Annotated in this window: 51 protein-coding genes (1 of these 51 only partly in view); 22 read left to right on the forward strand and 29 right to left on the reverse strand. The window is 67.1% G+C overall.

The window, feature by feature from the left end; translation table 11 throughout:
- The 7 genes from CFB41_RS28100 to CFB41_RS28130 form a co-directional block, all read right to left on the reverse strand.
- On the reverse strand, positions 1-391 hold the 5' portion of the coding sequence (locus tag CFB41_RS28100) for a DcrB-related protein (protein ID WP_089458709.1). Its footprint begins 32 nt before the window's first position; the window shows 391 of its 423 coding nt (coding positions 1-391); its start codon is at positions 389-391; its stop codon lies beyond the left edge, outside the window.
- Between the two features lie 21 nt (positions 392-412).
- A complete protein-coding gene (locus tag CFB41_RS28105) occupies positions 413-2,533 on the reverse strand; it encodes a type VI secretion system Vgr family protein (protein ID WP_089458710.1) in 2,121 nt (706 codons plus the stop codon).
- Between the two features lie 405 nt (positions 2,534-2,938).
- Positions 2,939-3,451 carry an OmpA family protein gene (locus tag CFB41_RS28110; RefSeq protein ID WP_089459017.1) on the reverse strand — a complete coding sequence of 171 codons (513 nt, stop codon included), beginning with the start codon at positions 3,449-3,451 and terminating at the stop codon, positions 2,939-2,941.
- Between the two features lie 86 nt (positions 3,452-3,537).
- Complete coding sequence (locus tag CFB41_RS28115) at positions 3,538-4,806, reverse strand: diguanylate cyclase domain-containing protein (RefSeq protein WP_089441840.1); 1,269 nt, start codon at positions 4,804-4,806, stop codon at positions 3,538-3,540.
- Positions 4,803-5,519, reverse strand: coding sequence for a YfiR family protein (locus CFB41_RS28120; protein WP_089458711.1), 717 nt, complete (start codon positions 5,517-5,519; stop codon positions 4,803-4,805). Before CFB41_RS28120 ends, CFB41_RS28115 begins: the two co-directional genes overlap by 4 nt.
- A gap of 281 nt (positions 5,520-5,800) precedes the next feature.
- On the reverse strand, positions 5,801-8,047 hold the full coding sequence (locus CFB41_RS28125) for a xanthine dehydrogenase family protein molybdopterin-binding subunit (protein ID WP_089458712.1): 2,247 nt from the start codon (positions 8,045-8,047) through the stop codon (positions 5,801-5,803).
- Position 8,048: 1 nt separating this feature from the next.
- A complete protein-coding gene (locus CFB41_RS28130; RefSeq protein ID WP_089458713.1) occupies positions 8,049-8,543 on the reverse strand; it encodes a (2Fe-2S)-binding protein in 495 nt (164 codons plus the stop codon).
- A 128-nt stretch (positions 8,544-8,671) separates the two neighbouring features.
- Here CFB41_RS28130 and CFB41_RS28135 point away from each other — a divergent pair, with 128 nt between their 5' ends.
- A complete protein-coding gene (locus tag CFB41_RS28135) occupies positions 8,672-9,565 on the forward strand; it encodes a LysR substrate-binding domain-containing protein (protein WP_089458714.1) in 894 nt (297 codons plus the stop codon).
- 9 nt (positions 9,566-9,574) lie between these two features.
- Here CFB41_RS28135 and CFB41_RS28140 read toward each other — a convergent pair whose 3' ends face one another.
- A complete protein-coding gene (locus CFB41_RS28140) occupies positions 9,575-10,465 on the reverse strand; it encodes a LysR substrate-binding domain-containing protein (protein WP_089458715.1) in 891 nt (296 codons plus the stop codon).
- Positions 10,466-10,708: 243 nt separating this feature from the next.
- On the opposite strand from CFB41_RS28140, the gene CFB41_RS28145 reads away from it, so the two are divergent.
- The 8 genes from CFB41_RS28145 (at position 10,709) to CFB41_RS28180 (ending at position 19,367) form a co-directional block, all read left to right on the forward strand.
- Positions 10,709-11,611 carry an amidohydrolase family protein gene (locus CFB41_RS28145; RefSeq protein WP_089458716.1) on the forward strand — a complete coding sequence of 301 codons (903 nt, stop codon included), beginning with the start codon at positions 10,709-10,711 and terminating at the stop codon, positions 11,609-11,611.
- A 36-nt stretch (positions 11,612-11,647) separates the two neighbouring features.
- Positions 11,648-12,553, forward strand: coding sequence for an amidohydrolase family protein (locus CFB41_RS28150; RefSeq protein WP_089458717.1), 906 nt, complete (start codon positions 11,648-11,650; stop codon positions 12,551-12,553).
- Positions 12,554-12,634: 81 nt separating this feature from the next.
- The gene (locus CFB41_RS28155) at positions 12,635-14,029 is read left to right on the forward strand and encodes a UbiD family decarboxylase (RefSeq protein ID WP_089458718.1); all 1,395 of its coding nucleotides are present in this window, start codon (positions 12,635-12,637) and stop codon (positions 14,027-14,029) included.
- Complete coding sequence (locus CFB41_RS28160) at positions 14,026-14,640, forward strand: UbiX family flavin prenyltransferase (RefSeq protein WP_089458719.1); 615 nt, start codon at positions 14,026-14,028, stop codon at positions 14,638-14,640. Before CFB41_RS28155 ends, CFB41_RS28160 begins: the two co-directional genes overlap by 4 nt.
- Complete coding sequence (locus CFB41_RS28165; protein WP_089458720.1) at positions 14,637-15,725, forward strand: GTP-binding protein; 1,089 nt, start codon at positions 14,637-14,639, stop codon at positions 15,723-15,725. Before CFB41_RS28160 ends, CFB41_RS28165 begins: the two co-directional genes overlap by 4 nt.
- A 61-nt stretch (positions 15,726-15,786) precedes the next feature.
- Positions 15,787-17,160, forward strand: a complete 1,374-nt coding sequence (locus CFB41_RS28170; RefSeq protein WP_089426885.1) for a nucleobase:cation symporter-2 family protein — start codon at positions 15,787-15,789, stop codon at positions 17,158-17,160.
- Between the two features lie 87 nt (positions 17,161-17,247).
- Positions 17,248-18,627, forward strand: coding sequence for an amidohydrolase family protein (locus CFB41_RS28175; RefSeq protein WP_089458721.1), 1,380 nt, complete (start codon positions 17,248-17,250; stop codon positions 18,625-18,627).
- Between the two features lie 14 nt (positions 18,628-18,641).
- Positions 18,642-19,367: an aspartate/glutamate racemase family protein gene (locus tag CFB41_RS28180; RefSeq protein WP_089458722.1), complete on the forward strand. Its 726-nt coding sequence runs from the start codon at positions 18,642-18,644 to the stop codon at positions 19,365-19,367.
- A 39-nt stretch (positions 19,368-19,406) separates the two neighbouring features.
- Here CFB41_RS28180 and CFB41_RS28185 read toward each other — a convergent pair whose 3' ends face one another.
- Positions 19,407-20,132, reverse strand: coding sequence for an SMI1/KNR4 family protein (locus tag CFB41_RS28185; protein WP_089458723.1), 726 nt, complete (start codon positions 20,130-20,132; stop codon positions 19,407-19,409).
- Positions 20,133-20,348: 216 nt separating this feature from the next.
- Between CFB41_RS28185 and CFB41_RS28190 the strand changes: the two genes are divergently transcribed.
- Complete coding sequence (locus CFB41_RS28190; RefSeq protein WP_089458724.1) at positions 20,349-21,590, forward strand: FAD-binding oxidoreductase; 1,242 nt, start codon at positions 20,349-20,351, stop codon at positions 21,588-21,590.
- A 30-nt stretch (positions 21,591-21,620) separates the two neighbouring features.
- Here the strand turns inward: CFB41_RS28190 and CFB41_RS28195 are convergent, their stop codons facing one another.
- The 9 genes from CFB41_RS28195 to CFB41_RS28235 form a co-directional block, all read right to left on the reverse strand.
- Positions 21,621-22,388 carry a FadR/GntR family transcriptional regulator gene (locus CFB41_RS28195; RefSeq protein WP_089458725.1) on the reverse strand — a complete coding sequence of 256 codons (768 nt, stop codon included), beginning with the start codon at positions 22,386-22,388 and terminating at the stop codon, positions 21,621-21,623.
- 189 nt (positions 22,389-22,577) lie between these two features.
- Positions 22,578-23,450 (reverse strand): amidohydrolase, encoded by an 873-nt coding sequence (locus CFB41_RS28200; RefSeq protein ID WP_089459018.1) that lies wholly within the window; start codon positions 23,448-23,450, stop codon positions 22,578-22,580.
- A gap of 60 nt (positions 23,451-23,510) precedes the next feature.
- On the reverse strand, positions 23,511-24,452 hold the full coding sequence (locus CFB41_RS28205; RefSeq protein WP_089441826.1) for an ABC transporter substrate-binding protein: 942 nt from the start codon (positions 24,450-24,452) through the stop codon (positions 23,511-23,513).
- A 97-nt stretch (positions 24,453-24,549) separates the two neighbouring features.
- Positions 24,550-25,587: an ABC transporter permease gene (locus CFB41_RS28210; RefSeq protein ID WP_089458726.1), complete on the reverse strand. Its 1,038-nt coding sequence runs from the start codon at positions 25,585-25,587 to the stop codon at positions 24,550-24,552.
- Positions 25,588-25,614: 27 nt separating this feature from the next.
- Positions 25,615-27,153: a sugar ABC transporter ATP-binding protein gene (locus tag CFB41_RS28215; protein WP_089458727.1), complete on the reverse strand. Its 1,539-nt coding sequence runs from the start codon at positions 27,151-27,153 to the stop codon at positions 25,615-25,617.
- Positions 27,154-27,165: 12 nt separating this feature from the next.
- Positions 27,166-27,942, reverse strand: coding sequence for an SDR family oxidoreductase (locus CFB41_RS28220; RefSeq protein WP_089458728.1), 777 nt, complete (start codon positions 27,940-27,942; stop codon positions 27,166-27,168).
- A 43-nt stretch (positions 27,943-27,985) separates the two neighbouring features.
- Positions 27,986-29,263 carry an L-fuconate dehydratase gene (locus CFB41_RS28225; protein WP_089458729.1) on the reverse strand — a complete coding sequence of 426 codons (1,278 nt, stop codon included), beginning with the start codon at positions 29,261-29,263 and terminating at the stop codon, positions 27,986-27,988.
- 23 nt (positions 29,264-29,286) lie between these two features.
- Entirely contained in the window at positions 29,287-30,129 is an 843-nt protein-coding gene (locus CFB41_RS28230) for an ureidoglycolate lyase (protein ID WP_089441821.1), read from the reverse strand.
- A 40-nt stretch (positions 30,130-30,169) separates the two neighbouring features.
- Complete coding sequence (locus CFB41_RS28235; protein ID WP_089458730.1) at positions 30,170-30,934, reverse strand: SDR family oxidoreductase; 765 nt, start codon at positions 30,932-30,934, stop codon at positions 30,170-30,172.
- 665 nt (positions 30,935-31,599) lie between these two features.
- On the opposite strand from CFB41_RS28235, the gene CFB41_RS28240 reads away from it, so the two are divergent.
- The 3 genes from CFB41_RS28240 (at position 31,600) to CFB41_RS28250 (ending at position 33,555) form a co-directional block, all read left to right on the forward strand.
- Positions 31,600-31,890: a DUF3331 domain-containing protein gene (locus tag CFB41_RS28240; RefSeq protein WP_039366241.1), complete on the forward strand. Its 291-nt coding sequence runs from the start codon at positions 31,600-31,602 to the stop codon at positions 31,888-31,890.
- 167 nt (positions 31,891-32,057) lie between these two features.
- Entirely contained in the window at positions 32,058-33,044 is a 987-nt protein-coding gene (locus CFB41_RS28245; RefSeq protein WP_089459019.1) for an oxidoreductase, read from the forward strand.
- Between the two features lie 214 nt (positions 33,045-33,258).
- A complete protein-coding gene (locus CFB41_RS28250) occupies positions 33,259-33,555 on the forward strand; it encodes a DUF4148 domain-containing protein (RefSeq protein ID WP_089426868.1) in 297 nt (98 codons plus the stop codon).
- Between the two features lie 197 nt (positions 33,556-33,752).
- Here CFB41_RS28250 and CFB41_RS28255 read toward each other — a convergent pair whose 3' ends face one another.
- The 6 genes from CFB41_RS28255 to CFB41_RS28280 all read right to left on the reverse strand — a co-directional run bounded on the left by CFB41_RS28255 (position 33,753) and on the right by CFB41_RS28280 (position 39,482).
- Complete coding sequence (locus CFB41_RS28255; RefSeq protein ID WP_089458731.1) at positions 33,753-34,949, reverse strand: TauD/TfdA family dioxygenase; 1,197 nt, start codon at positions 34,947-34,949, stop codon at positions 33,753-33,755.
- 22 nt (positions 34,950-34,971) lie between these two features.
- On the reverse strand, positions 34,972-35,928 hold the full coding sequence (locus CFB41_RS28260; protein ID WP_089458732.1) for an alpha/beta hydrolase: 957 nt from the start codon (positions 35,926-35,928) through the stop codon (positions 34,972-34,974).
- Positions 35,929-35,961: 33 nt separating this feature from the next.
- Positions 35,962-36,450 carry a thioesterase family protein gene (locus tag CFB41_RS28265; protein ID WP_089458733.1) on the reverse strand — a complete coding sequence of 163 codons (489 nt, stop codon included), beginning with the start codon at positions 36,448-36,450 and terminating at the stop codon, positions 35,962-35,964.
- 12 nt (positions 36,451-36,462) lie between these two features.
- Positions 36,463-37,428, reverse strand: coding sequence for an L-carnitine dehydrogenase (locus CFB41_RS28270; RefSeq protein WP_039366226.1), 966 nt, complete (start codon positions 37,426-37,428; stop codon positions 36,463-36,465).
- A gap of 87 nt (positions 37,429-37,515) precedes the next feature.
- The gene (locus tag CFB41_RS28275) at positions 37,516-38,445 is read right to left on the reverse strand and encodes a 3-keto-5-aminohexanoate cleavage protein (RefSeq protein ID WP_039366557.1); all 930 of its coding nucleotides are present in this window, start codon (positions 38,443-38,445) and stop codon (positions 37,516-37,518) included.
- 83 nt (positions 38,446-38,528) lie between these two features.
- Complete coding sequence (locus CFB41_RS28280) at positions 38,529-39,482, reverse strand: choline ABC transporter substrate-binding protein (protein WP_089441815.1); 954 nt, start codon at positions 39,480-39,482, stop codon at positions 38,529-38,531.
- A gap of 609 nt (positions 39,483-40,091) precedes the next feature.
- Between CFB41_RS28280 and CFB41_RS28285 the strand changes: the two genes are divergently transcribed.
- The gene (locus tag CFB41_RS28285) at positions 40,092-41,675 is read left to right on the forward strand and encodes an isocitrate lyase (RefSeq protein WP_089441814.1); all 1,584 of its coding nucleotides are present in this window, start codon (positions 40,092-40,094) and stop codon (positions 41,673-41,675) included.
- A 54-nt stretch (positions 41,676-41,729) separates the two neighbouring features.
- Here CFB41_RS28285 and CFB41_RS28290 read toward each other — a convergent pair whose 3' ends face one another.
- Positions 41,730-42,608, reverse strand: coding sequence for a LysR family transcriptional regulator (locus CFB41_RS28290; RefSeq protein ID WP_089458734.1), 879 nt, complete (start codon positions 42,606-42,608; stop codon positions 41,730-41,732).
- A gap of 121 nt (positions 42,609-42,729) precedes the next feature.
- Here CFB41_RS28290 and CFB41_RS28295 point away from each other — a divergent pair, with 121 nt between their 5' ends.
- From CFB41_RS28295 to CFB41_RS28330, 8 genes are all read left to right on the forward strand, one after another.
- Positions 42,730-43,179, forward strand: a complete 450-nt coding sequence (locus CFB41_RS28295) for a DMT family transporter (protein WP_089458735.1) — start codon at positions 42,730-42,732, stop codon at positions 43,177-43,179.
- A 240-nt stretch (positions 43,180-43,419) separates the two neighbouring features.
- Positions 43,420-44,364, forward strand: coding sequence for a GlxA family transcriptional regulator (locus tag CFB41_RS28300; protein ID WP_089441811.1), 945 nt, complete (start codon positions 43,420-43,422; stop codon positions 44,362-44,364).
- A gap of 489 nt (positions 44,365-44,853) precedes the next feature.
- Positions 44,854-46,566 (forward strand): M36 family metallopeptidase, encoded by a 1,713-nt coding sequence (locus tag CFB41_RS28305; RefSeq protein WP_089458736.1) that lies wholly within the window; start codon positions 44,854-44,856, stop codon positions 46,564-46,566.
- A gap of 79 nt (positions 46,567-46,645) precedes the next feature.
- Complete coding sequence (locus CFB41_RS28310; protein WP_089459020.1) at positions 46,646-47,896, forward strand: M20/M25/M40 family metallo-hydrolase; 1,251 nt, start codon at positions 46,646-46,648, stop codon at positions 47,894-47,896.
- Positions 47,897-48,161: 265 nt separating this feature from the next.
- Positions 48,162-48,521 (forward strand): YbjQ family protein, encoded by a 360-nt coding sequence (locus CFB41_RS28315; protein ID WP_089458737.1) that lies wholly within the window; start codon positions 48,162-48,164, stop codon positions 48,519-48,521.
- Positions 48,522-49,468: 947 nt separating this feature from the next.
- On the forward strand, positions 49,469-50,284 hold the full coding sequence (locus CFB41_RS28320) for a 2OG-Fe(II) oxygenase family protein (protein ID WP_179250186.1): 816 nt from the start codon (positions 49,469-49,471) through the stop codon (positions 50,282-50,284).
- A 37-nt stretch (positions 50,285-50,321) separates the two neighbouring features.
- Positions 50,322-50,948: a DUF47 domain-containing protein gene (locus CFB41_RS28325; RefSeq protein ID WP_089441806.1), complete on the forward strand. Its 627-nt coding sequence runs from the start codon at positions 50,322-50,324 to the stop codon at positions 50,946-50,948.
- 13 nt (positions 50,949-50,961) lie between these two features.
- Positions 50,962-51,972, forward strand: coding sequence for an inorganic phosphate transporter (locus tag CFB41_RS28330; protein ID WP_069586163.1), 1,011 nt, complete (start codon positions 50,962-50,964; stop codon positions 51,970-51,972).
- Between the two features lie 51 nt (positions 51,973-52,023).
- Here the strand turns inward: CFB41_RS28330 and CFB41_RS28335 are convergent, their stop codons facing one another.
- From CFB41_RS28335 to choX, 4 genes are all read right to left on the reverse strand, one after another.
- On the reverse strand, positions 52,024-53,274 hold the full coding sequence (locus CFB41_RS28335) for an MFS transporter (protein ID WP_089458739.1): 1,251 nt from the start codon (positions 53,272-53,274) through the stop codon (positions 52,024-52,026).
- Positions 53,275-53,501: 227 nt separating this feature from the next.
- Complete coding sequence (gene cysS, locus CFB41_RS28340; RefSeq protein WP_089458740.1) at positions 53,502-54,914, reverse strand: cysteine--tRNA ligase; 1,413 nt, start codon at positions 54,912-54,914, stop codon at positions 53,502-53,504.
- Positions 54,915-55,287: 373 nt separating this feature from the next.
- On the reverse strand, positions 55,288-56,427 hold the full coding sequence (locus CFB41_RS28345; protein ID WP_089458741.1) for a porin: 1,140 nt from the start codon (positions 56,425-56,427) through the stop codon (positions 55,288-55,290).
- Positions 56,428-56,687: 260 nt separating this feature from the next.
- A complete protein-coding gene (gene choX / locus CFB41_RS28350; RefSeq protein WP_089458742.1) occupies positions 56,688-57,656 on the reverse strand; it encodes a choline ABC transporter substrate-binding protein in 969 nt (322 codons plus the stop codon).
- Between the last annotated feature and the right edge of the window lie 15 nt (positions 57,657-57,671).

The following is a 57,671-nucleotide window of genomic DNA, read 5'->3' on the forward strand; positions in this document are numbered from 1 at the left end:
TCACTGCCCGGATTTGTTCGCGCTGGGTGTCGCTCAACGTACCGGGAGCAGTGAAGGTCAGCATCAGGACGACCGGTCCGTACTCCACCATCGTCAGCCGCTGGTGAATCAGCGCCTGATTGTTCGTCCACGTAAACTCGTGCACGTGCGCGGCGCGCCCGGACACCGTAGCGTCTTCATTTGCGACCTCGGAATAATCCGGCACCTGCTTCGCCACCTTCCGGATTTCGCTTGTCACATACTCGGCAAACTTCATTCCCCATGGCAGCCGCTCGCGCGTGATCACGAAACTCACGCCCTCCGTGCCGGCCGCCGCCGACACGAATACGTTCATCGTCTTGTCCTGCCACTCCACGGGCAGCGCCAACGTGCCTTCCTGCATCTGGTACATGCTTTGTGATCCTGATTATTGTTAGCCGTTCTTCGGATTGATGTCGGTTCGGGACGCCTGGATATTGATGTTGCTGTCATCGAGGTGAATCACCGAATCGCCCTTGTAGATGTCGATCGAGCCAGCCGTCATGTGGATCCGCGTGCCGCCCTCGCCACCGATCTTGATCCAGAGTTCCTTGGCTTCGATTGTATGCACACCCTGCGGAGTCTTATGCAGCGTATTGCCCTGCACGACAACGTCTGACAGGTTGCCAACCGCGACGGCCGTCGTATGGTTGCCCTTCCCCACCTCGACAGTCCGGTCGCCTTTGAGAACCTGTGTCCACTGCGCGTCCTCGACGACGGTATGCATGTCCTTCTGCGCGTGCATGTAGAGCATCTGCGCACCGTTCACGTCGCTCATCAAGAGTTCGTTCGACCCCTGCCCCTTGTGCGTCTGGCTCTTGATCCCCATCGTCTGGCCGGCCGCGCCGTGGTACGGGTTGCCCTGCTCGCCGTTGAACACGCGACCGACGATCACCGGGTTATCCGGATCGCCCTGGTTGAACGCAACCAGCACTTCCTGCTTGATCCGCGGAATCGCGGCCGCGCCCCAGCCGTCGCCTGCCCACGGCTGCGATACGCGTATCCACATCGAATCGGAGCCATCCTTCTTGCCGCGCCGGTCCCACGGAAAGTGCACCTTCACGGCGCTCCCGTTGGTGTAGATTTCCTCGCCCTTCGGCCCGACGACGATCGCCGACTGCGTACCGTGAATCACCGGCTTCGGCGTGCCGCGCGGCGCACGGTACGGAATCTTCTTCGGCAGCAGCGCGAAGCTGTTGCGATACGGCAGCTTCGCGCTGTGCTGCGTGTAGTCGTTCACTGCCTCGTGACGCACGTGCAGGATCACGTATTCCTGGTTGTTCTCGAGGACGGGGTGATTCGCGACAGTCACGGCGCCGGCCGTCGTCATGCGCCACGCGTAGCCGCCGCCGGTATAGCGATGGGCCTGCGCCTCCTCGGCCTCCATCGCGAAACGCGCGTAACGGTTGCCGTCGTCGCCGTGGTCGTACAGCGACTGGTGCTCGAACCGCTCGGTCGCGTCGAGCCGCGCATGCTTGAGGTTCTGCGGCCCGGCCTCCACCAGCATCAGCGGCGACGACGGGTTCTGATGGTTGAAGTCGCGGAACGTGACCTTGCCCACGCCGAAGCGCCGGCCTTCATGCAACTGATCGATGCCGCTGTCCTCGCTCGCCTCGGTGGCCGCGAACGGCACCGTCGCGAGCCCGTCGATCGGGCGGAACAGCAGGTTCGAATCGCCGATCACCAGGATGTGCTTGTCCTTCTCGTAGCGGTGTGTCCAGACCAGCCCCTCCTGCTCCATCAGCCGCGCGCAGAAGTTGTAGTAGCTCTCCTGGTACATCACGACGTACTCGAGCGGCTTCTGGGCCGTGCGGATATCGAATACGAAGTCGGAGAAGCCGTGCTCCTGGAAGATCTCGGTGAGGATGTCCTGCGCGGTCTTGTTCTGGAAGATCCGGCAGTCGGTCGAGCGCGTCAGGAACCAGAACCACGGCACCGCCGTCAGGTGATATTGCGTGACGTTGCCGGGGTTGCCGGCGCGGTCGAACGACGCGACGTAGCCGTCGAAGTAACGATCGTTGTCGGCGGCGCCCGATGCGACGACGCGTTCGAGCGTCGACAGGCGCGCCTGCTGGTCGAACCGGATCTTGACCTGCTGGCCGATCAGATCCTCGGGGCGCAGGTCGTGGCGATGCGACAGCAGGTCGAGGTGGATCTCCGGCAACCGGTTCACGTGCTCGTCGACGACGGCAGCGCTGACCAGCAGCACGTCCGGGCCGAGCGGCGTATCGAGCGTCACGTAGCGGTTGAGCTGAGTCAGGCGCGCGGGGTTGGCGGCGCCGTTGATCGCCTCGGCAATCGCTGCGGGCGTCTTGTCCATCAGCGAGAAGCCGGTCTGCGCGAGCTGCATCGCGCGCTGGACGGTGTCGACGTGCCCGGCCAAACCCGCAAGCGGCCCGAGGCTGCCGGCGACGCTCGACGCAACCGGGCCGGCGAGACCGCCGAGCGCGCTCAACGAGCCGAGCGGACTACCGCCCATTCCAGTGGGAATACCCCCGTTCGGAGCGAAACTCATGCTTGTTCCTTCTTGTGTTCTCAGGTTCCTGGTGCCGGCTGACCGGCCCGAAGCCCCGATAATGTAGGACAAAATCCCCACGCGTGAAAGACACCTGCAAACGTTTCCGTTCGGGCCCTCGATAGCCCGGAAACAGGCCGGCGGCATGGCCGCCCGGACGCGGCGCCCATGCCGAATCACCGCGCCAGCACGCGCGGAACAGGACACAATCTGCATGAAACGTGTGACAGATCCGTACGGGGCGAGGCATCGCCCCCAGTCACGATGAAATAGTGCGAACGCTCGGAACGGAACGCGCGCTGGCAAACGCTGCCGTGCCGCTACGCACTGCCGGTCGTCGCGTTCGATCGCGAGTTTTCTTAAACTTTCAACTTACTTTCATCCGGCCCACGGAAACCGCGGCGATCACCGCGGCGACACCACGATCGCCGCCCGCCGGTTCTGCGCCCTTCCTCCCGGCGTCCTGTTGTCCCCGACCGGATCGCTCTTCCCTTTCCCGACGACCGCGATACGCTTCGCATCGAGCCCCACGTCGACCAGTTCAAGCGCGACGACCTCCGCCCGCCGCCTGGACAACTCGAGGTCATACTCGTCCACGCCTTCCTGGTCCGAATATCCGTAGACCCGTACCCCGTTGATCCCCGCCGAGCGGAGCGTGCGACCGATCCGTTCGACGATCCGCCGTACATCGGGCTTGAGGTTGTAGCGATCGAAATCGAACAGGATCGGCCCGGTCGAGCCGAACTCGAAACCCTGCTGGGTTTCCTGGAAACCGGCCGACTTGAGCGCGGTGACCTGCGTCTGCGTCAATCCACGATGAAGCGGCGGCGGCGTCTTGCACCCTCCCAGCAGCATGCATAAAAGCAGCGCGCTGCCGACGCACAAGCGCCCAAGCCCAACCGGAAACGTGTTGCTCATCATTGACCCCTTCGATTGCACGCGCATCGCGAGCGCTTTTTTCCACCCACTGCCGCAGCCTCGCCCGCAGCGTGAAACGATGAACCTCAAGCCGCCCCCGCGACCCCTTCCGCGAGTTGCCACGAGCCTGGCCGGGCGCGCTTGGCGCGGTACATCGCGGCATCCGCCGCCCGCAGCAAGCCGCTCGCATCCGACGCGTGATCGGGATACAGCGCAACGCCGGCACTCATCATGGTGGCCACCACGCGGCCGTCGGACAGCTCGATCGACGGCGCCATGCCGGACAGGATCTCGTCAGCAATACGACATACGCTACCCGCTTCGCGCACGGCCGGCAGCATGACCGCGAATTCGTCGCCGCCCAGGCGCGCGACCAGGTCGGCCTCGCGCACCTGCGTGCGCAGGCGCGACGCGATACCGATCAGCACCGCGTCGCCGGCGTCGTGGCCGAGGCCGTCGTTGATTTCCTTGAAGCGGTCGCAATCGAGATACAGGACCGCGACCCGCTGCCCCGTCACCCCGGCTTCGCCGAGGGCGAGTGCGAGACGCGACTCGAACTGCACGCGGTTGGGCAGCCCCGTGAGCGCATCGTGCGTCGCCTTGTGTTCGAGCGACGCGTTCTCGTCGCGCAGCGTGTTCTGCCAGTCTTCGAATTCGTCGAGCAGCGCATTGAAGTCGTCGCCGAGCTGGTTGAGTTCGGCAATCGATGCGGGCTCGACGCGCTGCGCGAACGCACGTTCGCGCCGCACCGCGTGGGCGACGCCCGCCAGCGCGCGCAACGGCGAAACGATGCTGCGCAGCAGGCGCTGCGAGCTGATGTACGCACCGATCACGCTGACGGCCAGGCAACCGAGAATGCCGCCCACGCCACCCAGCAGGAATCCGAAGAACTGATGGCCGCGGCCGCGCACGACGACGTGGCCGACGATGATGCCGTCGTGCACCACCGGCGCGGTCACGGGCCCCGGCAGCGCGAAGTCGGCGACGACGCGCTCGAGCCGCGCGATCCCGCTGCCGGCAGGCAACTGCCACGTCGCGAACGGCTGGCCCTGGCTATCCGTGACCGTCACCTGCGCGACGTCCTCATCGCCGGCGATCATCCCGATCGCCTCAGCCGCCGCGACGCGATCGCCGAACACGAGCGCGGCCTCCACCGTATAACCGAGCGAGCGCGCCAGCAGGTTCAGGTTGTTGCCGGCGTACGCACGCAATGCAATCACGGCCACCACGATCAACGACACGGCCGCCATCGTGACGGCGACGAACGCGAGGCGCAGGTGCGCGCGACGCAGCACGCTTTGCAGCGTCGGGCGCGGCACGCGCGACAGCGAGACCGGAGGCGTGGGCCGTGTCATGGTGCCCCCGGCCGCCGGGCGAGATTGAGCACGTTCGGATGCACGCGCACGCCGCTGCGTGCAACCGCGTCGAGATTGATGTCGAACGACACGCGTTCGCCGTCGACGTTGAGACAGAACATGCCGCCCGCCGTGCAGGACGGATCGTGTTCCGCAATCGTCAGCACCGGATGGCCGGCTACCGCCGCCCTCACGCGCGCGCGTTCCTCTTCGCTCAGGTTGCCCAGATAGACGATGTCGCAGGCCATGCCGAGCGCGGGATCGTCGAAGCGCACACGCTGCACGTCGAGCAGCGTCGAGCCGGCCTGCAGCGTGTCGGTCAGGCCGCTTGCATAGTCGGGCCGGCCCGTGACGCACAGATGCAGGCGCACGGGTGTCGTCGGCCAGCGGGTGAAACTGATGATGCCCAGCACGACCTGGCGCACGGCCGTGTCGTGTGTCGCAACGGCCGGAGTGGCGGGATCGGCGGGGTCGGCGGGGCTTGCGGCCGCAACGATGCGCACCGTGTCGGACGGATCGACAGCCTCGGCGGAAGCCCCGGCAAGCACGGCCTGTGCGGCCCCCAGAACGCAAACGATTGCGACCAGCGCGTGGCGCAGCGGAGCGATTCGACCGGGACGGCCGGGCGCCGTTCGCGCGGCGATTGCCGCCGCGTCCGCTGGCGTCGCTGCAGTCGCGAGACTGGCAGCCGACGCGCACACTTTCGCATCCATGATGGCAACATCCGCTGGCGTCGCTCCGGCGCTGCCTCCCGCCTCCTTCCATGCGCGTGCAGGCACCGAATTACGCGCATGATGGCTTCATCTTAGGTAAAAATTCGCACCACCAACCAGTGGGAAACACCCGCGAGAAGCGGGGGAACGTATGCGGAATCGGCGCTTGCGCGCGACGATGCGGGCGAACGCATGCGCCGACGTCGATGGGGTTGCGACGTCGGCGAATTGATCAGCGGAATGGCGGTCGATGCAGGACAAACTTCATACGTTCGGTCACGCTACGCCACCGCCGACAAATCGAAAGGCGTCTCCCGCAACCGCTTCCCCGTCAGCCGGAACACCGCGTTCGCGATCGCCGGCGTCACCGCCGGGCTCGACAGCTCGCCGACCCCGCCCGGCTTCGCCGGATCGCCCTGCACGATGTGAATGTCGGTATCGGGCATGTCGCTCATCCGCATCACGCGATACGAATCGAAGTTCGACTGCTGCACGCGGCCGTGCCGGAAATCGATGCGATCGGACGTCGCATGGCCGAGCCCCCACATCAGGCCGCCGTACAGTTGCTCGTCGACGCCGGCCGGCGACACCGCGATCCCGCAATCGGCGACGCATGTCAGCTTCTCCACGCGCACCGCGCCGTCCTTGCGCACGACCCGCGCGACCACCGCGACATAGCTGTCGTACGCTTGGTTCGTCGCAATGCCGAGTGCGACTCCGTCCGGCAGCGGCTGGCCCCACCCCGCACGTTGCGCCGCTTCACGCAGCACGGCCGCATGGCGCGGCCGGTCGCGCATGTGCGCGAGCCGGAACTCGACCGGGTCGCGCTGCGCCGCGTGCGCGGCCTCGTCCATCACCGATTCGACCGCGAACACGTTCGGGATGTAGCTCACCGCGCGGAACCAGCCGGTCGGCACGCCCGTCTCCATCCGGATCCAGCCGATGTCGCGATGCGGCGCCGCATACGCGAACTCCCATTTCGTGATTGCCTCGGTCGTGCTGAAATCCATCCGGTCGGTGCGCTCGAGATAGCCGGGCTCCCACTGCTGCGGCGACGCGGGCATCACGGCGCGCAGCCACAGCGACGCGAGATTGCCCTGCGCATCGAGCACCGCGCGCGCCCGGTGGTAGCTTGCCGCGTGATAGAACAGCGCGCGCATCTCGTCCTCGCGGCTGTTCATCAGCTTCACGGGCTTGCCGGTCTTCACCGCGAGCCACGTCGCCTCGAACAGCCAGTACTTCGATTCGCGTGCGCCGAAGCTGCCGCCCGACACCAGCTCGTGCAGCGTCACCCGATGCGCAGGAATGCCGCCGATCAGCTCCGCCGCTTCCGTTGCGGTCGACGGCACCTGCAGCCCGCCCCAGTATTCGATACCGCCATTGCGTGCCCAAACGGTGAGGTTGATCGGCTCCAGCGGATTCGCGGCCTTGTGCGGCATCGCATACGACGCCTCGATCGTGCGCGCGCCGGCCGCCTGGGCCTTCGCCGGATCGCCGTCGGCGATCGTCGGCACGACGCGCGCGGCCGGATCGTCGAGCCACGCGGCCTGCCGCGCGGCGAGCGTGCTGCTGTCGAAGGTTTCGAACAGGCTGTCCTCCCATTCGATCGTCAGCGCGGCCTGCCCTTGATGCGCGGACCAGTAGTCGTCCGCGAGCACCGCGACGCCAGCCTGGTTGCCGCCGAGCACATCGGGGCGCGGCGGAATCTGCAGCACGTCGCGCACGCCGGGAATCGCGAGCGCCGCCTTCGCATCGACGCTGCGCACGCGGCCGTCGATCACCGGCGCGCGCGTGACGACCGCGACCAGCATCCCCGGCAGCGACACGTCGATGCTGTACGGAAACGAGCCGTCGGCCTTCTGCGCGGCGCCGCGCTTCCTGCGCAGCTTGCCGATATAGCGGAACTGCGCGGGCTCTTTCAGCGCGACCTGCTTCGGCGCCGGCAATTGCGCGGCCGCCTGCGCGAGCGAACCGTACGTCGCGCGGCGGCCGCTCGACGCATGCAGCACGGCGCCATCTGCCGTCGTACACGCAGAAGCGGGCACGCCCCATTGGTGCGCCGCCGCTTCGACGAGCATCGCACGCGCGGTCGCACCCGCTCGACGCAGCCGGTCGTACTCCATCGCGACACTCGTGCTGCCGCCGGTCGAGAACACTTTCCACAGCGGATGCAGGTAGTCGGCGAAGAACGGATCTTCCGGCGTGATCACGTCGACCCGGAACGGATCGACGTCGAGCTCCTCGGCCACCACCGCCGCGAGCGCGGTGCGCGTGCCGGTGCCCGAATCGTGCTTGTGTACGACGAGCTTGATCGTGTCGTCGGGCAGCACGCGCACCCACGCGTTCGGTTCGAATTCGCCGGCGGACGGATGCGGATCGCCGCTTGCGTGCTTGCCTGCGGCCGCCGCGTCGGGCATCCGGAAGCCGATCGCGATGCCGGCGGCCAGCAGCGCCGAACCCTGCTTGAGAAAACGCCGGCGCGGCGTGCCGTCGCCATGCGGTGCATCCGGTGCGTGATCGTCGCGCATGTCACGCCTCCTTCGCGGGTTCGGCCGCGGCCTCCAGCGCCGGATCGCCGGACGCCGCACGCTTGATCGCGCGGTGAATGCGCGCATACGTGCCGCAGCGGCAGAGGTTGCCCGACATCGCCTGCACGATCGTGTCGTCGTCCACCGGCTGCCCGCCCTTCAGCAGCGCGGCCGCCTGCATCAGTTGCCCCGGCTGGCAATAGCCGCATTGCGGCACGTCCTCGGCGACCCACGCGAGCTGCAGCGGATGCCGCCCGTCCGGCGACAACCCCTCGATCGTCGTCACGCGCCGCCCGTGCGTGGCGACGGCCGGAATCAGGCACGCGCGTACGGCCTGCCCGTCGAGATGCACGGTGCATGCACCGCACAGGCCCTTGCCGCAGCCGAACTTCGTGCCGGTAAGTTTGAGCCGGTCGCGCAGCACCCACAGCAGCGGCATATCCTCCGGTACATTCTCGAGCGAATGGCGTGTATCGTTCACGACGATGTCGATCATGCGCGGTCTCCTGATTCGCATTCATAGGTCGGCCCGCGCCCATCGCGCGGTTCCGGAGCATTATCGAAACGCGATGCACGGGTACGCCAGCGATCATTTCGTCGAATCCCTGTCAGTCGGACTAACAGATGCTCAAGCGATACCCTTCGATCCAGTCGATGCAGGCGTTTCTGCATGCCGCGCGGGTCGGCAGCTTTTCCAGCGCGGCCCGCCAGCTGGCGCTCACGCACAGCGCGATCAGCCAGCAGATCCGCTCGCTCGAGGAATTCATCGGCCAGCCGCTGTTCGCCCGCGCCGGCGGCCGCGTGATGCTGACCGATGCCGGCACGCTGTTTGCGAACCAGTTGTCGGACGGGCTCGAGCAGATCGATCGCGCGCTGTCGTCGGTGAAGGGGCGCACGACCGGCCCGTCACTCCGGCTCGACGTCGATCCCGAGTTGATGCAGGGCTGGCTGCCCGCGCGGCTGCCGGCATTGATGCGCACGCTCGACGGCACGACGCTGACGGTGCTGTCGGCGCCGCGCCATGATCGCGATGCATTCGACCGCGTCGATGTCGCGCTGCGCTATGGCTACGGGGAATGGGAAGGCGTGGACAGCGCGCTGGTCTGCCCCGACCGGCTGACCGCGATGGCCGCGCCCGCGCTGCTCGAACGTTATGGGTTGACCGCGCCGCTCACACCCGAACAGGTGCTCGAACTGCCGCTGCTCGGCTATACGAAGCGGTCGTGGATTCCGTGGCTCGAAGCGGCGGGGCTCGAACCCGTCGAACCGGACACGATCGCCGTGTTCGACAACGCGGCGGGGCTCGTCGCGACGCTCGCGTCCGGGCTCGGCGCCGGGCTGGTGCGCGGGCTGCTCGCCGCCGATGCGCGCCGCGATGGCCGGCTCGTCGAACTCTGCACGATCGCGATTCCGACGCACTACAACCTGCATGCGATCTGGCCGCGCGAACGCCATGCGCGCGTGAAGCCGCTGATCGACGCGATCGGCGCGCTCGTCGCGCAATCGCTCGCGCGCTGATACGCGCCGCTACGCGCTGAACTCCGCCGCGACCTCGCGCACGGTGTCGAGGAACGCGCCGAGCACCGCGGACGTATCGTCCACGCGGTAGCGCGCCTGCAGCGACACCTCGAGCGCCGGCGGCAGCAGCGGCACGAACGCGACGCCGCCCGTCGAGATCTGCCGCGACGACGCGGGCAGCAGCGCGACGCCCAGCCCTTCACGCACCAGCGACAGCAGCGTGTGCACCTCGACGACCTCGTGCGCGATCCGCGGCGTGAAGCGCGCATCGACACAGCTCTGTTGCAGGAAGCGCGCCAGTTGGGAATGCCGCAAGCCGAATGACACGAACTGCTCGCCGGCCAGCTCGCCAAGCGCGATCGCGTCGCGCGACGCGAGCGGATGGCCGGACGGCAGCACGGCCACGGCCGTTTCGCGCACCACGATCTCGCTGCGGATCGACGGGTCGTCCTGGAACAGCCGGAAGAAGCACACGTCGAGCCGCTTTTCCTTCAGGGCATCGATCTGCGCGGCCGGTGTCATCTCGTGCAGCGACCAGTGCACGTGCGGATGGCGCTCGGCGAACACGCGCAACGCACGCGGAATCGGCACGACCATCGCCGAGCTGATGATGCCGACCGCGAGCCGCCCCACTTCACCGCGCCCCGCGCAACGCGTGAGATCGATCGCGCGATCGAACTGCGCGACGATCAGCGGCACCTGCTCCTTCAGTGTTTTCCCTGCCTCGGTCAATTCGACGCGATGCTGCGAGCGCACGAACAGCGCGGTGCCGAGCTGCTCCTCGAGCAGCCGGATCTGCTGGCTCAACGGCGGCTGCGAGATATGGAGCCGCGCGGCCGCGCGCCCGAAATGCAGTTCGTCGGCCAGCACCGCGAAGTAACGCAACACACGCATGTCCATATCGCAAACGTATCAAGAGCGTCAGTAAAAAATATTGTACAGAGCACATTCGGCTGGTGACACTCGGTCCCAAGCAGCAGTGCACGTCGCAGTGTGTCACTCGATGCCGGCGAGGGGAAGGCGCAAAAAAATAATGCGCCTTGCAAAGGGCCGCATGAATCCGACCGACAGGTCGCTTCATCGACGTGCCTGCCCGCGATACGGCAACCGGCCTTTCCGGTTCCTCTCAAGGAGATCGAGTAGATGATCATCGACACCAGCTGTTACCCGACGAATCTCGTCGACCTCGCATGGCGTCACGACGGCCCGCCGTTCACCGGCGAGCGCCTGATCGAGACGATGAACGGCCCGTTCCTCATCAACGGCAAGCCGCGCCGCGTCGACAAGGCGTTCATCCAGCCGCCGCAAGGCAACACCATCTATACGTATACCGACGGCGAGAAGTCGGGCACCGAATCGATCGACGCGTACATGGCGTATACGGTCGAGATGGTGCGCAAGCACCCCGACCGCTTCATCGGCTGCTTCGTCTACAACCCGCGCTGCGGCGTGGAGAACGGCGTGAACGCGATCGATCATTACGTGCGCAAGCTCGGCTTCAAGATGGTGCAGTTCCAGGCCAACATGCATGCGTACCGGCCCGATCGCGCACTCGACTGGCTGCGCCCCGCGCTGAAGAAATGCGCGGAGCTCGGCGTGCTCGTGAAGCTGCACACCGGCGACGGCCCGTACAGCATCCCCACCGAGTGGGTGCCGATGATCAAGGAATTCCCGACGGTCAATTTCATCATGGCGCACTTCGGGGTGCAGACGGGCGGCGTCTACTGCTTCGAGCCGTTCCAGCTCGCGATGGACCTGCCGAACGTGTATTGCGAATCCGGCTGGTGCCTGCAGTCGCGGATCGTCGAATTCGCGAAGGTGCTGCCGAAGCACAAGATCCTGTTCGGCTCCGACACGCCGCCGAACGAACCGGGCATGTGGCTGCGGCTGCTCGAAGTGCTGTGCTTCGATCCGCCGCAAGGGATGAATCTCGACGAGGACACGCTCGAGGATTACCTCGGCAACAACACCGCGCGAATGATCGGCCTCGAACCGACGCCCGCGCCGCGCACCGTCGACGAAGCGAGAGCGCTGCTCGCCGCCTGACGCCCGCACCCCTCTCTCCCGATTCCGGAGCATTGCATGATCATCGATACGCACCTGCACCCGACCAACCTCGTCGACGAGGCGTGGCGCCACACCGGCGAACCGTTCACCGGCGAACGCCTGCTGAAGATGATGGACGGCCCGTACATCATCAACGGCAAGCCGCGCCGCATCGACATGGGCTTCATCCAGCCGCCGCCGGGCAACACCGGCTATCGCGACGGCAACCGCCGCGGCCGTGAAGGCATCCGCGACTACATGGCGTATATCGCCGAACTCACGCAGAAATACCCCGACCGCTTCATCGGCAACTTCACGTACAACCCGCGCTGGGGCCCGGAGAACGGCGCGGCGGAGCTCGAATTCCACATCAGGGAGTACGGCTTCAAGATGGTGAAGCTGCACGCGAACATGCACGGCTACCGGCCCGATCGCGCGCTCGACTGGCTGCGCCCCGCGATGAAGGTCTGCGCGAAGTACAACATCGTCGTGCTGATCCACACCGGCGACGGCCCGTACACGATCCCGACGCAGTTCTATCCGATCATCCGCGAGTTTCCGATGGTGAACTTCATCATCGGTCACTTCGGCATCCAGACGGGTGGCAACTACTCGTTCGAAGCGTTCTGGATGGCGATGGATACGCCGAACGTGTACTGCGAATCGGGCTGGTGCTACCAGTCTCGGATCGTCGAGTTCGCCCGCGAGCTGCCGCGCAAAAAGATCGTGTTCGGCACCGATTCGCCGCCGAACGAGCCCGGCATGTGGCTGCGCGAGCTGGAAATGCTGTGCGGACCCGCGCCGCAGGGGATGGATCTCGACGAAGACGGCCTCGAGGACTACATGGGCAACAACATCGCCCGCCTCGTCGGCATCGAGCCGACCAGGCCGCCGAAAGATCTCGACGAAGCGCAGAAGCGCCTCACGTCGACCTACCTGTAACGCGCCGGCAGCCGGATCGCGTGCCGCATCGAACACGCGCGCGATCCGGCCTTTCCCCTTCCGCATCCGACGGAGTGCATCATGGCGTCCAGCCTTTTCGCCGAGCAGCAGGATTTTCATCACTTCGCGAACGCCTATCGCGAACGCTTTCCGGACGACGTGCTGACGCTCGCGCAGCCGCTGTCCGCCGACCAGGACGTCACGGCCGTCGTCGCGTCGCTCGCCGCGCGCGGGCGGCACGAGATGCTCGTCTGCGAGCGCGTCGACGGCCTGTCGACACCGCTCGTCACCAACGTATTCGCGTCCCGCACGCGCATCGGCCGGCTGTTCGGCGTCGATGCGAACGGCCTGTTCGACGCGTGGCAGCAGCGCGCGAACGCGCCCGTCGCGCCGGTCGTCGTGCCGCACGGCCCCGTGCTCGATCAGGTGACCGAAGGCGACGCGGTCGATCTCGCGCAGCTGCCGATGATCCGCCACTTCGAAACCGATCGCGGGCCCTACGTGACCAACGCGGTGATCGTTGCCGAAGATCCGGTGACGGGCGTCGCGAACCTCAGCTACCACCGCTCGATGCCGCATGCGCGCAACGCGCTGGCGACGAGCCTGCATTCGCGCGGCCATCTGTGGCGGATGCTGCAGACCGCGAAGGCGCGCGGCGACACGCTCAAGGTGGCGATGGTGATCGGCGCGCATCCGCTGTTCATGCTCGCGGCCGCCGCGCGCGTGCCGTTCGGCGCGGATGAGCGCGCGATTGCCGGTGGGCTGCTCGGCGCGCCGCTGCAGCTCGTGCGCACGCCGCGCCACGGCATCGGCGTGCCGGCCGCCGCCGAGTTCGTGCTCGAAGGCACGATCGATCCCGACGCGCAGGCGGAAGAAGGCCCGTTCGGCGAATTCACCGGCTACTCGTCGGACCGCTCGACCAACAACGTGTTGCGCATCGACGCGATGATGCGGCGCAAGGATGCATGGCTCGTCGACGTGGTCGGCGGCCCGTACGCGGAACATCTGACGCTCGCGCGGCTGCCGCGTGAAGCCGAGATGAGCGAGAAGCTGAAGGCGCGCTTTCCTTCGGTCACCGCGATTCACTATCCGAATTCCGGTACGCACTTCCACTGCTACGTCGCGCTGAAGCAGTCGCGCGACGGCGAGGCGCGCCAGATCATGCTCGCGCTGCTCGGCTGGGACCCGTACCTGAAGAACGTCGTCGCGGTCGACAGCGACGTCGACATCACCGACGACGCGCAGGTGCTGTGGGCGATCGCGACGCACTTCCAGCCGCACCGCGACCTGTTCGTCGTCGACGGGCTGCCCGGCAGCCCGCTCGATCCGTCGTCGTCCGCCGACGGCACGACGTCGCGAATGGGGATCGACGCGACGCGCGGCTCGCGCTTCGACGGCGTGCGCGCACGCGTCGGCGACGCCGCGATGCAGCGCGCCGCGCACGTGATCGCGCAACTCGGCGGAGCGTCGCGATGAGCGCGCGGCGGCTCGTGGTCGGCATCAGCGGCGCATCCGGCTTCGTGTACGGGATGCGGCTGCTCGCGCTGCTGCGCGAGCTCGACATCGAGACGCACGTGGTCGTGTCGCGCGCTGCCGCGCTGACGATGGCGCATGAGACCGACTACCGGCTGTCCGACATCACCGCGCTCGCGAGCGTGCTGTACCGCAGCGACGACATCGCGGCGCCGATCTCGAGCGGCTCGTTCCGCACGCTCGGGATGATCGTCGCGCCGTGCTCGATGAAGACGCTCGCCGAGATCGCGAGCGGCCTCTCCTCCGGCCTGATCTCGCGCGCGGCCGACGTCGTGCTGAAGGAGCGCCGCCGGCTCGTGCTGCTCGCACGCGAGACGCCGTACACGCTCACGCATTTGCGCAACATGGCCACCGTCACCGAGATGGGCGCGATCGTCGCGCCGCCGGTGCCGGCGTTCTATGCGCGCCCCGCTTCGCTCGACCAGATGATCGACCACACGCTCGGCCGCGTGCTCGACCTGTTCGACCTCGATTCCCGCACCGTCCATCGCTGGAAAGACAACGCATCACAGCCGAACCCGCAGCCCAACCGACTCAACGGAGATGCATCATGACCCACATCCACACCACCCACAGCGACGTCGAGAAGATTCCGGTCACCGTGCTCACGGGCTTTCTCGGCGCAGGCAAGACCACGCTGCTGAACTACATCCTGCGCGAGAAGCACGGCCGCAAGATCGCGGTGATCGAGAACGAGTTCGGCGAGATCGGCATCGACGGCGGCCTCGTGCTCGAATCGACCGAGGAAATCTACGAGATGACGAACGGCTGCGTGTGCTGCGTCGGCGCGGTGCGCGAGGATCTCGTGCGGATCGTGCGGATGCTCGTGGCGCGCCCCGACCGGCTCGATCACATCATCGTCGAGACGAGCGGCCTCGCCGATCCGTATCCGGTCGCGCAGACCTTCTTCCTCGACGATCCGATCGCGAAGGAAGTCGCGCTCGACGCGGTCGTCACGATGGTCGACGCGAAGCATATCCGCGCGCACCTCGACGATCTGGTGCTCGACGGCCGCGACAACCAGGCGGTCGACCAGATCGTCTGCGCGGACCGCATCGTGATCAACAAGGTCGACCTCGTCGACGCACCGGACGTCGATGCGCTGACCGCGCGGCTGCGCGAGCTGAACACGACGGCCGAGATCGTCACGTCGAGCTACGCGCAGGTCGATCTCGACCGCATCCTCGGCATCGGCGCGAACGAATTCGCGCAGATCCTCGTCGAGAGCGACGGGCTGCAGGCCGATACACCGCATGGGGACGAACACGCGCACGAGCATGAGCATGGCGACCACGCGCACGACGACGATCACGACCACCACGAACACGACGCCAGCGTGTCGTCGGTCGGCATCGAAGTCGATGCGGACGTCGATCTCGACGCGCTCGAAGCGTGGCTCGGCGAGCTGCGTCGCGCCGATACCGCGAACCTGTTCCGGATGAAAGGCATCCTCGCCGTGCAGGGCCGCGCGCAACGCTACGTGCTGCAGGGCGTGCACGGCGTGATCGAGCTGCGCGCCGCGCAGGCGTGGGGGTGCGAGCCGCGCTCGTCACGCATCGTTTTCATCGGCCGCGATCTCGATCGCGCCGCGCTGACCGACCGTTTCCATGCCTGTCTCGCCGCGGCGGTCGCGGCCTGACGGGCACGCCAGGCGGGCGCATCGCGCGCCCGCCCGCAAACGAACCTCAGGAGACTCGCCCATGAACGCTGCTTCACATCCCGTCGATCGGGTCCTGCCGCGCCGCCAGATGCTGACGCTCGGCCTGCAACACATGCTCGTCGCCTATATCGGCGCGATCGCGGTGCCGCTGATCGTCGCATCGGCGTTGAAGATGTCGCCCGCCGATACGACCGTGCTGATCAGCACCGCGCTGTTCTGTTCCGGCATCTCGACGATCCTGCAAACGGTCGGCGTCTGGAAACTCGGCGTGCGCCTGCCGATCCTGCAGGGCGTCGCATTCAGCAGCGTCGGCCCCGTGATCGCGATCGGCCTGACGCCGGGCGTGGGGTTCGCCGGCGTGTGCGGCGCGGTGATCGGCGCGGGCATCATCACGACCTTCGCCGCGCCGCTGGTCGGCCGGCTGCGCCGCCTGTTCCCGCCGGTCGTGACCGGCTGCATCGTCACCGTGATCGGGCTGCAGCTGTTTCCGGTCGCGTACCAGTGGGCCGGCGGCGGCGACGCGGCGAAGCTGCAGTTCGGCGAACTGTCGTTTCTCGCGGTCGCGCTCGTCGTCGCGGTCGTGATCCTCGCGGTCAACCGCTTCGCGAACGCGTTCCTGCGCAACCTGTCGGTGCTGATCGGGCTCGTCGCCGGCAGCCTGCTCGCGATCGCGCTCGGGATGGGCAACTTCACGAACGTCGCGGCCGCGCCGTGGTTCACCGTGCCCTACCCGTTCCACTTCGGCACGCCGGTGTTCGCGATCGTGCCGGTGCTGACGATGGTCGTCGTGATGATCGTGCAGATGGTCGAGTCGATGGGGCTGTTCGTCGCGATCGGCGATATCGTCGAGAAACAGGTGAGCGAGGAGGACGTCGTGCGCGGGCTGCGGGCAAACGGCGTCGCGAGCGCGATCGCCGGCACGTTCGCCGCGTTCCCGTTCATCGCGTTCATGGAGAACGTCGGGCTCGTGATCCTGACCGGCGTGCGCAGCCGCTGGATCGTCGCGGTCAGCGGCGTGCTGATGTGCGTCGTCGCGCTGGTGCCGAAGATCGGCGCGATCGTCGCGTCGACGCCGTCGGCCGCGCTCGGCGGTGCCGGTATCGCGATGTTCGGCGTCGTAGTCGCCGCCGGCGTGCAGACGCTCGCGAAGGTCGACTTCGAAGGCAACCGCTACAACGTGCTGATCGTCGGCTTCACGATCGCGACCGCGCTGATTCCGGTGATGGCGCCCAAGGTGTTCGCGCACATGCCCGACTGGACGCAGCCGTTCCTGCACAGCGGCGTCGTGCTCGCATGCCTCGTGTCGGTACTGCTCAACGCGCTGCTCAACGGTGTGCCGGCGGCCGCCCCCGTTGAATCGCACGTCCACGCCGACGCCGCGCACGGCAGCCCGATGGCACGCGAGTGCGACTGACGGGCTGCATGCCGCGCGCGGCATCGAGCCCGCGCGCGGCGCCTGACGAACCACAACCCGACTATCCGTATCCGAGGAGACCCGACCATGAGCGTTCCTTCTTCGCTGCTGATCCGCAACCCGATCGCGGTCATGAGCGGCCGCACCGGCGACGCCGCGCGGCTCGGCCAGGCCGACCTGCGCATCCGCGACGGCCGGATCGAGACGATTGCGCCTGATCTCACACCGCTGCCCGGTGAACGCGTGATCGACGCGACCGACTGCGTCGTCTACCCGGGCTGGGTCAACACGCATCACCACCTGTTCCAGAACCTGCTGAAGGCCGTGCCGGCCGGGATCAACGCCGGCCTGCAGGAATGGCTCGCGGCCGTGCCGTATCCGCGCGTCGCGCGCTTCACGCCGGCGCTCGCGCGCATCGCCGCACGGCTCGGCTTCGCGGAACTGCTGCTGTCCGGCGTGACGACCTGCGCCGATCACCACTACCTGTATCACGCGGGCGGCACGACCGAGACCGGCGACCTGCTGTTCGACGAAGCGGCCGCCTTCGGGATGCGCTTCGTGCTGTGCCGCGGCGGCGCATTGCAGGCGGCCGGCGATCATCCGGGCTTCGCCGGCACGACGTTGCAGCCCGAGACGCTCGACCGGATGCTTGCCGATATCGAGCGGCTGAAGGCGCGTTATCACGACGCGGGCACCGCATCGATGCGGCGCGTGGTCGTCGCCCCGACGACACCGACCTTCTCGCTGCCGCCCGACCTGCTGCCCGAAGTCGCGCGCGCCGCGCGCGGGATGGGCCTGCGGCTGCATTCGCACCTGTCGGAGACGACGCGTTACGTCGACTTCTGTCGCGAGCGCTACGGCAAGCTCCCGGTCGAATTCGTCGCCGAACACGAATGGCTCGGCCCCGACGTGTGGTTCGCGCACCTCGTCCATCTCGAGGAGAACGAAATCGCGCTGCTCGCCGAAACGGGCACCGGTTGCTCGCACTGCCCCGTCAGCAACGCGCGGCTCGGCAGCGGCATCGCGCCCGCGCCGCGCATGGCGGCGGCCGGCGTGCCGGTGTCCCTCGGCGTCGATGGTGTCGCGTCGAACGAATCCGGCAGCATGACGCACGAAGCGAATTTCGCCTGGCTCGTGCATCGTGCGGCGCACGGTGCGGCGGCCACCACCGCCGAGGAAGTGTTGCACTGGGGCACGCAAGGCGGCGCGCGCGTGCTCGGGCTGAACGCGGTCGGCACGCTGGAGGCGGGCCAGGCCGCCGATCTCGTGCTGTACGACGTGAGCGGGCCGCGCTTCAACGGCTTCCACGACTACGCCATTGCGCCGGTGACGGCCGGCGAGCCCGCGCCGGTGAAGTACAACATCGTGAACGGCCGCGTCGTGGTGGACAACGGCGAGATTCCGGGCCTCGACCTGGCCGCGCTGCGCCGCGAGGCGGTCGACGCCGTGCGGCAGTTGCTCGATTGAACGGACGCCCCGCGATGAATCCGCGCATCCGCATCGGCATCCTGACGCCGTCGTCGAACACCGCGCTCGAACCGTTGACGACCGCGATCGTCGCCGGGCTGCCAGACGTCAGCGTGCATTTCGCGCGCTTCACCGTGACCGAGATTGCGCTCACCGACGCCGCGCTCGACCAGTTCGACGCGGCGCGCATGCTCGTCGCGGCGCGGCAGCTCACCGACGCGCGGGTCGACGTGATCGGCTGGAGCGGCACGTCGGCTGGCTGGCTCGGATTCGAACGCGACGCGGCGCTGTGCCGCGTCATCGAGCAGGCCACCGGCATTCCGGCAACGTCGTCCGTGCTCGCGTTGAACGAGCTGCTCGAACGCACCGGCGTGCGGCGGCTCGGCCTCGTCACGCCGTATCTCGACGACGTGCAGCAGCGGATCGTGCGCCAGTATGCGCAACTCGGCATCGAATGCGTGGGCGAACAGCATCTCGGGTTGCGCGACAACTTCAGCTTCGCGGAGGTGCCCGATACGCAGATTGCGGCGCTGATACGCCAGGCTGCGCGGGCGCGCCCGGATGCGGTGGCGACGTTCTGCACGAACCTGCATGCCGCCCATCTGGCCGCGCCGTTCGAGCAGGCGACCGGGATCGCGGCTTATGACACGGTGTCGACCGTGGTGTGGAAAACGCTGAGGATGGCGGGGGTCGATACGCGCGTGCTGGCGCGATGGGGAAAGCTGTTCGAGATGAGCTGACGACGGACGCGGTGGACGGCCCGCGCCGGGCGTGTCTCATCATCGCGTGTCGGCTTCCTCGACGAAAATCTCGAACCACGCGTTCATCACGGCCCAGAAGTCCACCGGTTCGAGTTCGGTAGGACGCTCGTGCCACCAGATCCGCCCGGCCGGGTTGCCACCGCCGGCCGCTTCACTCGAATCGACGCACAGCCAGTCACCGCTGCCGTTATGAACTACGGTGCGCACGAGATCCGGGTTCACGCCGAGCGTGCGTATCTCGACAGGCGTCAGGTCGAGCTTGCCGGCGAGCGCAGCCTGATCGGCGAGCGGCAACGGCCCCATCGAATTCGCGGGAAAGAACGTCCAGCCGTCATGCACGGTTTGATGGAAACGCCGCAGCGCTTCAGGCAGCGCGGTCCACGGTGACACATCATCTGGCCACCGCTCGCCCAACGGCGCGCGGCCGACGAAGAAATTCAGGTCGTCGTGCTCGACCGTATACGGGTACAGCAGCGCGACGTCGCCGCCGTCGTTGCGGAACACGGCCGGACGCGCGAGGTTGTCGCGAAAGAACTGCGCGACGGCCGGCAATCGATCGATGATGGCGGCCCACATCTGCACGAGCCTGTCCGCGAGCAGGTCGTCCGGCGCGGCGAGCAACGCGCGCCATGCAGGCGGCACGTCGACATCGGCCGGCATCTCGTCCGCCGCGAGCCACACGTTGCCCGTCGCCCGAAAGCGCTTCAACTCCGCCGCATACACCGCTGCGCTCAATTCGATCATCGCGTGTCACCCTCGAAGGCCGGAATCCGCGCATTCTACTGCCCGCGTCGTCGCATCAATCGCGAATCGTCGGGATCGGGCCACCCGCCATGCGCGGGCCGCGCGCGCCCTCTTGGTGCGCCGCGCCGCCGCGAGTATGCTGGCAGTTCGAACTGCTCTCCAACCCGGGCGCATCCGTCATCGCGGGCACGCGCCGCTCACCGTCATTCACCACCGATGGATTTCGACGTCATCGTTCTCGGCGCAGGCATCGTCGGCGTCTCCGTGGCACTCCACCTGCAGGATCGCGGGCGCAAGGTCGCCCTCGTCGATCGCGGCGCGCCCGGCGAAGGCACGAGCTTCGGCAACGCGGGGCTGATCGAGCGCTCGTCGGTCGAACCGTATCCGTTCCCGCGCAGCCCGTTCACGCTGATGCGCTATGCGCTGAACCGCTCGACCGATCTCTACTGGCACAGCGCGTCGCTGCCCGCATTCGCGCCGTGGCTCGCGCGTTTCTGGTGGGAATCGGCGCCGCTGCGTCACGCGGCGGCGTCGCGCGACATGCTGCCGCTGATCGAGCGCTGCATCGTCGAGCACGACGCGCTGATCGCGCGGGCCGGCGCCGGCGAGCTCATCCGCGCGAACGGCTGGCTGGAAGCGTTCCGCACGCCCGCCGCATTCGAGCGCAGCGTGACCGAAGCCGCACTCACCGCGCGCCGCCACGGGCTCGGCATCACGCCGCTCGATGCGGCCGCGCTGAGCGCGCACGAACCGAGCCTCGCGCCCGGCTTCTGCGGCGCGCTGCACTGGCTCGATCCGAAAAGCGTCGTCGACCCGTCCGCGCTCGTCAAAGCGTACGCGCAACTCTTCGTGCAAGGCGGCGGCACGCTGCTGACGGGCGACGCCGCAAGCCTCGACGCGCTGTCGCCAGGCTGGCAGGTCAGGACGCAGGACGGCATGGCCGCCGCGCCGGCCGTGGTCGTCGCGCTCGGCCCGTGGTCCGACACGGTGTTCGGCAAGTTCGGCTACACGATCCCGCTGCGCGAGAAGCGCGGCTATCACATGCACTACGCGCCGTCCGCGCGCGGCGTGCCGTCGGCGCCGATCGTCGATCGCGAATACGGTTACGTGATCGCCCCGATGAAGCGCGGGCTGCGGCTGACGACCGGCGTCGAGATCGCGCGGCGCGGCGTGCCGCCCACCGGCGTGCAGCTCGAACGCGCGGAACGCGTCGCGCGGCCCGTGTTCGGCTTCGGTGAGCGGCTCGACCCGCAGCCCTGGCTCGGCTTCCGGCCGTGCACGCCCGACATGCGCCCGGTGATCGGCCCCGCGCCCGCGCATCGCGGGCTGTGGTTCGCGTTCGGGCACAACCATCACGGGCTGACGCTCGGCCCCGTCACCGGCCGCCTGCTGGCCGAGATGATGACCGGCGAAGCGCCGTTCACCGATCCGGCGCCGTATCGCGCGGATCGCTTCTGAACGGGCAACCGGTCACGCGTCGACGCGCGCTCAGTCGAGCGCGCGGCCGAAGATGCGGATCACTTCGTCGAGATGCTCGGCCATCGCGCGGCGCGCGGCGTCCGGGTCGCGTGCGCGGATCGCATCGAGGATCGCGCGGTGTTCGAGTTCCGACCGGTGCGGCATGTCGTTCGGCATGTACAGCGACTGCAGCCGCTGGAACATCAGGTCGTACTTGTGCGCGAGCAGCTGCTTGATCATCAGCGCATACGCGGCGTTGTCGCTCGCCTCCGCGATGCGGATGTGAAACAGCCGGTCGCCCGGATGCGTGAGCGAGCCGCTGAGGTTGTCTGCCTGGTTGCGCAGGAACGCCTCGTGGATCCCGTCGATCTGCTCGTCCGAGCCGTGCTTCGCGGCCAGCGACGCCGCTTCCGGCTCGATCAGCCGGCGCGCCTGCAGCAACGCGAACGGCGGGATTTCGGTATCGAGGTCGAGTGCGATGCCGAGTTCGGGATCGATCTCGACGATCGTGAACGGCGCGGCCTTCTCCGCAGGGACAGGCGCGGGCTCAGGCGCGGCGGCCGTTTCGGGATGGCGCACCTTCACGCCGTCGCCGACGCGCACGCTCACGCACCCGCGCACTTCGAGCGCGATCAGCGCCTCGCGCACCGAGGTGCGCGACACACCGAACTGTTCGGCCAGTTCGCGCTCGGGCGGCAGGTAGCTGCCCGGCGGAAAGTCGCCGGACTCGATCATCGCACTGAGCTTGTCGGCGATCTGCTGGTAGAGGCGGCGGTTCTGAATCGGCTGGATGGACATACGTCGGGACTGTGATCGGTTTCGTTCCGGACGGCCGCGCGCGCATCGCACGCAACCGTTTGCGCATATTCTAAAGGTTCGGCCCCGGGCACCGGGTGAAGAATCGATGCGACCGCAACCATCTGAACACCGTGGCGCCCGTCGTCATTCGTCCGACGAAGCGACACCCCCACGCGCACGCACGTGCGCTCACGTCGGCACCGCGTAGCAACGCGCGGCGGTGCCGCCCCACAGCGCGGTGCGCTCGGCCGCCGACAACCGCGATTCGGCCCAGCGCTCGATGACCGACGCCACTTCGTCATACGACGCCGCCAGCAGGCACACGGGCCAGTCCGACCCGAACATCAGCCGCTGCGGGCCGAACGCGTCGAGCGCCGTATCGAGACACTGCTCGATGCGCCGGACATCCTTCCCGCGCAGCCCGCGCTGCCAGTCGGCCTCGGTCACGAGCCCCGACAGCTTGCACACGACATGCGGCAGCGCGCCCAGCTCGCGCAACGCGGCGCGCCAGCGCGCGAGCGCCGTGTCGTCGCGCTCGAAGTCGGCGAGTGCGGGCTTGCCGACGTGATCGAGCACGAGCCAGTGCGCGTCGTGCCGCGCACAAAACGCCCACACGTCGCGCAACTGGCGCTCGAACACGAGCACGTCGTACACGTAGCCGTTCGCCTGCAGCCACGCGATGCCGCGGTTGAAACCCGGCTCCGCGACGAACGCGGTGGCATCGGCTTCGTCCTGCACCTGGTGACGGAAGCCGCGCAGCTTCGGGCTGCGCCATTCGGCAATGCGATCCGCGAGCTGCGGCGCGGCGAGATCCTCCCAGCCGACCACCGCCGCGATGCGCGCATCGTCGCGTGCGAGATCGAGCAGGAACGCCGTCTCGTCGCGCCCGGCGCGCGCCTGCACGGCGATCGACGCACCGAGCGCCTGCGCATGCATCAGCGGCCACAGCGCATCGGGCAGGTAGTCGCGCGCGAGCACGCCCATGCCGGGGCCGATCCACGGGTAATCGGCGGCGCGGTAGCGCCAGAAGTGCTGATGCGAATCGATACGCACTGCGCCCATGATGCCCTCGTGTCCGGTCGCCGCGGCGGCGGCGCGCGCCACCGCCGCGCGACGCAACGTTCAGTCGTACAACACCGCCGCGATCTTCGGATCGTCGATATTGGTCTTGTCGTACCAATAGAAACCGGTATCGATGACCTTCGGCAGCTTCTCGCCCTTGATCGCCTTCACGGCCGCCTCGACCGTCTTGTAGCCGATCCCGATCGGGTTCTGCGTGATCGCGCCGGCCATCAGCCCGCTGCGGATCGCGTCCTTCTGCTGCTTGCCGGAATCGTACCCGACGATCACTACCTTGCGCTTCATCTCGCGCACGCCGTTGACCACGCCGATCGCCGAGCCTTCGTTGGTGCCGAACAGCCCCTTGAGCTTCGGATACGCCTGCAGGATCGACTTCGTCACCTCGGTCGACTTCAGCTGGTCGCCTTCGCCGTACTGCACGGTCACGACCTGCACCTTCGGGTGCGCCGACTTCATCCGTTCGAGAAAGCCGTCGCGACGGTCGATGCCGGTGCGGCTCGTCTGGTCGTGCGCGACCACGGCCACCTCGCCCTCGTCGCCGATCAGCGCGGCGAGCTTGTCGGCGGCGAGCGACGCGGCGGCCTTGTTGTTGGTCGCGGCCGTCGTCACCGGGATGTCGCTGTCCACGCCCGAGTCGAACGCGATCACCGGGATCTTCTCGGCCTGCGCCTTCTTCAGGAGCGGCAGCGCGGCCTTGCTGTCGAGCGCCGCGAAGCCGAGCGCGGCCGGCTTCTTCGCGATCGCGGCCGACAGCATGTCGATCTGCTTGTCGACCATCGCCTCGGTCTCCGGCCCTTCGAACGTCACCTTCACCTTGTAGTCCTTCGCGGCCTGCGTCGCGCCCGCTTTCACGGCCTGCCAGAACTGATGCTGGAAGCCCTTCGAGATCAGCGGGATGTAGGTTTCCTGCGCCTGCGCGCCGGCCGTGACGCCGACGGCGAACGTCAGCCCGACGATCGCGTTCAACACCTTGCTCCTGATCACTTCGCGTCTCCTTTTTTCGTATCGACTCAACCGACTGGAACGACTGGGACGCCGGCCGGAACCGGCGATGAAGCACCTGCCTGCGTGAACGCGGCCGTCAGCGGCGCCGCCGGCGCAGGATATCGACGTAGACGGCGAGGATGATGATCACGCCCGTCACGACCGTCTGCCATTCCTGCGCGACCGACATGATGCGCAGGCCGTTCGTCAGCACGCTCATGATGAACGCGCCGATGATGGTGCCGACGATGCTGCCCGCGCCGCCCGACAGCGACGTGCCGCCGATCACGACGGCCGCGATCGCATCGAGCTCGTAGCCCTGCCCGAGCGCGGGCTGCGCGGAATTCAGCCGCGACGCGATCAGCAGCCCTGCGATCCCGCACACCGCGCCGCTGAACGTATAGACCGCGATTTTCCACGCATCGACGTTCACGCCCGACAGCCGCAGCGCTTCCTCGTTGCTGCCGAGCGCGAACGTGTAGCGGCCGAAGATCGTGCGGTTCAGCACGATCGACGCGCCGATCGCGACGAGGAACAGGATCAGCACCGCGTTCGGAATCGGCAGTGCCGGAATCAGGTTGCCGATCAGCGAGTCCTGCGCGATCGACGTGAAGCCCGGCGTGTCGTTGAAGTAGATCGGCCGCGTGCCCGAGATCACGAGCGACAGCCCCTTGAGCAGCATCATCATGCCGAGCGTCGCGATGAACGGCGGCACCTTCATCTTCGCGATCACGAAGCCCGATACGCTGCCCGACAGTGCGCCGAAGCACAACGCGGCCAGGATCCCGAGCGGCAGCGGCATTCCCCATTTCGTCAGCACGACGCCGGCCATCACCGCGCAGAACGTCATCAGCGTGCCGACCGACAGGTCGATGCCCGACGTGATGATCACGTAGGTACAGGCGACGGCCAGCACGCCGTTCACCGCGGTGGCCTGCAGGATCGCGACGAGGTTGTCGACTTCGAGGAAGTTCGGCGACGCGACGCTGAAGAACACGATCAGCAGCACGAGGCTCGCGAACGCGAGCAGCTTCTGCCGCGCGGCCGGGTTGAAGAAGCGCGACTTCAGGCTCAATGCGCCGGCCGGCGTGTCGCCGGACGCGAGGGGCGGAACGGGATGCGTATCGTTGGACATGATCGGGTAAGCGTCTCGGCGTCTGGTTCAGGACAACACGGTCGACTCGCGCTGCGTCGCGAGCTGCATGATCTTTTCCTGCGTGGCGTCGGCCGCGCGCAATTCGCCGGTCACGCGCCCTTCGCACATCACGAGAATCCGGTGGCTCATGCGCAGCACCTCGGGCAACTCCGACGAGATCATCACGATCGCCTTGCCGTCGGCGGCGAGCGCGTCGAGCAGCTTGTAGATCTCGCTTTTCGCGCCGACGTCGATGCCGCGCGTCGGTTCGTCGAAAAACAGGATGTCGCAGTCGCGCAGCAGCCACTTCGCGATCACGATCTTCTGCTGGTTGCCGCCCGACAGCAGCCGCGCCGGCTGCGCGACCGACGGTGTGCGGATCGCGAGCTGCCGCACGTACGACTGCGCGGTGTCGCGCAGCGCACGCGCATCGAGAAACACGCCGCGGCGCACGAAGCGGCGCATGCTCGACAGCGCGATGTTGTTCTGCACGTCCATTCCGACCGCGAGCCCGAAGTGCTTGCGATCCTCGGACAGGTAGCCGATCCCGTGCCTCACCGCGTCGGCCGGCGTGCGGATCGTCACGGTCCTGCCATGCACGCGGATCTCGCCCGCATCGACCGGGTCCGCGCCGAACATCGCGCGCGCGACCTCGGTGCGACCCGCGCCCATCAATCCGGCGAAGCCGAGGATCTCGCCGCGCCGCAGCGTGAAGCCGACATCGCGGATCGCACGGCCGCGCGACAGTCCGCGCACTTCGAGCGCGACGTCGTTTGCCGATGTATCGGGCGGCGTGCGGAATTCGGTCGCGAGCTGGCGGCCGACCATCATCGCGATGATCGCGTCCATCGACGTGTCCGCCATCGGCACGGTCGCCACGTACTTGCCGTCGCGCATCACGGTCACGCGATCGGCGATCTGGCGCAGCTCGTCCATCTTGTGCGAGATGTAGACGATGCCGACACCGTGCGCGCGCAGGTCGCCGATGATGCGGAACAGCTCGGCGATCTCCGCGTTGTTGAGCGCGGCGGTCGGCTCGTCCATGATCAGCACGCGCGAGTCGAACGACAGCGCCTTCGCGATCTCGACCATCTGCTGCTTGGCCACCGTGAGCCGGCCAACCGGCGTACGCGGGTCGAGATCGAGCCGCATCCGCGCGAAGATCGCGGCCGCGTCGCGGTTCAACTTGTCCTCGTCGACGAACACGCCGAAGCGGCCGCGCGGCTCGCGGCCGATGAAGATGTTCTGCGCGACGCTCAGGTGGTTCATCAGGTTCAGTTCCTGATGGATGATGCCGATCCCGAGCGCCTGCGCGGCGCGCGGATCGGCGATTTCCACCGCGCGGCCGTCCATCCGGATCTCGCCTTCGTCGCGCGGGTAGACGCCCGCCAGGATCTTCATCAGCGTCGACTTGCCGGCGCCGTTCTCGCCCATCAGCGCATGCACTTCGCCGGCACGCAGGTCGAAATGGCAGTCGTCGAGCGCCTGCACGCCGGGGAAGCGCTTGCCGATGCCGGTCAATGCGATCAACGGCGGTGCGGCGTTCGGAGTCGGGTCGGGTTGCATGGATCGCCGCCCTCAGCTGATCGCACGGTCGAGATGCGTATAGCCGCCGTCGACGAACAGCCACTGGCCCGTCGTGTGCGAGGCACGCGCCGACAGCAGGAACACGGCCGTATCGGCGATTTCGTCGGCCGTCGTGAAGCGTTGGCCGAGCGGCACCTTGCCCGCGATGCCGGCCAGCTTCGCGTCGGGGTCGTCGAAACTGTCGAGCCATCTCCGGTACAGCGGCGTCATCACCTCGGCCGGAATCACCGCGTTCACGCGCACGCCGTCGTCACGCAACGCGACGGCCCATTCGCGTGTCAACGCGAGCTGCGCGCCCTTCGATGCGCAATAGCCGCTCGTGTTGCCCTGCCCGGTGACGGCCGTCTTCGACGAAACGTTGACGATCGCGCCGCGCGTCGCCTTCAGGTGCGGCACGCTGTAGTGCGCCATCACGTAGTAGTGGATCAGGTTGCGTTCGAGCGACGCGACGAATGCGTCGCGCCCGGCATCGAGCCCGATGCTGTCGTTGACGCCCGCGTTGTTGACCAGGCCGTCGAGCCGGCCGAAGCGCGTGACCGTTTCCGCAACGGCATCGCGGCACTGCGCATCGTCCTGCAATTCGACCGGGATGCATGCGGCCTGCGGCTGCTTCTGCACGACGGTGCGCCAGAACGCATCGTCGGGCGCGTGGCGCGCGAACACCACCGGAATCGCGCCTTCCTCGGCCAGCCGCATCGAGATCGCGGCGCCGATGCCCGACGCGCCGCCGGTCACGATCACGACCTTGTGTTGCAGATTCAAATCCACTTCGCGTCTCCGTCGTTCATGGTGTCGGCACGCTCGACGCGTGTCAGCCGCGGAACCGGTATTGCTCCAGCGATTCGGGCTTCATCTCGATCGAGAAACCGGGCGTCGTCGGCGGCATGTACGCCGCGCCGCGCACGACGCACGGTTCGACGAAATGCTCGTGCAGGTGATCGACGTACTCGGTCACGCGCCCTTCCTTCGTGCCGGCAATGCAGACGTAATCGATCATCGACAGATGCTGCACGTACTCGCACAACCCGACGCCGCCCGCATGCGGGCACACGGGCAGCCCGTACTTCGCGGCCATCAGCATCACCGCGAGAATCTCGTTCACGCCGCCGAGCCGGCACGCGTCGATCTGCACGACGTCGATCGCGCCGCGCGCGATGAACTGCTTGAACAGCACGCGGTTCTGGCACATCTCGCCGGTCGCGACCTGCACGGGCGCGATCGCCTCGCGGATCTTGCGATGCCCCTCGACGTCGTCGGGGCTGGTCGGCTCCTCGATGAACCATGGCCGCGCGAACGCCAGCTCGCGCACCCAGTCGATCGCCTCGTCCACTTCCCACACCTGGTTCGCGTCGATCATCAGCTTGCGGTCCGGGCCGATCACCTCGCGCGCGATCGTCACGCGGCGAATGTCGTCCTCCAGGTTCGCGCCGACCTTCAGCTTCACGTACTCGAACCCGGCGTCGACGGCTTCGCGGCACAGCCGCCGCAGCTTGTCGTCGCTGTAGCCGAGCCAGCCGGCCGACGTCGTGTAGCACGGGTAACCGTCGCGCTCGAGCAGCGCGATCCGGTCGGCCTTGCCCGGCGCCTGCCGGCGCAGCAGGTCGAGCGCTTCGTCCGGCGTCAGGCAGTCGGTCAGGTAGCGGAAGTCGATCGCGCGCACCAGCTCCTCGGGGCGCATGTCGGCCACGAGCCGCCACAGCGGCTTGCGTTCGGCTTTCGCCCACAGATCCCACACCGCGTTGACGACCGCGCCCGTCGCCAGGTGGATCGCGCCCTTGTCGGGGCCGATCCAGCGCAACTGGCTGTCCGACGTCACGTGCCGCCAGAAGCGGCCCATGTCTTCGCGGATCCAGTCGAGGTCGAGGCCGACGACGAGGTGGCGCATCGCGTCGATCGCCGCGCGGCAGATTTCGTTGCCGCGCCCGATGGTGAACGTGAGCCCGTGACCTTCGAGCCCGTCATGGTCGGTTTCGAGCACGACGTAGGCCGCCGAGTAATCGGGGTCCGGGTTCATCGCATCGGAGCCGTCGAGCTGGCGCGAGGTCGGGAAGCGCACGTCGAGGACGCGCATCGATCGAATGATAGGCATGACGAACCGTCCGTTAAAGGAAATCAGGCCTGCACGGTGCGCTGGCGTTGCTCGCCGAGCCCGTCGATGCCGAGCGTGATCACCTGTCCGGCGCGCAGATAGACGGGCGGCTTCTGCCCGAGGCCGACGCCCGGCGGCGTGCCGGTCGAGATCACGTCGCCCGGCTGCAGGCTCATGAAACGGCTCAGGTAGCTGATCAGGTGCGGCACGCGGAACACCATCGTCGCGGTCGTGCCGTTCTGGTAGCGATGGCCGTCGACGTCGAGCCACAGCCGCAGCGCGTGCGGATCGGGCACTTCGTCGGCCGTCACGAGCCACGGCCCGAGCGGCCCGAACGTGTCGTTGCCCTTGCCCTTGTCCCAGGTGCCGCCGCGTTCGAGCTGGAATTCGCGCTCCGACACGTCGTTCACGACGCAGTAGCCTGCGACGTGCGACAGCGCGTCGGCTTCCGCGATGTAGCGGCCGCCCTGGCCGATCACCACGCCGAGCTCGACTTCCCAGTCGGTTTTTTCCGAGCCGCGCGGAATCTCGACGTCGTCGTTCGGGCCGGAGATCGCGCTCGTCCACTTGCCAAACACGACGGGCTCCTTCGGCACCTCCATCCCCGATTCGGCCGCGTGGTCGGAATAGTTGAGCCCGATGCAGATGAACTTGCCGACGCGGCCCACGCACGCGCCGAGCCGCGGCGTGCCTTCGACGAGCGGCAGCGACGACGGCGGAATGTCGCGCAGCCGCGCGAGCGAGGCGGGTGACAGCGCGTCGCCGGCGATGTCGTCGATCACGCCGGACAGGTCGCGAATGTGGCCCTGCGCATCGAGCAGGCCCGGCTTTTCATGGTGTTTGTCGCCAAATCTCAGCAGTTTCATGTCGCGTTGAGCCGATACGGAAAGTGAATGGGAGGCGCGGTCAGTTCGACCAGCCGCCGTCGATCAGGTGGATCGCGCCGGTCGTGAACGACGCTTCGTCGGACGCGAGGTACAGCGCGAGCGCGGCCACTTCCTCCGCGCGGCCGATACGGCCGATCGGCTGGCGCGCGACGAACGCCTGGCGCACCTCGTCGGTCGACACGTGGCGCGTGCGCGCCTGGTCCGCGATCCGCTGCGCCAGCGACGGCGATTCGATCGTGCCCGGGCAAATGGCGTTGCAGCGGATGCCCCGCTCGACGAAATCGGCGGCCACCGCCTTGGTCAGGCCGATCACGGCCGCCTTGGTCGTGCCGTAGACGAAGCGGTTGGGCACGCCCTTCACGCTCGACGCGGCCGACGCCATGTTGATGATCGACGCGCCGCCCGCTTCGAGCATCGCGGGCAGCAGCGCGCGGATCAGCCGATACATCGACGTGACGTTCAGGTTCAGCGAGAACGCCCATGCTTCGTCGTCGCAGTCGAGGATCGAGCCGTGGTGCACGTAGCCCGCGCAGTTGAACAGCACGTCGAATGCGCGTTCGCTCGCGGCGAGCACCGCGACGTCCCGCGCATCGGTCACGTCGAGCCGACGCGTGGCCAGCCGGCCGCCCGCGCGCTCGGCGTCGGCCTCGAGCCGCACGAGCGCGGCTTCGTTGATGTCGGTCGCCAGCACATCGGCGCCCTCGCTCGCGAAGCGCAGCGCGGTCGCGCGGCCGATGCCTTGCCCGGCCGCCGTCACCAGCGCGCGTTTGCCCTGCAATCTCATGAGCAACCTCCCGAAGAAGCCGGCCACCCGGCGGCCGATTGGCACAAAGGACTAAAGGTCCAACCAATCATAGGAAGTGAGGCCGCGTTTGTCACGGAATCGGGATTCAGTATTTACCCGGGTGGGGAAATCGGGCGTTCGAGCAGGAATTCGACGTTCAACGGCGCCCGGGGAGCACGCCCCCGGAATTCGGACAAACCCAATACCGGCGGGCCTTCCAGTGGGTTTTTTCGCGCGCGCCCAGCCCAATATCCGGCCAAACTGACGAAAAAGTCATGTTCACGTCAGGGTCTCAACGGGATGCGCGCGCCATCATGACGTACCGGACTGCGCATCCGGTCCATCGCCACCCCGCCCGCGTTCGATCCCTGCGGGCACCTCCGTCCCCCCGGCGATGGGCTCCGTGACTGGGCGAGCAGACACGGCGCGCAGGCCGATTTTCCGCCCCGGGCTTCGTGTCCGGGGCGTTTTTGTCTGTGGTTTCCAAGAAAATAAGCCTGGATTGTTTCTAAATCGGCAAAAGGTAATTTGAGCCAGACAGGATGTTTTTTCCGGTCACAGACGCTTACATTTAGCGCACCACTCATGGAAACCGCTACGGATTCGCCATCGGGTAGTGACATCCACTGCCATGACCGAACCGCACGAGCTTTAGGAAACGGCAAATGAAGGCCTCCAAATCCCTGCCTGCGCTCGATCCCGCCGACGTTCACGTCGAAATCCTCGAACGTTCCGATACGCTGCTCGTCGTCCGCTGGGTCGAGCCCGGCCGCTGTCACTACGGTGAACAGCGCTGGCGCCGCCGCTTCGCGCAACGCACCGGCACCTGCGCGCTGTCGCGCCAGGTGATCCACCGCGGCGACGAAGTCTTCCGCCCGGCCGAACGCCCGGCGCCCGCGAACGCGGCCGCGATGATCTCCGCCGCCGAAGTGCTCGCACTTGCCGGCGGCAGGTAAATCCCGCCGGCCGCGCGTCACCGCACGCGGCGCCATCCGCTGCGCCGGCCCTAGAAGCGCCGGTCTAGTTCCCCCGCTTGTCTGCCACGCCAGCGCGCACTATCGTTACACCACTCAATGTAATGATTACGTGCCGCGGCCGCCCGGCCGCGCCGAGGGAGGCAGACATGCATACATGGAGCGCGCGCCACGTCCCGGCGCAAGGCGGCAAGGTCGCGGTCGTGACCGGCGCCAACAGCGGGCTCGGCTGGCAGCTGGCGGAAACGCTGGCCGCGAAAGGCGCGACGGTCGTGATGGGCTGCCGCGACGCGGCCCGCGCCGCACAGGCGGCCGATGCGATCCGCCGGCTCCATCCCGATGCCCGTGTGGAAGTCGACGCGCTCGACCTCGCCGATCTCGCGTCGATCGCGCGCTTCGCAGCCGATGTGGCCGACCGCCATGGGCGCGTCGACATCCTCTGCAACAACGCCGGCGTGATGTTCCTGCCGCTGCGCCATACGCGCGACGGCTTCGAGATGCAGTTCGGCACCAACCACCTCGGCCATTTCGCGCTGACCGGCCATCTGCTGCCCGCGCTGCGCGCCGCGCGCCGGGCGCGGGTCGTGACGATGTCGAGCGGTTTGAACCGCGGCGGCCGGATCCGCGTCGACGACCTGCGCGCCGAACACCGCTACAACCGTTATCTCGCCTATTGCGACAGCAAGCTCGCGAATCTCGTGTTCGCGATCGAGCTGCAGCGCCGTTTCGAGCGCGCGGCGTTCGCCGGGATCAGCGTGGCCGCGCACCCGGGCTACGCGGCGACCAACCTGCAGTTCGCGGGCCCGGCGATGGACCGCTCGCCCGCCCGTGCCGCACTGATGCGCGCCGCGAACCGTTATCTCGCGCAGCCGGCCGACCAGGGCGCGCTACCCGCGATTCATGCGGCAACCTCGCCGGATCTCGCCGGTGGCGCTTACATCGGGCCGTCCGGCTGGTTCGAGTCGCGCGGGCTGCCGGCGCCCGCGAGCGTGCCACGCGCGGCGCGTGACGTGGCTTCCGCTGCGCTGCTGTGGGAAGCCTCGGAAGCCGCGACGGGCGTGCGTTTCCTCAGTTCGGGCGCATCGGCCGGACGCTCGCCGGGCCGGTCGTTCGACACGGCGGCCGAGGTGCGCTGAACCGCGCTTCGCCCGCCGCAATACTCGCCAGACTTGTTGCACCGACCGAAAAGAAAGCCGGTTGAAAGCCTGATTCGACGCGCCACTGTTACCACCCAGGAAACAATCTATCGTCAAAACCAGCGTTTACCCTGAACCTTCCGATGACTAAGATTTGATCAATCGCTTAAGACATGGTGTCGAGAGCGAACTCAATAAAACACCGGAGGTCATCATGAAATCGCTCGTTTCCGCAGTCGTTGCCGCTGCCGCCCTGTCCGCTTCGTTTGGCGCATTCGCTCAAAGCACCGTGACCCGCGCGCAAGTGCGCAACGAACTGGTCCAGCTCGAACAAGCCGGCTACAAGCCGGGCGTGGCAAGCCCGTACTACCCGAACGACATCCAGAGCGCCGAAGCGCGTGTTCATGGTGCCGACACCAGCGGCTACGGCGCACAACCGGCTCCGGCCGTCCACTCGGGCGCCCCGGCCGCATCGTCGAACGCTCGCGACTCGATCTTCTTCGGCCAGTAAGCCGATGCGCCCTCGGCGGGCGCCGCGCGTCGCGCGATGAAGAAATATCCGGACGAGCCCCCTTGCGGGGCTCGTCCGTTTTTATGAAACGCATACCTCCGCCGCCCGGCAACGGGTGGCTTCGCCCGGGCGCCTGGCGTCCGGGTGTTTTTTCATTTCCGAGGGACGCGTACGAGCAGGACGAAACCGCGCGCCCGTCAGCGCGACGCGGTCGCAGCCGGCACCGATCGCGACAGCACGCGCCACCGCGACAGCAACTCGTCGCGATCGACGTAACAGCCCTGCAAGTGCCGGCGGCCGGTCGACGGATCGAACTCGGTGCGCGCATGCAGCACGCGGCGGTTGTCGAACGCCCACATGTCGCCCGCCCGCAGCCGGCGCTGCACGCGAAAGCGCGGCTCGCGCGCCAGCGCGAGGAACCGCCGGTACGCGCGATAGACGGCCGCGACCGAGCCGGCCGGCGCATCGAGCGGCCCGCGCAGGAAGTTCGCGACACGCACCTCAGTCACATTGCCGCGCGCGTCGAGCCCGATCACCGGCGCCGAGCAGCGGTAGTCGCTGTTCGCGCTCTTGTTCCAGAACTCGAACGGCGTCGACGCGAGCTGTTCGAAATCGGCCGGATGCTCGCGCCGCAGCGCATCGGCCAGCGCGAAGCCGTCGAGGAACACGCTGTCGCCGCCGGTCGCGTCGTTCGCGAGGCAATGCAGGAACTGCACGCCCGGCTGCAGCTCGCGAGTCGGCAAGTCGGTGTGCGGCGGCAGGTTCAGCGACGTATACGCATTGCTGTCCGGGCGCGGCTTCGATTCGACGTCGAACAGCACGCCGAAATTGCTTTCGCGGATCAGCCCGATGCGGCGCGCGATCTCGTCGACACGGCCACGCTCGGCCGGCACGCCTTCGACGAGCGTCAGCCCCGTGCGTTGCAACGCGGCGAGCCACGCGAGCAATGCGCGGTCGTCCTCCATCAGGTCGCGCCACGCGAACACGCCGATGGCCGTCGCGTCGTCACCGGCCCACACGTGCCGCCCGTGCGCGGCCTGCCGCTCCGCGCGCGACGCGTCGTCGTATGCATGCGCACGCAACCAGCCCGGCGACCACGCGCTGCGATGTCCGTCATTCCACTCGACATGCAGCGCGCCGTCGGTTTCGACGTGCACCGTGAGCGCGGAGAGATCCTCGCGCGCATCGGCGATCTCGAACACCTGTTCACGCGTGACGGCATGCACGCATGCGGAACACGCGCAGTTGTCGCGCAGCCAGTCGAAATGAAACGGCGATCGTCGCGTGTCGCTCCATTCGACGTCCACCGCGCCGTCGCCAATCGTCGCCGCCGCAATGGCCACGTCGGCCGAAAACGTCCGCCAGTCCTCGATACGGTGTTGCGCTGCCTGCATCGTTGCCTCCCGGAAACGCCCGCTACGCGTGTGGTGCGAGCAGAAACTCGCCGACCGTCCGGTGCAGCCGCGCCGCCTGCGGGCTCGTTCCGAGCGCGCGCCAGCAGCCGTGCACCAGCCCTTCTCCCATCCAGTAATGCGCGGCCCCGCCAGCCGCGCGAATCCGTTCGACGTACACACGCGCGTCGTCGCGCAGCGGATCGTGTTCCGCGCCGATCGCCAGCACGGGCGGCAGGCCGTCGAAACGCGAAGCCGCGAGCGGTACCGACGCGCGCAGCAGCGGGTCGCCGTCTCCCAGCGCATCGAGCAAGCCGCCTTTCCAGTACAGTGCGCGATAGCGATGGACGTCGTCGAGCGTCAGCATCGGCGCATGCGCTTCCGTTTCGCACGCGGGCGATTGCGGTTCGAACCCGAGCATCGGATAGACGAGCGCGATGCCGTCAATGCCGCCTTCGCCCGCATCGCGCAACGCGGTGGCCACGGCTGCCGCGAGCATGCCGCCCGCGCTGTCGCCCGCGAGCGTCAGCGGATGCATGCACGGCCCGAACGGCCAGCGCGCATCGCGTGCAGCGCGCGTGACCGCCAGGCAATCTTCGAGCGCGGCCGGTGCGCGATGCTCGGGCGCGAGCCGATAGTCGACCGCGATCACGTCGAGCCCCGTATCGGCAGCCAGTTGCGCGGTGATCAGCGCATGACTGTCGAGCGAGCCGACGACGAAACCGCCGCCATGAAAGAACAGCACCGTGCCGCGTGGCGTGCCATGCGCGGACGTGTAACGCCGCAGCGCGATCGCACGGCCGTCGGCGGCATGCCAGACGGCGTCCTGCTGCACGATGCCGGCCGGCAGCACGGCCGGCGTCCATTCGGCCGCGAAGCGGTCGTACAGGCGGCGCTGTTCGGCGGGCGAGCGCGCCGCCGCGTCGGCCGGATACCACGCGTCGACAGCGGCAACGAACGTCGCGATTTCCGGTTCGAGCATCGTGTGCGCTCCGAGGTCGAAGGTTCGCGCAGGTTATCGGCGCGGCGGCAACCCGATCACGCGGCCCGCATACGCGGGCGCCGCGCAATCGCGCTGCAACGCATGCAGCTCGGCCACGCGTGCGGCCACGTCGTCGTCGAACGGCGCCGATTTCGCGCCGTCGCGCGTATCGACGTGCAGCAGCATCTGCTCGCTCGCCGATACCGCATCGTCGTGCCCGTCGGCGAACAGCTCGAGATACAGGTGCAGCCGCTTCGCGTCGTGTGCGAGCACGCGCGCGTCGACGCGCACCGGCGTGCCCTCCTTGATCTCGTGCAGGTAGTTCACATGCGCTTCGAGCGTGTAGACCGAGCGACCCCGCTCGCGACGCGCGGCGTCATCGAGGCCGATGCGATCCAGCAGCGCATCGGTCGCGAAGCTGAAGATCAGCAGGTAGAACGCATCGCGCAGGTGGCTGTTGTAGTCGACCCATTCGGGCCGCACCACGTCGCGGTAAATCGTCAGCGGGGTATCGCCGGTCATCGTCTGTCGTCCTCAGTCTTCGAATCGCATCCCGTGCCGCGCCTTCACCGCGGCGATCGACTTCAGCACCTCGGTGATGCACTCGTCGCGATAGCGTTCGAGCTCCTTGATGCTGCGCGTGCCCTGCTGTTCGGTCGTGCCTTCGACGACGCTGTCGATCAGCGCGTCGGTCAGCGTAGGCGCGACCAGCTTCGTCCACGGCAATTCGAGCGCGGGGCCGAACTGCTGCATGAAGTGTCGCATGCCCGCATCGCCGCCCGCGAGCGTGTAGGTCAGGAACGTGCCCATGAACGACCAGCGGATGCCCGCGCCGAAGCGGATCGCGTCGTCGATCTCGCCGGTCGTCGCGACGCCTTCGTTGACGAGGTGCAGCGCCTCGCGCCACAACGCTTCGAGCAGGCGGTCGGCGATGAAGCCCGGCACTTCCTTGCGCACGTGCAGCGGCCGCATGCCGAGCTTGCGATAGACCTCCATCGCGCCTTCGACCGCTTCCGGCGACGTGCGCGCGCCGCCGAGCACCTCGACGAGCGGCAGCAGGTAGACGGGGTTGAACGGATGGCCGACCACGCAGCGCTCCGGATGCGTCGCCCGTGCGTAGAAATCCGTCGGCAGCAGCCCAGACGTCGACGACGCGATGATCGCGTCGGGCTTCGCCGCGCGGCTGATCTGCTCGTGCAGTTCGAGCTTCAGCGCCTCGCGCTCGGGCGCGCTTTCCTGGATGAAATCCGCGTCGGCGACGCAGGCCTCGATCGTCGAGACGAAACGCAGCCGCGCAGGGTCGGCGCCCGGCGCAAGGCCGACGCGTTCGAGCGCGGGCCACGCATTCGCGACGTTCGCGCGCAGCCGCTCTTCCGCGCCCGGCGCCGGGTCCCACACGACCACGTCGAGACCATGCGCGAGCGCGCGGGAAATCCATCCGCTGCCGATCACGCCGGTGCCGATGGCGGCGAACGTCTTGATGTCGGTCTTCACAGCCATGTCAACGCATCCTTCAAATCAGGGGAAATCGGTGGGCGGCGGCACCTGTGCGCGCCGCCGCGTCATGTCAATCAGTCTCGTAAAAGCTCATGCGAACTCGGCGATCGCACGGCGTTCGAGCGGACGCTCGCCGCGTGCGGGCAGGCCGAGCTTGCGGCGGCCTTCGGCCGGCGTCAGCACGCGGGCACCGAGCCGTTCGATGATCTCTCTCGCGCGCTCGACGAGCGTGCCGTTGGTCGCATGCACGCCGCGATCGAGCCAGATGTTGTCTTCAAGGCCGACCCGCACGTGGCCACCGAGCAACATCGCCTGCGCGACCATCGGCATCTGCATGCGGCCAATGCCAAAGCCGGCCCAGTGCGCGCCCGGCGGCAAGTTGTCGACCATCGCCTTCATCGTGCCCGTGTCGGCCGGCGCGCCCCACGGAATGCCGAGGCACAGCTGGAACAGCGGCGGATCGTCGAGCAGCCCTTCCTTCAGCAACTGCTTCGCGAACCACAGATGGCCCGTGTCGAAGATCTCCAGCTCCGGCTTCACGCCGAGTTCCTGGATGCGCTTCGCGCCGGCGCGCAACTGCGCGGGCGTCGATACGTAGATGTAGTCGCCATCGCCGAAATTCAGCGTGCCGCAGTCGAGCGTGCAGATCTCGGGCAACAAGTCCTCGACGTGCGCGAGCCGCGTGAGGCCGCCGACCAGGTCGGTGCCCTTGCCGAAACGCATCGGGTCCTCGCCCGGGCCGATCTCGAGATCGCCGCCCATGCCGGCGGTCAGGTTGATGATCACGTCGACGTCGGCCGAGCGGATGCGGTCGACCACTTCGCGGTACAGGTTCGGGTCGCGGCTGCCGCGCCCCGTCTGCGGATCGCGCACGTGGCAGTGCGCCACCGTCGCGCCGGCCTTCGCGGCCTCGATCGCGGCGGCCGCGATCTCCTTCGGCGTGACCGGAATCGCCGGATGCTTGCCGACCGTATCGCCCGCGCCGGTGACGGCGCAGGTGATGATGACTTCGTGGTTCATGCTGGTTGCCTCGCTTGAATCGGGTTGTGTCGCAATGCGGATGTTTCGTCAGGGCGCGCCGCGTACGGCGCGCGGGCCATCGATCACAGGCCGAGATACGCCTTCACGGCCGGCAGGCCATCCTTGCCGTCGAACGTCTTGACGCCCGCGAGCCACGGATCGAGCACCTGCGGGTTCTTCTTCAGGTACGCCTTCGCGGCGTCGGCCGGCTTCGTCTTGTTCATCACCGACTGCATCAGCTGGTTCTCGAGCTGCGTCGAGAAGCGCAGGTTCGTGACGAGCTTGCCGGCGTTCGGGCAGCGGGAAATGAAGTCGGGGGCCGTGAGCGTGTACACGCGCGCTTCGCCGTAGTTCGGGCCGAACGACGCATCGCCGCCGGACAGATAATTCATGCTGATCTGGATGTTCATCGGATGCGGTTCCCAGCCGAGGAAGACGACCCACTTCTTCTCGCGGATCGCGCGCTCGACCGTCACCAGCATCCCCGCCTCGCTCGATTCGACGAGCTTGAAGCCGCCGAGCCCGTACTGGTTCGTGTCGATCATCTTCTGGATCGTCGCGTTCGCGCTGCTGCCCGGCTCGATCCCGTAGATCTTGCCGTCGAGTTCCGCGCGGTGCTTCGCGATGTCCTCGAAGGTCTTCAGGCCGGCCTGGTATTCGTAGCTCGGCACCGCGAGCGTCGCCTTCGCGCCCGACAGGTTCGGCGGCTCGACGACGTTGATCGACTTGCTGTCGAGGAACGGCTGGAGCTGCTTCTGCTGCACGGGCCACCAGTAGCCGAGCGATATGTCGAGCTGCTTGCTCTTCAGGCCGGCGAACGAGATCGGCACCGACGCGATCGTCGTGGTCGGCTTGTAGCCGAGCGCCTCGAACACGGTCGACGCGAGCGCCGTGGTCGACGTGATGTCGGTCCAGCCGATATCCGCGAAACGCACGGTGCGGCACGTCGCGGCATCCGTTTCGGCCTGCGCCGCGTGCGTGAACGCGCCGGTCGCCAGCACGGCCGCGACAAGCGCGGCGATCTTCGTCGACTTCATGGTTCGTTACCTCCCGGTTTGACTCGCGGCAGCCGGTGCGCGGGGTGTGCCCGGCCTGCATCGTGGGAGTAAAAGTAACGAGCCATATTGGTCGCGAGAAGACCGGCGGCGACCTGTTCTTGACTATTTGCGACTATGAGTGGAAACCACTAGGTTTCTTGAGAGGCTTGGTGGGCGGGGTTTTTACGCGTATTCCCGATGGATTCGGCTTGTCCGCATGCGGCGCGATGTTTTCGATTCCGGCCCGGACGAAACGGCATGCCGGCGCGGCGTCGGTTCAGCGCCGCTCGCGCCGCCCCGACGAACGGGTGTCACGGGCGCGTGAAGCTGGCCCGGCCTCCAGCAGCCGAAAGAGCGTTTCGTATTGCGGAATTCACGCCAACTTCCCGCGCCGACGCCTTTTCGTCGCTTGAAAACTTGTTTTGCATTGCAAAAACTGAAACGTAACCCATTGAAAATCAACAGAAAATAATGTCTTATGTCTTATATAAGACATCGCCAAAAGCACGATGGGCGGCGTTACTATTTATCCCATGCAGCCCGCTTCGACAGACGTAGCGGGCACGCTCAACCAGTTACTCAAACGCGCTTTGCTCCCAGGAGATTGACATGGCCCAGTATCAAGACGACATCAAGGCAGTTGCCGGATTGAAGGAAAACCACGGCAGCGCGTGGAATGCGATCAGCCCCGAGTACGCCGCCCGCATGCGTGCCCAGAACAAGTTCAAGACGGGCCTGGACATCGCCAAGTACACCGCGAAGATCATGCGCGCCGACATGGCCGCCTACGACGCCGACCCGTCCAAGTACACGCAGTCGCTGGGTTGCTGGCACGGCTTCATCGGCCAGCAGAAAATGATCTCCATCAAGAAGCACTTCAACAGCACCGAACGCCGCTACCTGTACCTGTCCGGCTGGATGGTCGCTGCGCTGCGCTCCGAGTTCGGCCCGCTGCCGGACCAGTCGATGCACGAAAAGACCTCGGTCAGCGCGCTGATCCGCGAGCTGTACACGTTCCTGCGCCAGGCGGACGCCCGTGAGCTCGGCGGCCTGTTCCGCGAACTCGACGCCGCCAAGGACGCAACGGCGAAGGCCGCGATCCAGGAGAAGATCGACAACCACGTCACGCACGTCGTGCCGATCATCGCCGACATCGACGCCGGCTTCGGCAACGCGGAAGCCACGTACCTGCTGGCCAAGCAGTTCATCGAAGCAGGCGCATGCTGCATCCAGATCGAAAACCAGGTGTCCGACGAGAAGCAGTGCGGCCACCAGGACGGCAAGGTCACGGTGCCGCATGAAGACTTCCTCGCGAAGATCCGCGCGATCCGCTACGCGTTCCTGGAACTGGGCGTGGACGACGGCATCATCGTCGCCCGTACCGACTCGCTCGGCGCCGGCCTGACCAAGCAGATCGCCGTGACCAACACGCCGGGCGACCTGGGCGACCAGTACAACTCTTTCCTCGATTGCGAAGAGCTGTCGGCCGACCAGCTGGGCAACGGTGACGTGGTCATCAAGCGCGACGGCAAGCTGCTGCGTCCGAAGCGCCTGCCGAGCAACCTGTTCCAGTTCCGCGCCGGCACGGGCGAAGCGCGCTGCGTGCTCGACTGCATCACATCGCTGCAAAACGGCGCCGACCTGCTGTGGATCGAAACGGAAAAACCGCATATCGCGCAGATCGGCGGCATGGTCAGCGAGATCCGCAAGGTCATCCCGAACGCGAAGCTGGTGTACAACAACAGCCCGTCGTTCAACTGGACGCTGAACTTCCGTCAGCAGGCATACGACGCGCTGAAGGCCGAGGGCAAGGACGTGTCGGCCTACGATCGTGCGCAGCTGATGAGCGTGGAATACGACGACACGGAGCTGGCCAAGCTGGCCGACGAGAAGATCCGTACGTTCCAGGCCGACGCATCGCGTGAAGCCGGCATCTTCCACCACCTGATCACGCTGCCGACGTACCACACCGCCGCGCTGTCGACCGACAACCTGGCCAAGGAATACTTCGGCGATCAGGGCATGCTGGGCTACGTGGCCGGCGTGCAGCGCAAGGAAATCCGCCAGGGTATCGCCTGCGTGAAGCACCAGAACATGTCCGGCTCGGACATCGGTGACGATCACAAGGAATACTTCAGCGGCGAAGCAGCGCTGAAGGCGGCCGGCAAGGACAACACGATGAACCAGTTCTGATACCGGTCATCGCCACGCGAAACGCCAACCCGGTATGAACGGGTTGGCGTTTTTTTATTCGCCGATCACCTGCACGAACGTGTCCGCCAGCACCGTCGGCTCGACCGGCAACACCAGCGCGCACACCGACCTGGCGTCTTCATCGGAAATCGGCACGAAGACGACCCCGTCGATCCCGAGACTCGCCATCCGTTCCGGCACGATCGCCACGCCCTGCCCGGCCGCGACGAGATTCAGCATCGACGTCTTCGGCGACACGACCCGGGCGGTCGCCGGCACGAATCCGCGCTTCAGGCACAGATCGATCACGACGCGCGCGAGCCCGCCCCGCTCCCGATACACGGCCGATACGAACGGCTCGTGCCGCAGCCGCGCGATCGCCATGCGCTTGCGGCCCGCCAGCGGATGACCGACCGGCACCGCCACGCACAAGCGCTCGGCCGCGAGTTCGACGAAGCGCACGCGCGGATCGCGGCGCAGCACCGGCAAACGGACGATCCCGATATCGGCGTTGCCGTTCGCGATCTCCAGCACCTGATCCTCGGACGACGCGCCGTCGAGATCGATCCGTGCGCCCGGACACGCGCGCATGAAGCGCTCGAGCACCGGCATCAGGCTGCCGACGGGAACGGTGCTCGAATGCAGGAGCCGCAAGATGCCCGCTTCGCCGCGCGACAACTGCGCGCCCTCGTCGGCCGCGGCGGTCAGGGTCGCCGGAATCGACGCCACACGATCGCGATAGCGCGCGCCGGCCGGCGTGAGCCGCACACCGCGTGGCTCCCGGTCGAACAGCGGAAACCCCAGCTCGTCTTCCAGTTGACCGATCTGCCGGCTGAGCGCCGACTGCGCGATGTGGAGCGCGCTCGCGGCCGGCGTGAAGCCGCCGAGATCGGCCACGGTCAGGAAATACTGGATTTGCCTCAGGGATGGCATGCCGAAACGAGATGGATAAGCGCCCGATTTGATATTTGCGTTATACCGCCGCGCTTTCCAGAATGGAAGCCTGCCGTGCCGGAGCCGCCGTCACGGCCACTTCGCCGGAGCCTGCCTCGTCGTGACTACTCTCCTGTCCTATCTGCTGGTCGTTGCCGCCGGCGTCAGCGTGGCGTTGCAACAGGTGCTCAACGCCAATCTCCGTGCGCAGCTCGGCTCGCCGTGGTGGGCCGGTTCGGTCAGCTACCTCGTCGGGCTGGCCGCGATGCTCGCGGTCGCGCTGCTGACGCCGCATCCGCGCCTGAGCGGCACCGGCACCCTCACCGGCGCCGCGTCGTGGTTCAGCTGGACCGGCGGGTTCTTCGGCGCGGTGTTCGTCGGCATCGCGATCCTGATGGTGCCGCGACTGGGCACCGCGACGACGCTCGCGCTGATCGTCGTCGGGCAGATGACCGGCGCGCTCGTGTTCGACCACTTCGGCGTGCTCGGCATCCAGCCGCACGCGGCCAGCCCGATCCGCCTGGCCGGCGCGGCGTGCCTCATTCTCGGTGTGGTGCTGGTTCGGGCGTGAGGACGTCGCGCGCACGCCGCGGCGCTCACGCGTAGTTCACCATCACTGACTTGCTTTCCGTGTACTGGTCGACCACCGCGCGCCGGGCCGCGCGCGACGCAAAAACGCGCTGAGCCCGCGCAAAACCCGCGATAATCTCCCGCTGACCGTTCGGCGTGCGCGAACCGGCCGCAGAGCCTGCCCGGCCGCTCGCCGCCCCGCACGATGCGCGACGACCACCGGATTCCATCTCCTGCCACGATGCCCGAGGATTTCCATTTCCTGCTGCTGCCCGGCTTCTCCGCACTCGGCTTCATGTCCGCGGTCGAGCCGCTGCGCGTCGCGAACCGTTTTCGCACCGAGCTCTATCGCTGGCACGTGATCAGCGCCGACGGCGCGCCCGTCGCCGCGAGCAACGGCATTCCGGTCGCCGCCGAGGCCGCGTGCGCGGAGGTCGACAAGGTCGAGACGGTGTTCGTCGTCGCCGGTTTCGATCCGCTCGTGTGCTACACCCGCGCGATCGGCGACTGGCTGCGCCGCCAGCACCGTCATGGTGCTACGCTCGGCGGCATCGACACGGGCAGTTTCGTGCTCGCGGAAGCCGGGCTGTTCGACGCGTCGCAGCCGCTCACGCTGCACTGGGAAGCACTGGCCGCGTTCCGCGAACGCTACCCTGGCCTGAACGCGACGCAGGAACTGTTCGAGATCGACGACCGGCGCATCACGTGCGCGGGCGGCACCGCGTCGATCGACATGATGCTCGACCTGATCGGGCGGCGGCACGGTGCCGATCTCGCGGCGGCGATCTCCGAGCAGTTCGTCGTCAGCCGGATCCGGCAGCGCTCCGACAGCCAGCGGCTCGAGATCGCCGCACGCTACGGCGTGCACAACCGCAAGCTGATCCAGGTGATCGGCACGATGCAGCGGCACATGGAAAACCCGCTCGGCTCCGATGCGCTGGCGCAGGAGGTGTCGATCACGCGCCGCCAGCTCGAACGGCTGTTCAGCGCGACGCTGAACGACACGCCAACCCATTTCTACCTGAACCTGCGCCTCGATCGCGCACGTGAACTGCTGCAGCAGACGGACATGAGCATCACGTCGGTTTGCGTCGCGTGCGGGTTCGAATCGCCGTCGCATTTCTCGCGCACGTATCGCACGCGATTCGGGCTGAGCCCGCGCAACGACCGGCGCGCGACGCGCTGATCGTCGCCGGTTTCACGCACAATCCGGCGCGGAATTGCGCGTTCCAGCAGCGATTCCCGCCGCTTGCTGAACAATGCCGGCGATTGATCGACGAACCGAATCGGTCGTCGAAAATAAATTGGAATGTCGTTGAAAATATTCTGTAACATACCAAAAAAAGTTAGATAGGCAGCCTAACGACATGCATGCCGCATCGCGACGTGCGACGCGCCATGCGGGCTGCCACCGATATCGATCCGATCCGAGGGGTATGACATGACGATGCTCGCTTCGCCGTCGCCGCACCTGCCTGCCGTTCGCTTCTTCTCCCGCTTCTCCCCCGCTTCGCCTGCCTGTTTCTTTTCGACCTGACATTTAGGGTTCCTTAGTCAGTCGACGCTCCCAACACCGCTTCGCCGCTCCGGCGCCATCGCGCCGGCGCGCGGGCCGTGTCGTGCCTGCGCGCCACGAACGCGCGGGCGTATCCCACCGTTGAGATGAGGATCACGTATGCAGACATCACGCAAAGCACTGCCGCTCGCCCTGGGTCTCGCGCTCGGTTTCGGCATCGTCGGCGGCACCGCGGCCGATACGAAAGTGTCGAACCCGCAAGCAACGAGCCTGCGCGAAAGCCTGACGCGCGGCGTCGCGCCGCCGGCCGCCAAGGCCGATACGGCCGCCGGGCAGTTCCGCGCGGACGGCGTCGCGGTCACGCTGTACAACCCCGCGTATCGCGCGAAGAAAACCGCCACGACGCCCGCCGCCACCGCGCGCGACTTCGTCGCGTCGCAAGCCGCGCAGCTCGGGCTCGACGCGACCGCGCTCGCGAGCCTCGTCGTCACGTCGGAGCGCACCGACGCCGACTTCACCGTCGTGCGCCTGCAGCAGCAGGCGGCCGGTTTGCCCGTGTACGGCAGCGACATCGCGGTGACGGTCGCGAAGGACGGCCGCATCCTGTACGTCGCGAGCAACACGATCAACGGCGTGGTCGCGACGTCGCGCAAGGCGCAGGCCGTCGACCAGCAGCAGGCGCTCGACCGCGCCCGCGCGTATCTCGGCGTGAGCGGCTTCTCGAACCTCGATGCGCAGCTCGTCGCGTTCGTCGACAAGACCGGCACGCATACCGCGTGGAAAGTGCGCGGCCGCCCGAACGACGGCCCGAAAGGCGACTGGGAGCTGCTGATCGACTCGGGCAGCGGCGACGTGCTGCGCGCCGAGGACAAGGCGTTCTACGCGACCGACGGCACGGGCTTCGTGTTCCGGCCCGACCCGCTGTCGCCGACCAGGAGCAGCTACGGCAGCACGGGATTCAAGGACAACAACGACGCCGATTCGTCGCAGCTCACCGCCGCACGCGTGCGCGTCGCGCTGAAGGATCTCGCGCAGTCGGGCGGGCGCTATTCGCTGTCGGGCCCGTATGCGGTATGCGTGGATTTCGATGCGCCGCTCGACAAGGCGTGCCCCGTGCAGACGACGCCCGCGTTCGAGTTCACGCGCGGCAACCTGTACTTCGAGGCCGTGAACGCGTACTACCACATCGACACGTTCCTGCGTTACGTGAACCAGACGCTCGGCATCAAGGCGTTGCCGTACCAGTACACGGGCGGCGTGCAGTACGACCCGCACGGCGAATCGGGCGACGACAATTCGTCGTACTCGTCGAGCAGCGGCCGGCTGACCTTCGGGCAAGGCGGCGTCGACGATGCCGAGGACGCGGACGTCGTGATCCACGAGCTCGGCCATGGCATCCACGACTGGGTGACGAACGGCGGCCTGTCGCAACAGGAAGGCCTGTCGGAAGGCACCGGCGACTATCTCGCCGCCGCGTACAGCCGCGACTTCAACCAGTGGAGCCCGTCGGATGCGCAATACCACTGGGTCTACAACTGGGACGGCCACAACGAGTTCTGGGGCGGCCGCGTGACCAACTGGAACGTCGGGCGCACCTACGCGCAGGCACGCGGCGCGGAGATCCATACGGCCGGCCAGTACTGGGCGTCGTGCAACCTCGTTGCGCGCGACGCGATCGGTGCGCAGGCGATGGACAAGGCGTTCCTGAAAGGGTTGTCGATGACCAACAGCTCGACCAACCAGAAGGCTGCCGCGCAGGCCGTGCTGACGGCAGCGTCCGCGCTCGGCTACAGCAGCGCGCAGCTCACCGCGATCGGCAATGCGTACAACCAGAGTTGCACGTACGGCGTGACCGTACCGAAGAAGTCGTAATTCCGCAGCAGGCGTGGGCGTGTCGCACGACCTGCGGCGCGCCCCCTTCCTCGACATCGCCATCCTCACGAGATCGAACATGCCTACTCTGAAACTGACCCGCCTGAGCGCCGCGCTGGGCGGCATGCTGCTGACCGCCGCCGCGCATGCGACGCCGGTGTGGATCACACTCGGCGACGCGGCGTTCCGCCAGTTGCAACGCATCGACGCCGGCGCCACCGCGCGGTACAGCACGACCCTCGACGCGGGCAAGACGGCCGACGGCGCCGCGCGCCGCGAAGTCGTTCACGTCGTCGAAATCGACGATTCACGGCTCGGCGAGCTGGCCCATGCCGTCCACCACACGCGCGGCCACGGGCCCGGCTATATCGTGCACGACTCGTTCGACGACGCGCGCCAGGCACTGCAGCCGTTGCCGCCGACGCTCGCGAAACAGGCCGCCGCCGTGTACAAGGTATCGAACGCGCCGCAGATCGGCACGTGGATCCAGCAGCTGCAGGCCAGCAACATCGTCGGCACGATCACGTCGCTGTCCGGCTTCACGAACCGCTACTACACGACGTCGCACGGCGTCGCCGCATCGGACTGGCTCGCGCTGCAGTGGAAGCAGCTGGCGGGCTCGCGCGCCGACATCACCGTCGAACAGTTCGCGCACACCGGCTTTCCGCAGAAATCCGTAATCCTGACGATTCGCGGCAGCGATCCGGCCGCGGGTACCGTCGTGCTGGGCGGCCACCTCGATTCGACGGTCGGCCGCACGACGGAGAACACGCGCTCGCCTGGCGCGGACGACGACGCATCGGGCATCGCCAGCCTCACCGAGGCACTGCGCGTGCTGCTGGCGAACCACTACAAGCCGAAGCGCACGATCAAGTTCGTCGGGTATGCAGCCGAGGAAGCCGGGCTGCTCGGCTCGAAAGCGATCGCGAAGCAGTTCCGCGCGCAGAATGCGAACGTGGTCGGCGTGCTGCAGCTCGACATGACGAACTACAAGGGCGACCCGAAAGATATCTATCTGATCACCGACTACACGAACGCGTCGCAGAACACCTACCTGACGAACCTGGCGAAGACCTACCTGCCGGAACTCGCGATCGGCACGTCGCAGTGCGGGTATGCATGCTCGGATCATGCGTCGTGGAATGCGCAAGGGTACCCGGCGTCGTTCCCGTTCGAAGCCGACCAGAACGACAGCCCGTATATCCATACCGTGAACGACACGCTGGAAAATTCGGATCGGCAGGCGAATCATGCGCTGAAGTTCGGCAAGCTGGCGCTGGCCTACGCGGTCGATCTCGGTGGCGATGGCGGGACGTCCGTGAAGCCCTGACGGCGTGCGGCCGGGACGGTGGCGCATGCGCGCGCTTCCTTCCCGGCGACTTCGTTCGAACCCGCGCGGCCAGGATCCGGTAACGACGCACGCTCATCGCGGCTGCAATGACCGCTGCCGGCATTCGCCGATACATTTGTTAAAGAATGCCGCCTCGTGATCGGACAACCTGCGGCATCGCGATATCGCTCAGGTCTCGCTGCCGGCTTCGCGCCCGCGTCCGGATAGAATCGTCGTTCGACCACTCCGCTACCCACGTCCCGTCATGACCGATACCCCCCGCTCCCTCGACGATCTTTCGCCCGCTCGCGTGACGACCGCGTTCGACCTGCCCGGCCACACGACCGTTCGCTCGCTCGGCGTCGCGCAAGGCATCATCGTGCGCTCGCGCTCGATCGTCGGCTCGTTCGGTGCGTCGCTGCAGACGATCTTCGGCGGCAACATCACGCTCTATACGTCGCTCTGCGAGAAGGCGCGCGAGCATGCGTTCGACAAGATGCTCGCCGATGCGCGCAAGCTCGGCGCGAATGCGATCGTCGCGATGCGCTACGACTCGACCGAGATCGGTTCGGGTGTGACCGAAGTGATTTGCTACGGCACGGCCGTCATCGTCGAACCCGCGTGAGGCCCGGCGCTGGCGCCGGCGCGCAGCACGAAAACCGCGCCACCGTCACGGCCCGACGGGCCTTGCCCGATATGCCGAAATCGGCCCGGTGCATCAGCAACGCTGCCCGCCCGCGCCGAAGCCACGGGCAGGCGAACCCCGCGCGAAAACCACGCGAAGTTTTCGATTGACGCGCCGCGCGGTTCCCTCTTACCATCGCACTCGTTTTCATTCATGGAGGCTTCTGTGCCTACCGATGCGAGTTGTAGTTGGTCCTGCACCAACCTGACTGCCGCCTGAGGAAGCTTCGCAGAGCCTTGTCTTCTGCCGCATCCCGGGATAGCAGGATGCGGCGTCTTTCAGGATCGGCCTGCCGTCGATCCGAAATTCCCGTACTCGACAATTCAGTCGCCGCTCGACACGCGAGCGGCATCCGTACGTGACCCGCGTCGCGTGCGTGTGTCCGGCCGCATGCCCGCGCGTGCATGGCCCAGGTTCACGCACGCGTTGCGTCAATAGACAGGAGTTCGAAATGGACGACGACCCTAGCCGATTAAGCTGCGCCGGCACGCGTTCGCACGCCCTGCCGGCGAACCCCCGACTCCCAGCCACTTATCAGCCGATCGCGCCCGACGCGGCGCGGCGGGAAGCGCTCGTCCGTCGTTGACGTCATGACGCTCCCGCCGTGTGCAGTCCGGCGCCTGGAGCACGCATGAAACGACTCGATCTCTCCGCTCAGCCGAACCGGCCGCACCGGTTCGCACACGACGGCCGCCCGGACGCTCTCCCGCGTCGCCACCCCACCGGTCATTTACGTCGATCCACGGCGGCTTCGTCACGCACGCCGCGATGACGCCGACCGGGTCGCGCCGCCACGCCCCGCCTTCTCATGCGCCTGTCACGCGGCAATGCCCGCGTTCGGCGCCACGCCATGTCCGATGTACCGGGAGAACACCATGCACAACCGTATGAAACTCTATGCCAGCCGGCTGATCCGCGACAGCTACGTCTACTTCAAGATGCCGTGCGCACTGCTCATGCATTTCGACCGCCTCGCGGCCGCCTATGACCAGCTGGATCGCAAGCAAAAGCACGCGTTCTCGTTTCCCGACCAGACCGACGGCTTCCTGCCGTTCGGGCTCGAATACTCGCATACGCCCGAGCGCCCCGATCTGTGCGACCGGTTCTGCTACTGGGTTGCGCGGCGCGACGCGCATCACGGCTTTGCGCTGGCCAAATCCGCGTTCTACCGCGAGATGGCCGCCTACGAAGCCTGTATCCACACGATCGCGCAGGACCTGCTCGATGCGGTATGCGACAACCTCGGCGGTACGCCGCAGCCGCCGGTCAGGCACAGCTCCTACCTGCAGTTCTGCGCATACGAGCAGCATCACGGCAGCCACGACCGCGCGTACCTGCAGGATCCGCACGAGGACGGCCACCTGCTGTCGTTCATCCGGCCGACCGCACCCGGCCTGATCCTGCTCCCCGACTCGTCGCCGCTTTCCGCGCTGCCGCGGCCCGACGAAATGATCGTGCTGGCCGGCTCACTGCTCGAGGCGCTCACCGACGGCGAAGTGCCGGCGATGCAGCACGCCGTCGAACGCCCGCGCACTCGCACCCGCACACCGCGCAAGTCGCTGATGTACTTCGTCAACCCGGACCTGTCGGCCGGGCACGCCAGCACGATCGTCAACCAGCGGCCGCTGGACTTGCGCGCACTCGCCGAAGGCCGGCACGTCGCGTTCGGCAACCGCGCGCTGTACCGCCCGTGCGCGGCCTGACCCGCGTCATCCCGCTCACCTTTTCCCCGGAGAATCCATGCTTGGACGCTTCCTCCCCGTCGAAAACCGCTTCTTCGACCTGTTCGACACGCATGCGCAGCACATCGTCCTCGCCGCGTGCGAGGTTCAGATGCTCCTCGACAATCTCGACGATGCCGAGCTGGCCATGGCCAACGTCCAGACCACCGAACGAACCGGCGACAAGCTCGCACACGATGCGATCGACCTGCTGCACAAGACGTTCATCACACCGCTCGATCGCGACGAGATCCACAAGCTCGTCACGACGATGGACGACATCCTCGACCTGATGGAGGACGTCGCGACCACCGTCGTGGTCTACGACCTGAAGTCGGTCACCGAGGAGGCCAGCGAACTCGCGGACATCGTCGTGCAGTCGGCGCTGCAGACGCAGATCGCGGTCAACCTGCTGTCCGACATGAAAGAGTCGGCGCAGATCCTCAAGGCATGCGAAGAGATCGACGCGCTCGAGACCCGCGCCGACCGCGTGCTGCGATCGGCGATCTCGAAACTCTTTCGCGACGACATCGACGTGAAGACGCTCATCAAGCTGAAGGGCGTCTACGACCTGCTCGAACGGATCACCGACAAATTCGAGGATGTCGCGAACATCGTCGAAGGCATCGTGCTGGAAAACGCCTGAGCGAATCAACAAGATGCATTCGATACAACTCGCCCTCTGGATGGTCGCGGCACTCGTGCTCGTCGCGCTCGTATTCGACTTCATGAACGGCTTTCACGACGCGGCGAATTCGATCGCCACCGTCGTGTCGACCGGGGTGCTGAAGCCCCAGCAGGCCGTCGTGTTCGCGGCCGCGTTCAACGTGATCGCGTACTTCATCTTCCACCTGAAAGTCGCCCAGACCGTCGGTAAAGGCACGATCGACCCCGAGATCGTCGACCACTACGTCATCTTCGGCGCGCTGGTCGGTGCGATCGGCTGGAACGTGATCACGTGGTACTACGGGATCCCGTCGAGCTCGTCGCACGCGCTGATCGGTGGCCTCGTCGGCGCGGCGCTCGCCAAGTCGGGCTGGAGCTCGCTGAACATCGACGGGCTGCTGAAGACGATCGCGTTCATCTTCATCTCGCCGCTGCTCGGCTTCATCCTCGGCTCGCTGTTCATGCTCGGCGTGTCGTGGCTGTATTTCCGTACCGCGCCCAGCAAGGTCGACCGGCGCTTCCGCCGGTTGCAGCTGCTGTCGGCCGGGCTGTACAGCCTTGGCCACGGGGGCAACGACGCGCAGAAGACCATCGGCATCATCTGGATGCTGCTGATCGCGTCGGGCTATGCGTCGGCGACCGCCGATGCGCCGCCGGCGTGGGTAATCGGCGCGTGCTACCTGTCGATGGGCCTCGGCACGCTGTTCGGCGGCTGGCGCATCGTGCGCACGATGGGCCAGAAGATCACGAAACTCAAGCCGGTCGGCGGTTTCTGTGCGGAAACGGGTGGGGCGATGACGCTGTTCCTTGCGTCGTTCCTCGGCATTCCGGTGTCGACCACGCATACGATCACCGGCGCGATCGTCGGTGTCGGCGCGACGCAGAAGCTGTCGGCCGTGCGCTGGGGCGTGGCCGGCAACATCGTGTGGGCATGGGTGCTGACGCTGCCTGCGGCCGCGTTGTTCGCAGCCGGCGGATGGTGGCTCGGTCACCGGATCTTCTGATTGCTTCGACGCGACCGTATGCGTGACGCAGGACGCGTGATGCACCCCACGTCACGCATCGCGCTCGAGCGACTTCATGTTCGTGAGCTGGGGAAACAACCGCATCCACGTGAGCGCGACCGCAATCGTCGCGGCGCCGCCCACGACGATCGCCGCGGGCGCGCCCCACCATGCGGCCGTCACGCCCGACTCGAATTCGCCGAGCTGGTTCGACGTACCGATGAACAGCGAATTGACCGCGCTCACGCGCCCGAGCATGTCGTCGGGCGTGCGCAGTTGCACGAGCGACAGCCGCACGACGACGCTGACGACGTCCGACGCGCCGAGCGCGGCCAGCGCCACGAGCGACAGCGCGAAGTGCCGCGACAACCCGAACACGATCGTCGCGATGCCGAATGCGATCACGCCGCCGAACATCGCGCGGCCCGGCCGCCCCTTCAGCGGGAACCGCGTGAGCCACAGCGTGCCCGCGAGCGCGCCGACCGCGGGCGCCGCGCGCAGCGCACCGAGCCCCCACGGGCCGACCTGCAGGATGTCGCGCGCGTAGATCGGCAGCAGCGCGGTTGCGCCACCGAACAGCACCGCGAACAGGTCGAGCGACAGCGCGCCGAGAATCGCCGGCTCGCGCCGGATGAACGCGATCCCCGAAAACACCGAGCGCAGCGTGACCGGCTCGCGGGCGGGCGGCGCACTGCGCAGCGGAATCGTGCCGCTCAGGACCGCCGCGATCGCGAAGGCGACGACGCTCGTGCCGAACGCCGCGGGCGCGCCCACGCCATACAGCAGGCCGCCGAATGCGGGCCCGAGGATCTGCGCGGCCTGGTTCGCCGATGTCGACAGCGCGGTTGCGCGCGGCAGGTCAGTGCGCGGCACGACGGCCGGCAGCAGCGACGACACCGACGGCGACTCGAACGCGCGGGCCGTGCCGACGATCGCCGCGAGCGCGTAGACGGCCGGTGCGGCCAGCCACCCTTGCGTGGCGCCGAGCAGAAACACGCCGGCGGCCAGCGCCTCGACGCCCTGGCAGATCGTCGCGATGCGCCGGCGATCGTAGCGGTCGGCCACCTGCCCGACGACGAGCGTCAGCGCGAACATCGGCACGAACTGCGCGAGACCGACGAGGCCCAGCGCGAATGCACTGTGCGTGAGCGCGTAGACGTACCAGCCGATGGCAACCGACAGGATCTGGAACGCCAGGGAAGACATGACGCGCGTGCCCCAGAAACGCTGGAACGGGACATGGCGGAACAGGTTGGCGGGTAACGGGGATAAAGGACTAGGGTCGGGCACGGAGTCGGTCATCGAGGTCTCGGCAGGCGGCGCTGCGCGCCGGTACCGTTCGAGAAACGACGGCGCACGCCGACGCGTGCGCGCGACAACGGTGCCGACGCGGCCAAAGCGCGATGATATGCCAACCGCGGAAAACCGGCCGCAGGCGTGAGTGCCGACGATTCCAGTGGCCATGTCGAGCGCGGCCGCCGGGTGGATGCCTGGCTACAGGATCTTTCGATACAGGCGGCCCGCGCGCTTTACTGCGGCGGGCCGCCTGTATCGCTCGAATCCGTCGCGAAGCCGAACACGCGTTGCCCTTCCGGCGTGTCCTCGACTCTCCAGCCCTCGGCGCTCAACGCTGCCCGGATCCGGTCGGCCTGCGCCCAGTCCTTGTCCGCCCTCGCGCGCTCACGCTCACAGAGCAACCCGCGGACATGTTCCGGAACGTCGAACGCAACCGGCCGCCATTCGCGCAACCCGAGACCCAGCACGGCATCGAAGCTGTCGACGGTCGCTTTCAGGGTGGCCGGCGGCAGGTTGCTCCTGACCAGGTCCCACAGCGCCGCGAGCGCCCTCGGCAGATTCAGGTCCTCGTTCACTTCGGCATCGAATCGCGCGGCGAAATCCGCGTCGACGCGCCCGCCGTCCGGCCAGCCGGCATGGAGGTGCCTGAGCCGATTCAGCGCGGTGTGCGCCGCGTCGAGCGACGCCCAGGTGAAATGGAGCTTGCTTCGATAGTGGGCCGTCAGGCACAGGTAGCGGTACGCGAGCGGATCGACACCGCGGGTCTGCAAGGTCTGCAGACGAACGAAATCGCCGCTCGACTTCGACATCTTCGTATCGGCGTCGAGCGTCAGGAAGTGCCCGTGCATCCAGTAGTTCGCGAGCTGCGTGCCGTGGGCCGCCCGCGTCTGCGCGATCTCGTTGCTGTGATGCACGGCGATATGATCCTCGCCGCCGCAATGGATATCGAACAACGTCCCGAGATACTTCGCCGACATCGCCGAGCATTCGATATGCCAACCCGGAAAGCCGCGCCCCCACGGGCTGTCCCATTCCATTTGCCGCTTGACGTCGGCCGGGCTGAACTTCCACAACGCGAAATCCGTGATGCTCCGCTTCCCGCCCAGCGCCACCCGCTTGCCCGCCTGCAACCCCGCGCGGTCCAGCCGCGCGAGATACCCGTAGTCGTCCTGCCGACTGGTGTCGAAGTAAAGGCCGTCGTCCGTCCGATAGACGTAGCCGCCCCGGTCGAGCGTCTCGATGAACGCGATCTGTTCGGCGATGTGATCGGTGGCGCGGCACCACACCGTCGGCTCGAGCAGGTTGAGCGCGCGCCAGTCGCGCACGAACGCCTCGGTGTAGCGCCGCGCGATGGCCCATGCCGATTCGCCGGTCCGACGGCTGCCCTTCTCCATCTTGTCTTCGCCTTCGTCCGCATCCGACGTCAGGTGGCCGACGTCGGTGATATTGACGACGTGTCGGACCGCGTAGCCGTTGCGCGCCAGTACACGGCGCAGGAGATCCTCGAACACGTAGGTTCTCAGGTTGCCGATGTGGGCGTCGTCGTAAACCGTCGGGCCGCAGCAATACATGCCGACCTGCCCGGCCCGGATAGGCGTGAAGGGGCGCACGGTACGCGACCAGGTGTCATACAGCGCAAGCGGCATCGAGTTTCTCCGTCCCGAAGGGGTGGGCCCAAAAACAAAAAGGCCGCCTGTCTTGCATCACAGGCGGCCGGAAGGCGATTGCTTGAATGTTTAGCGAATGCGCTAAACGCAACTTCCCCCTGGCATGTTCTGACAACATGCACGGATGAACGAGGAGAGGGAAAGGGCGCGATTCAGCATGTGGACGATGCTAGCGCCTATAGACGGCAATGGTCAATACCATCCGACCGCTGTTCCCCGGGCGGTGGCCACGCTGACGGCACGGGCCGGACGGCTTTCGTGCCCGGTCACGCCCGGCAAAAAAAGCGCGAACCGAGGTTCGCGCCAAAGAGAGACCGCTCGCTGAAGACGTCGCTGCCCCACCCCATCCCGCTCAGAACGAATGCCGCATCCCGATCCGCACGTCGGCTTGCGTCTGCGTCGTCGACGGCGTGAAGCTGTAGCCGACCACCGCATCGACGCCTTGCGACGCGCGCAGGTAATCGCCGGAGATGTAGATGTCGGTGCACTTCGACAGCAGGTAGTGCAGGCCGGCCGTGCCCTGGTTCCAGTGGTGGCCTTCGAAGCGCGTGTGCTGGTAGCCCGCGATGAGGCTCAGCGCCGGCGTGAACTGGTACAGGCCGCCGCCTTCGTACACCTGCATGTGCGACGACTGGCCGAAGCCCTTGATCGTCGTGTACGAGTAGTTGGCGTCGAGCGTCAGCTTGCCGATCGTGTAGCTGGTGCCGACGCCGAACGTGCCCTGGCTGTCGACGTCCATCGCGGTGTTCGCGAACAGGTCGGTGCGTGCGCCGGTCGCCGGATCGACGGTGACGGTCTGCTGGCCGAGGAACGTGTGCGTGCCGATCATCGCGTACGGGTCGAACGCATAGATGCCGTTCGGGTTGTTCAGGCGCGTGTACGCGGCGCCGATCGAGAAATCGCCCTTCGTGAAGCTCGCGCCCGCGCTCCACGCGCTGTTGCGATGGAAGTTGCCCGCGACGTTGCCGAACGAGTACATCGCGCCGAACTTGAAGCCGCTGAGATCGTTCGACAGGAACTTCACCGAGTTCGGCAGGCGGTCGCCGTTGAAGCGGTCGAAGTCGCCCTGGTGGATCGCATAGCCGCTGCCCCACGCGGAGATGTTGTAGATCGATACGAGCTCGTTCGTGATGTCGAGCTGGTTACCGAACGACAGCGTGCCCCAGTCGTTCTGCAGGCCGACATACGCCTGGCGGCCGAATTCCGCGCCGCCGAAACCGAGTTGCCCGTTGCCGAGGTGGAAGCCGCTCTCGAGCGTGAACACGGCCTTCAGGCCGCCGCCCAGGTCTTCGGTGCCCTTGAGGCCGAAGCGGTTTCCGTAGGCGACGCCGTCGTCGAACTTGACCACGTGCGAACCGCCCGTGTTGTTCACGTACGTGATGCCCGCGTCGAGAATCCCGTACAGCGTCACGCTGCTTTGCGCATGCCCAATGGCGGGAATACAGGCCGCGCATGCAAGCGCGGCGGCTACGGCAACTTTCTTTTGCTTCATTGTCGACCACCCTCCCTGAACCGTTCGATGGATAGAATCTCGTCCCGGCGCGTGCCGCGATGCGCCGGTGGATTCCAATTCAGACCGCCCCGCTGGCTTCGGCATTTCGTTTTCCGCAATAACGCAGCCATTGGCGAAAAATACAAACCCATATTTCCGGTCACCCGTCTGAAGGCGACACCAAATGGTCACGATGCGACGGATCGGGAAAATACGTAGACAGGCGGCACGGTCAAAACCGGCCGCCCGGAGGGAGGGAATCAGCGCCCGTCGAGGGCGGCGCGCACGGCCGGCAGGCCCGGGGCGCCGGCCGCCGTCGTCACGCCGTCGAGCCAGCCGGCGACCAGCGCGGGCTCGGCCTTCAGCGCATGCTGCGCCGCGAGCGCGGGCGACGTCTTGTGGTCGAGCATGTCGGCGATCATCCGGTTCTCGACGTCGACGGAGAACGTCATCTGCCGGAACAGCCGCGCGAGGTTCGTGCACTGGCCGGCGAACCCGGCACGCGTGACCGTGTTGACCGTCGCGCCGCCGTAGTTCGGACCGAAATACGCATCGCCGCCCGACAGATACGTCAGATGGAACTTCGTGTTCATCAGATGCGGCTCCCACGCGAGAAACACGATCCAGCGCTTGTCGCGCACCGCGCGCTCGACCTGCGTCAGCATGCCCGTCTCGCTCGATTCGACGAGCGACCAGTTCGCGGACCCGAGCACGTGGTCGGACAGCATCCGCTTGATGTTCTGGTTCGCGGGCGCGCCGGGCTCGATCCCGTAGATCTTGCCGCCGAAGCGGTCCGCATAGCGCGCGAGATCGGCGAACGTATGCACGCCGGCGGCCGCCACGTAATCGGGCACCGCGAGCGTGAACTTCGCGCCGCTCAGGTTCGCGTGCAGCACGTCGATCGATTTCTCGTCGACGAACGGCTTCACGAGCGGCGCCTGCGCGGGCATCCAGTTGCCGAGGAACACGTCGACCTGCCCTTTCTTGAGCCCCTGGTACGTGATCGGCACCGACAGGTTCGCCACGTCCTGCCGATAGCCGAGCGCCTTCAGCACGACGCCCGCCATCGCGTTCGTCGCGTCGATGTCGGTCCAGCCGGGCGCCGCCATCTTCACGTCGCTGCAAGTCTGCGGGTCGGCCGCATGCGCGGCTTGCGTCGTCATCAGGCACGCGGCGGCGGCGAGCGCCGCGCCGATCCTTCGGATTGCTGCATTGCGTTGCCGTTTCATGGTTCGCTTCCTCCG

The sequence above is a fragment of the Burkholderia sp. AU33803 genome (genome assembly GCF_002223095.1).
In the GTDB taxonomy this organism is placed as follows: Bacteria; Pseudomonadota; Gammaproteobacteria; order Burkholderiales; family Burkholderiaceae; genus Burkholderia.

Excerpts from the sequence above, each read along its gene's own strand:
- CFB41_RS28345 (WP_089458741.1), bottom strand. The coding sequence starts at position 56,427 with ATGAAGCAAAAGAAAGTTGCCGTAGCCGCCGCGCTTGCATGCGCGGCC.
- CFB41_RS28250 (WP_089426868.1), top strand. The coding sequence starts at position 33,259 with ATGAAATCGCTCGTTTCCGCAGTCGTTGCCGCTGCCGCCCTGTCCGCT.
- CFB41_RS28275 (WP_039366557.1), bottom strand. The coding sequence starts at position 38,445 with ATGAACCACGAAGTCATCATCACCTGCGCCGTCACCGGCGCGGGCGAT.
- CFB41_RS28305 (WP_089458736.1), top strand. The coding sequence starts at position 44,854 with ATGCAGACATCACGCAAAGCACTGCCGCTCGCCCTGGGTCTCGCGCTC.
- CFB41_RS28175 (WP_089458721.1), top strand. The coding sequence starts at position 17,248 with ATGAGCGTTCCTTCTTCGCTGCTGATCCGCAACCCGATCGCGGTCATG.
- CFB41_RS28155 (WP_089458718.1), top strand. The coding sequence starts at position 12,635 with ATGGCGTCCAGCCTTTTCGCCGAGCAGCAGGATTTTCATCACTTCGCG.
- CFB41_RS28200 (WP_089459018.1), bottom strand. The coding sequence starts at position 23,450 with ATGGGCGCAGTGCGTATCGATTCGCATCAGCACTTCTGGCGCTACCGC.
- choX (WP_089458742.1), bottom strand. The coding sequence starts at position 57,656 with ATGAAACGGCAACGCAATGCAGCAATCCGAAGGATCGGCGCGGCGCTC.
- CFB41_RS28285 (WP_089441814.1), top strand. The coding sequence starts at position 40,092 with ATGGCCCAGTATCAAGACGACATCAAGGCAGTTGCCGGATTGAAGGAA.
- CFB41_RS28270 (WP_039366226.1), bottom strand. The coding sequence starts at position 37,428 with ATGGCTGTGAAGACCGACATCAAGACGTTCGCCGCCATCGGCACCGGC.
- CFB41_RS28235 (WP_089458730.1), bottom strand. The coding sequence starts at position 30,934 with ATGAGATTGCAGGGCAAACGCGCGCTGGTGACGGCGGCCGGGCAAGGC.
- CFB41_RS28265 (WP_089458733.1), bottom strand. The coding sequence starts at position 36,450 with ATGACCGGCGATACCCCGCTGACGATTTACCGCGACGTGGTGCGGCCC.
- CFB41_RS28325 (WP_089441806.1), top strand. The coding sequence starts at position 50,322 with ATGCTTGGACGCTTCCTCCCCGTCGAAAACCGCTTCTTCGACCTGTTC.
- CFB41_RS28160 (WP_089458719.1), top strand. The coding sequence starts at position 14,026 with ATGAGCGCGCGGCGGCTCGTGGTCGGCATCAGCGGCGCATCCGGCTTC.
- CFB41_RS28145 (WP_089458716.1), top strand. The coding sequence starts at position 10,709 with ATGATCATCGACACCAGCTGTTACCCGACGAATCTCGTCGACCTCGCA.
- CFB41_RS28190 (WP_089458724.1), top strand. The coding sequence starts at position 20,349 with ATGGATTTCGACGTCATCGTTCTCGGCGCAGGCATCGTCGGCGTCTCC.
- CFB41_RS28215 (WP_089458727.1), bottom strand. The coding sequence starts at position 27,153 with ATGCAACCCGACCCGACTCCGAACGCCGCACCGCCGTTGATCGCATTG.
- CFB41_RS28170 (WP_089426885.1), top strand. The coding sequence starts at position 15,787 with ATGAACGCTGCTTCACATCCCGTCGATCGGGTCCTGCCGCGCCGCCAG.
- CFB41_RS28210 (WP_089458726.1), bottom strand. The coding sequence starts at position 25,587 with ATGTCCAACGATACGCATCCCGTTCCGCCCCTCGCGTCCGGCGACACG.
- CFB41_RS28135 (WP_089458714.1), top strand. The coding sequence starts at position 8,672 with ATGCTCAAGCGATACCCTTCGATCCAGTCGATGCAGGCGTTTCTGCAT.
- CFB41_RS28335 (WP_089458739.1), bottom strand. The coding sequence starts at position 53,274 with ATGACCGACTCCGTGCCCGACCCTAGTCCTTTATCCCCGTTACCCGCC.
- CFB41_RS28120 (WP_089458711.1), bottom strand. The coding sequence starts at position 5,519 with ATGGATGCGAAAGTGTGCGCGTCGGCTGCCAGTCTCGCGACTGCAGCG.
- CFB41_RS28165 (WP_089458720.1), top strand. The coding sequence starts at position 14,637 with ATGACCCACATCCACACCACCCACAGCGACGTCGAGAAGATTCCGGTC.
- CFB41_RS28185 (WP_089458723.1), bottom strand. The coding sequence starts at position 20,132 with ATGATCGAATTGAGCGCAGCGGTGTATGCGGCGGAGTTGAAGCGCTTT.
- CFB41_RS28240 (WP_039366241.1), top strand. The coding sequence starts at position 31,600 with ATGAAGGCCTCCAAATCCCTGCCTGCGCTCGATCCCGCCGACGTTCAC.
- CFB41_RS28150 (WP_089458717.1), top strand. The coding sequence starts at position 11,648 with ATGATCATCGATACGCACCTGCACCCGACCAACCTCGTCGACGAGGCG.
- CFB41_RS28125 (WP_089458712.1), bottom strand. The coding sequence starts at position 8,047 with ATGCGCGACGATCACGCACCGGATGCACCGCATGGCGACGGCACGCCG.
- CFB41_RS28280 (WP_089441815.1), bottom strand. The coding sequence starts at position 39,482 with ATGAAGTCGACGAAGATCGCCGCGCTTGTCGCGGCCGTGCTGGCGACC.
- CFB41_RS28230 (WP_089441821.1), bottom strand. The coding sequence starts at position 30,129 with ATGAAACTGCTGAGATTTGGCGACAAACACCATGAAAAGCCGGGCCTG.
- CFB41_RS28140 (WP_089458715.1), bottom strand. The coding sequence starts at position 10,465 with ATGGACATGCGTGTGTTGCGTTACTTCGCGGTGCTGGCCGACGAACTG.
- CFB41_RS28330 (WP_069586163.1), top strand. The coding sequence starts at position 50,962 with ATGCATTCGATACAACTCGCCCTCTGGATGGTCGCGGCACTCGTGCTC.
- CFB41_RS28115 (WP_089441840.1), bottom strand. The coding sequence starts at position 4,806 with ATGACACGGCCCACGCCTCCGGTCTCGCTGTCGCGCGTGCCGCGCCCG.
- CFB41_RS28320 (WP_179250186.1), top strand. The coding sequence starts at position 49,469 with ATGAAACTCTATGCCAGCCGGCTGATCCGCGACAGCTACGTCTACTTC.
- CFB41_RS28260 (WP_089458732.1), bottom strand. The coding sequence starts at position 35,928 with ATGCTCGAACCGGAAATCGCGACGTTCGTTGCCGCTGTCGACGCGTGG.
- CFB41_RS28195 (WP_089458725.1), bottom strand. The coding sequence starts at position 22,388 with ATGTCCATCCAGCCGATTCAGAACCGCCGCCTCTACCAGCAGATCGCC.
- CFB41_RS28255 (WP_089458731.1), bottom strand. The coding sequence starts at position 34,949 with ATGCAGGCAGCGCAACACCGTATCGAGGACTGGCGGACGTTTTCGGCC.
- CFB41_RS28105 (WP_089458710.1), bottom strand. The coding sequence starts at position 2,533 with ATGAGTTTCGCTCCGAACGGGGGTATTCCCACTGGAATGGGCGGTAGT.
- CFB41_RS28180 (WP_089458722.1), top strand. The coding sequence starts at position 18,642 with ATGAATCCGCGCATCCGCATCGGCATCCTGACGCCGTCGTCGAACACC.
- CFB41_RS28310 (WP_089459020.1), top strand. The coding sequence starts at position 46,646 with ATGCCTACTCTGAAACTGACCCGCCTGAGCGCCGCGCTGGGCGGCATG.
- cysS (WP_089458740.1), bottom strand. The coding sequence starts at position 54,914 with ATGCCGCTTGCGCTGTATGACACCTGGTCGCGTACCGTGCGCCCCTTC.
- CFB41_RS28290 (WP_089458734.1), bottom strand. The coding sequence starts at position 42,608 with ATGCCATCCCTGAGGCAAATCCAGTATTTCCTGACCGTGGCCGATCTC.
- CFB41_RS28300 (WP_089441811.1), top strand. The coding sequence starts at position 43,420 with ATGCCCGAGGATTTCCATTTCCTGCTGCTGCCCGGCTTCTCCGCACTC.
- CFB41_RS28110 (WP_089459017.1), bottom strand. The coding sequence starts at position 3,451 with ATGAGCAACACGTTTCCGGTTGGGCTTGGGCGCTTGTGCGTCGGCAGC.
- CFB41_RS28245 (WP_089459019.1), top strand. The coding sequence starts at position 32,058 with ATGCATACATGGAGCGCGCGCCACGTCCCGGCGCAAGGCGGCAAGGTC.
- CFB41_RS28130 (WP_089458713.1), bottom strand. The coding sequence starts at position 8,543 with ATGATCGACATCGTCGTGAACGATACACGCCATTCGCTCGAGAATGTA.
- CFB41_RS28315 (WP_089458737.1), top strand. The coding sequence starts at position 48,162 with ATGACCGATACCCCCCGCTCCCTCGACGATCTTTCGCCCGCTCGCGTG.
- CFB41_RS28225 (WP_089458729.1), bottom strand. The coding sequence starts at position 29,263 with ATGCCTATCATTCGATCGATGCGCGTCCTCGACGTGCGCTTCCCGACC.